At 70.8% G+C, this 40,669-nt stretch carries 38 protein-coding genes and 4 pseudogenes; 16 read left to right on the forward strand and 26 right to left on the reverse strand.

What is annotated here, in order from left to right; genetic code table 11:
- The 5 genes and pseudogenes from ACRYM0_RS09685 to ACRYM0_RS09705 form a co-directional block, all read right to left on the reverse strand.
- Positions 1 to 322, reverse strand: a 322-nt coding sequence (locus tag ACRYM0_RS09685) for a transposase (RefSeq protein ID WP_432504478.1), incomplete at its 3' end; no start/stop codon positions are given.
- A 229-nt stretch (positions 323 to 551) separates the two neighbouring features.
- On the reverse strand, positions 552 to 2,594 hold the full coding sequence (locus ACRYM0_RS09690) for an alpha-amylase family protein (RefSeq protein WP_432504481.1): 2,043 nt from the start codon (positions 2,592 to 2,594) through the stop codon (positions 552 to 554).
- Entirely contained in the window at positions 2,591 to 3,016 is a 426-nt protein-coding gene (locus ACRYM0_RS09695; protein ID WP_432504554.1) for an NAD-binding protein, read from the reverse strand. Before ACRYM0_RS09695 ends, ACRYM0_RS09690 begins: the two co-directional genes overlap by 4 nt.
- Positions 3,014 to 3,493: pseudogene (locus ACRYM0_RS09700) on the reverse strand (NAD(P)-dependent oxidoreductase); the annotation flags it as partial. The gene ACRYM0_RS09695 and the pseudogene ACRYM0_RS09700, both read right to left, overlap by 3 nt.
- 131 nt (positions 3,494 to 3,624) lie before the next feature.
- Complete coding sequence (locus ACRYM0_RS09705; protein WP_432504483.1) at positions 3,625 to 4,392, reverse strand: GntR family transcriptional regulator; 768 nt, start codon at positions 4,390 to 4,392, stop codon at positions 3,625 to 3,627.
- A 154-nt stretch (positions 4,393 to 4,546) separates the two neighbouring features.
- Here ACRYM0_RS09705 and ACRYM0_RS09710 point away from each other — a divergent pair, with 154 nt between their 5' ends.
- Genes ACRYM0_RS09710 through ACRYM0_RS09735 form a run of 6 tightly spaced genes read left to right on the forward strand, consistent with a single transcriptional unit; the run spans position 4,547 to position 11,584 of the window.
- Positions 4,547 to 5,845, forward strand: a complete 1,299-nt coding sequence (locus ACRYM0_RS09710; RefSeq protein WP_432504485.1) for an ABC transporter substrate-binding protein — start codon at positions 4,547 to 4,549, stop codon at positions 5,843 to 5,845.
- On the forward strand, positions 5,842 to 6,807 hold the full coding sequence (locus ACRYM0_RS09715; RefSeq protein ID WP_432504487.1) for a carbohydrate ABC transporter permease: 966 nt from the start codon (positions 5,842 to 5,844) through the stop codon (positions 6,805 to 6,807). The genes ACRYM0_RS09710 and ACRYM0_RS09715 overlap by 4 nt, the downstream gene beginning before the upstream one ends.
- Before the next feature lie 10 nt (positions 6,808 to 6,817).
- Positions 6,818 to 7,705 carry a carbohydrate ABC transporter permease gene (locus tag ACRYM0_RS09720; RefSeq protein WP_432504489.1) on the forward strand — a complete coding sequence of 296 codons (888 nt, stop codon included), beginning with the start codon at positions 6,818 to 6,820 and terminating at the stop codon, positions 7,703 to 7,705.
- A gap of 8 nt (positions 7,706 to 7,713) precedes the next feature.
- A complete protein-coding gene (locus tag ACRYM0_RS09725) occupies positions 7,714 to 9,867 on the forward strand; it encodes a family 10 glycosylhydrolase (RefSeq protein ID WP_432504491.1) in 2,154 nt (717 codons plus the stop codon).
- A 20-nt stretch (positions 9,868 to 9,887) separates the two neighbouring features.
- The gene (locus tag ACRYM0_RS09730; protein ID WP_432504556.1) at positions 9,888 to 10,649 is read left to right on the forward strand and encodes a hydroxypyruvate isomerase family protein; all 762 of its coding nucleotides are present in this window, start codon (positions 9,888 to 9,890) and stop codon (positions 10,647 to 10,649) included.
- Complete coding sequence (locus ACRYM0_RS09735; protein ID WP_432504493.1) at positions 10,646 to 11,584, forward strand: NAD(P)-dependent oxidoreductase; 939 nt, start codon at positions 10,646 to 10,648, stop codon at positions 11,582 to 11,584. Before ACRYM0_RS09730 ends, ACRYM0_RS09735 begins: the two co-directional genes overlap by 4 nt.
- Positions 11,585 to 12,267: 683 nt before the next feature.
- On the opposite strand, the gene ACRYM0_RS09740 is transcribed toward ACRYM0_RS09735, so the two are convergent.
- A complete protein-coding gene (locus tag ACRYM0_RS09740) occupies positions 12,268 to 12,423 on the reverse strand; it encodes a hypothetical protein (RefSeq protein ID WP_432504495.1) in 156 nt (51 codons plus the stop codon).
- Positions 12,424 to 12,619: 196 nt separating this feature from the next.
- Positions 12,620 to 13,334 (reverse strand): annotated as a pseudogene (locus ACRYM0_RS09745) (IS256 family transposase); the annotation flags it as partial.
- 277 nt (positions 13,335 to 13,611) lie between these two features.
- On the opposite strand from ACRYM0_RS09745, the gene ACRYM0_RS09750 reads away from it, so the two are divergent.
- The gene (locus ACRYM0_RS09750; RefSeq protein WP_432504497.1) at positions 13,612 to 14,856 is read left to right on the forward strand and encodes an IS110 family RNA-guided transposase; all 1,245 of its coding nucleotides are present in this window, start codon (positions 13,612 to 13,614) and stop codon (positions 14,854 to 14,856) included.
- Between the two features lie 32 nt (positions 14,857 to 14,888).
- Here ACRYM0_RS09750 and ACRYM0_RS09755 read toward each other — a convergent pair.
- The 17 genes and pseudogenes from ACRYM0_RS09755 to ACRYM0_RS09835 all read right to left on the reverse strand — a co-directional run.
- A pseudogene (locus ACRYM0_RS09755) lies at positions 14,889 to 15,459 on the reverse strand (transposase); the annotation flags it as partial.
- A 417-nt stretch (positions 15,460 to 15,876) separates the two neighbouring features.
- A complete protein-coding gene (locus tag ACRYM0_RS09760) occupies positions 15,877 to 16,458 on the reverse strand; it encodes a flavin reductase family protein (RefSeq protein ID WP_432504500.1) in 582 nt (193 codons plus the stop codon).
- Positions 16,455 to 17,486, reverse strand: coding sequence for a glucose-6-phosphate dehydrogenase (coenzyme-F420) (gene fgd / locus ACRYM0_RS09765; RefSeq protein ID WP_432504502.1), 1,032 nt, complete (start codon positions 17,484 to 17,486; stop codon positions 16,455 to 16,457). Before fgd ends, ACRYM0_RS09760 begins: the two co-directional genes overlap by 4 nt.
- A gap of 106 nt (positions 17,487 to 17,592) precedes the next feature.
- Positions 17,593 to 17,940 (reverse strand): putative quinol monooxygenase, encoded by a 348-nt coding sequence (locus ACRYM0_RS09770; RefSeq protein ID WP_432504505.1) that lies wholly within the window; start codon positions 17,938 to 17,940, stop codon positions 17,593 to 17,595.
- A 201-nt stretch (positions 17,941 to 18,141) separates the two neighbouring features.
- Positions 18,142 to 19,146, reverse strand: a complete 1,005-nt coding sequence (locus ACRYM0_RS09775; RefSeq protein WP_432504507.1) for an LLM class flavin-dependent oxidoreductase — start codon at positions 19,144 to 19,146, stop codon at positions 18,142 to 18,144.
- The gene (locus ACRYM0_RS09780; RefSeq protein ID WP_432504509.1) at positions 19,143 to 19,412 is read right to left on the reverse strand and encodes a TIGR04076 family protein; all 270 of its coding nucleotides are present in this window, start codon (positions 19,410 to 19,412) and stop codon (positions 19,143 to 19,145) included. The genes ACRYM0_RS09775 and ACRYM0_RS09780 overlap by 4 nt, the downstream gene beginning before the upstream one ends.
- Positions 19,409 to 19,744 (reverse strand): TIGR04076 family protein, encoded by a 336-nt coding sequence (locus ACRYM0_RS09785; RefSeq protein WP_432504512.1) that lies wholly within the window; start codon positions 19,742 to 19,744, stop codon positions 19,409 to 19,411. Before ACRYM0_RS09785 ends, ACRYM0_RS09780 begins: the two co-directional genes overlap by 4 nt.
- Positions 19,741 to 21,006 carry an acyl-CoA dehydrogenase family protein gene (locus tag ACRYM0_RS09790; protein ID WP_432504514.1) on the reverse strand — a complete coding sequence of 422 codons (1,266 nt, stop codon included), beginning with the start codon at positions 21,004 to 21,006 and terminating at the stop codon, positions 19,741 to 19,743. Before ACRYM0_RS09790 ends, ACRYM0_RS09785 begins: the two co-directional genes overlap by 4 nt.
- 9 nt (positions 21,007 to 21,015) lie before the next feature.
- On the reverse strand, positions 21,016 to 21,837 hold the full coding sequence (locus tag ACRYM0_RS09795) for an SDR family NAD(P)-dependent oxidoreductase (RefSeq protein WP_432504516.1): 822 nt from the start codon (positions 21,835 to 21,837) through the stop codon (positions 21,016 to 21,018).
- Positions 21,837 to 22,595 carry an amino acid ABC transporter ATP-binding protein gene (locus ACRYM0_RS09800; protein ID WP_432488806.1) on the reverse strand — a complete coding sequence of 253 codons (759 nt, stop codon included), beginning with the start codon at positions 22,593 to 22,595 and terminating at the stop codon, positions 21,837 to 21,839. Before ACRYM0_RS09800 ends, ACRYM0_RS09795 begins: the two co-directional genes overlap by 1 nt.
- Positions 22,595 to 23,521 (reverse strand): amino acid ABC transporter permease, encoded by a 927-nt coding sequence (locus tag ACRYM0_RS09805; RefSeq protein WP_432504518.1) that lies wholly within the window; start codon positions 23,519 to 23,521, stop codon positions 22,595 to 22,597. Before ACRYM0_RS09805 ends, ACRYM0_RS09800 begins: the two co-directional genes overlap by 1 nt.
- Positions 23,518 to 24,768, reverse strand: coding sequence for an acyl-CoA dehydrogenase family protein (locus tag ACRYM0_RS09810; RefSeq protein WP_432504520.1), 1,251 nt, complete (start codon positions 24,766 to 24,768; stop codon positions 23,518 to 23,520). The genes ACRYM0_RS09805 and ACRYM0_RS09810 overlap by 4 nt, the downstream gene beginning before the upstream one ends.
- A complete protein-coding gene (locus ACRYM0_RS09815) occupies positions 24,765 to 25,733 on the reverse strand; it encodes an LLM class flavin-dependent oxidoreductase (protein ID WP_432504522.1) in 969 nt (322 codons plus the stop codon). Before ACRYM0_RS09815 ends, ACRYM0_RS09810 begins: the two co-directional genes overlap by 4 nt.
- Positions 25,733 to 26,677, reverse strand: coding sequence for a transporter substrate-binding domain-containing protein (locus ACRYM0_RS09820; protein WP_432488810.1), 945 nt, complete (start codon positions 26,675 to 26,677; stop codon positions 25,733 to 25,735). Before ACRYM0_RS09820 ends, ACRYM0_RS09815 begins: the two co-directional genes overlap by 1 nt.
- Positions 26,678 to 26,690: 13 nt before the next feature.
- Positions 26,691 to 27,791: an RBBP9/YdeN family alpha/beta hydrolase gene (locus ACRYM0_RS09825; protein ID WP_432504525.1), complete on the reverse strand. Its 1,101-nt coding sequence runs from the start codon at positions 27,789 to 27,791 to the stop codon at positions 26,691 to 26,693.
- Positions 27,766 to 28,677: a PaaX family transcriptional regulator gene (locus ACRYM0_RS09830; protein ID WP_432504527.1), complete on the reverse strand. Its 912-nt coding sequence runs from the start codon at positions 28,675 to 28,677 to the stop codon at positions 27,766 to 27,768. The genes ACRYM0_RS09825 and ACRYM0_RS09830 overlap by 26 nt, the downstream gene beginning before the upstream one ends.
- A gap of 405 nt (positions 28,678 to 29,082) precedes the next feature.
- The gene (locus ACRYM0_RS09835) at positions 29,083 to 29,475 is read right to left on the reverse strand and encodes a RidA family protein (RefSeq protein WP_432504529.1); all 393 of its coding nucleotides are present in this window, start codon (positions 29,473 to 29,475) and stop codon (positions 29,083 to 29,085) included.
- 92 nt (positions 29,476 to 29,567) lie between these two features.
- On the opposite strand from ACRYM0_RS09835, the gene ACRYM0_RS09840 reads away from it, so the two are divergent.
- From ACRYM0_RS09840 to ACRYM0_RS09850, 3 genes are read left to right on the forward strand one after another with little or no spacing between them, the layout of a single operon-like run.
- A complete protein-coding gene (locus ACRYM0_RS09840) occupies positions 29,568 to 30,413 on the forward strand; it encodes an acyl-CoA thioesterase (RefSeq protein WP_432504531.1) in 846 nt (281 codons plus the stop codon).
- On the forward strand, positions 30,410 to 31,324 hold the full coding sequence (locus ACRYM0_RS09845) for a fumarylacetoacetate hydrolase family protein (RefSeq protein WP_432504533.1): 915 nt from the start codon (positions 30,410 to 30,412) through the stop codon (positions 31,322 to 31,324). The genes ACRYM0_RS09840 and ACRYM0_RS09845 overlap by 4 nt, the downstream gene beginning before the upstream one ends.
- Positions 31,325 to 31,371: 47 nt before the next feature.
- Entirely contained in the window at positions 31,372 to 31,818 is a 447-nt protein-coding gene (locus ACRYM0_RS09850; RefSeq protein ID WP_432504536.1) for a cupin domain-containing protein, read from the forward strand.
- Positions 31,819 to 31,902: 84 nt separating this feature from the next.
- On the opposite strand, the gene ACRYM0_RS09855 is transcribed toward ACRYM0_RS09850, so the two are convergent.
- Positions 31,903 to 32,748 carry a PaaX family transcriptional regulator gene (locus ACRYM0_RS09855; protein ID WP_432504539.1) on the reverse strand — a complete coding sequence of 282 codons (846 nt, stop codon included), beginning with the start codon at positions 32,746 to 32,748 and terminating at the stop codon, positions 31,903 to 31,905.
- A gap of 167 nt (positions 32,749 to 32,915) precedes the next feature.
- Between ACRYM0_RS09855 and ACRYM0_RS09860 the strand changes: the two genes are divergently transcribed.
- The 6 genes from ACRYM0_RS09860 to ACRYM0_RS09885 all read left to right on the forward strand — a co-directional run bounded on the left by ACRYM0_RS09860 (position 32,916) and on the right by ACRYM0_RS09885 (position 40,421).
- Positions 32,916 to 34,265 carry a phenylacetate--CoA ligase family protein gene (locus ACRYM0_RS09860; RefSeq protein ID WP_432504541.1) on the forward strand — a complete coding sequence of 450 codons (1,350 nt, stop codon included), beginning with the start codon at positions 32,916 to 32,918 and terminating at the stop codon, positions 34,263 to 34,265.
- 38 nt (positions 34,266 to 34,303) lie between these two features.
- The gene (locus tag ACRYM0_RS09865) at positions 34,304 to 34,504 is read left to right on the forward strand and encodes a hypothetical protein (RefSeq protein WP_432504543.1); all 201 of its coding nucleotides are present in this window, start codon (positions 34,304 to 34,306) and stop codon (positions 34,502 to 34,504) included.
- On the forward strand, positions 34,498 to 36,957 hold the full coding sequence (locus ACRYM0_RS09870) for a bifunctional salicylyl-CoA 5-hydroxylase/oxidoreductase (RefSeq protein WP_432504545.1): 2,460 nt from the start codon (positions 34,498 to 34,500) through the stop codon (positions 36,955 to 36,957). Before ACRYM0_RS09865 ends, ACRYM0_RS09870 begins: the two co-directional genes overlap by 7 nt.
- A gap of 19 nt (positions 36,958 to 36,976) precedes the next feature.
- Positions 36,977 to 38,338, forward strand: coding sequence for a kynureninase (locus tag ACRYM0_RS09875; RefSeq protein WP_432504547.1), 1,362 nt, complete (start codon positions 36,977 to 36,979; stop codon positions 38,336 to 38,338).
- Between the two features lie 110 nt (positions 38,339 to 38,448).
- Positions 38,449 to 39,264, forward strand: a complete 816-nt coding sequence (kynA, locus tag ACRYM0_RS09880; protein ID WP_432504549.1) for a tryptophan 2,3-dioxygenase — start codon at positions 38,449 to 38,451, stop codon at positions 39,262 to 39,264.
- A 335-nt stretch (positions 39,265 to 39,599) separates the two neighbouring features.
- Entirely contained in the window at positions 39,600 to 40,421 is an 822-nt protein-coding gene (locus ACRYM0_RS09885; protein ID WP_432504552.1) for an alpha/beta hydrolase family protein, read from the forward strand.
- A 136-nt stretch (positions 40,422 to 40,557) separates the two neighbouring features.
- Here the strand turns inward: ACRYM0_RS09885 and ACRYM0_RS09890 are convergent.
- Positions 40,558 to 40,669 (reverse strand): annotated as a pseudogene (locus tag ACRYM0_RS09890) (IS30 family transposase); the annotation flags it as partial.

A 40,669-nucleotide genomic window follows, 5' to 3' on the forward strand; every position in this document is an offset into this window, starting at 1 on the left:
CCATGACGACCGCGTGCAGCGCGACGTCGATGCGCCGACGCGGGTGCAGCAGCGCAGGGAAGAACGAGCCCGTCCTCGTCTTGGGGATCTTCACGGTGAGGTCGCCGGCGGTCGTGGCCACCAGCTTCTCGCGACTGCCGTTGCGCTGGGTGGTGCGCGTTGATGCCCGCTCGTGGCGGCCAGCGCCGACGTGCGTTTCGGCCTCCGCTTCGATGAGAGCCTGCAGGGCGCCCTGCAGCAGCCGGCGCATCACCTCGCCGCTGTCAGCGTCGGTGAGTGCCTGCGCGAGGCTGGAGAGGGCAGACTGGTGCTCGAGGGTCATCGTGTGGGTCCTGGGGTCTGCTGCATGATCAGGTGACACTGTGACCTGCCCCACCCCCCGGCCGACTCGAGGCCGCTGTGCCGGTGAGCGCCACGGCCGTGGTGCTCATCGGCTCATGACAGCGCGCCTGGGAGTATCGGGTGGGGCGGCCGCCCCGGTTGCGCACCAGCATCTCGCTCGCTCTGTTGCTTGGTGATGCACTGCATGGCTTGTGCAGCCCTCAGTCGGATCAGGCTTCGACGAGCACTTCGAACAGGCCCAGATCGGGCAGGTGGACCTGGGCACCTGCGCCCGACGCCGGCTCGGCGACGAGCTCGGTGTCGGTGACTAGGGCCCGCAGGCGCTGCCCGGGGAGCCATCGTGTGTAGGCGATGGTGCGATCCATGATCGGTAGTGGCGCGTGGAAGGACTGCCGGGTGGTGCCCGTGAGGTTGCGCAGGTGGACGACGCACCCGGAGCGCGAGGAGCCCACGACGACCTCGACCTGCTCGGGCAGGTTCGTGACGATCTCGACGTCTGCGCTCAGCAGCCGCAGGGTCTCATCGGCGACGAGGTCGCGCAGCGTCGACAGGCCACTCGTGCGGTAGGCCCGCCCCGGTGTCATCGGCAGCGTCGTCACCGCGCCTGCGCGGATGGTGGCGGGCATGTCGAGGTCCAGGTGGCCGTAGCACTTCTCAGGCGGGCCGTACGGGGCCCGGGAGAGTACCCGGTGGGCTGTCGGGGTGTGCTCGGCCGCCTGGAGGACGTGGAAAGCTCCTAGGACCGGGACGGGTGCACCGCCGTCGGGGACGACGACGGACGACCAGGTCGCCTCAGCGCCGGTCAGCACCGCCGTGCGGCGCGCGACACCGGTTGCGCTCAGCTGCGAGGTGTCCGCGGCGAGGGCTGTCGACCCGGTCAGCAGCAGGCGGCCACCGCGGCTCGTGAAGCGTTCCAGCGCGCTCACCGCGGCGGCCGGGAGGGCTCCGAGGTCGCCCAGGACGAGCAGGGCGTACCGCTGCAGGGACGAGCCCAGCTCGCCGAGGTGCTGGCCGGGGAGCACGTCGAAGGGGATGTGCCGCTGCAGGAGCGATTCGTACAGTCCGCGGAACTCCTCCACCGGATCGGTGCCTTCCTCGGGCACCGTCAACGGGTCGGGCCGCACGAGGGCCGTGCGCGCTGAGGGCACCAGCCGGTCGTAGACGCGGGCGTGATCGCGGTGGAAGCGCACGATCTGCGAGGCCGCGGGCAAGCTGGCGTAGCTCAGTCGCTCGGGGTATCCCATGACGTACGTGGACGGATTCGCACCGCGCGCGATGGCCTGCAATTGGTACTGGGCCAGCACGTGCGGTTCTTCGGCCACCAGCCGGTACGGCATGTCGTAGAACGCGACCGAGTTCACCAGGACCGGCACATGGGGTCGGTAGGTCTTCGCGGCCGAGACGCTCTCGGAGGTCTGGTGGTGCCACATGGCTCTGCCGATGGCGTTGTTGGCCTCGTGGAAGACGATGTCGGCGGTATTGCCCATGACCAGCGGTGCTTCCGGTCGGCGAGCGGCGATGACTGCGCGGGCTCGGGCCAGCAGGTCGTCGATGACGGCTGTCGCCCAGCGACGCCACGCCGGGTACGATGCCGATTCCCGGTCGGTGGGCAAGGTCAGGTCCGGGTGAGCGAGGGTGAAGCCGCGCTGGCAGGCCATGCACTGGCACACTCCCCGGTACTGCTTGGCGTAGTCGACCTCACCGAAGCTCATCCAGTTGATGAAGAACCCGTCGACCGGTGCGTGCGCGAGCACTTCCTCCAGGACCTCGGTGAGGTGCCGTTGGTAGTAGGCGCCGCTCGGGCACACGCTCGTCAACCCGTGGACTTCCTGGCGTCGCCCGTCCGGGCCCACGTAGAGCCAGTCCGGGTGCGCTTCGGCGATGGGCCGGGCGACCTTGGAGAAATCCATCCGGGCCATGACGCGTACACCACGGGCGTGCGCGGCGGTGACGGCATCGCCGAGCAGGTCACCGGAAGGACGCGCGATGAGCGCGGGGTTGGGCGTCTGGAACGGCAGACGCGTCGGGTAGTTGGAGATGATGCCGCCGACGTTGAGCAGCCACGCGTTCGCACCGAAGTCGATGATGTGCTCGAGCACGGTGTCGACGTCGAGGTCTGCGTCGATCTCACGCAGGTTCGTCTGGTACATCCGAAACGGCGAGCGCCACCACAGTTCCTCCTCGGCGACCGGTGGGGACGAGGTGGCCTGCTCGCCGGTGGTGTGCTCGCGGGTCTGCTCGATGGCGGTCATCGGCTCTCCCCCGGGTCGCCGTTGAGCTCAGCCGCGAGCTGGGCGAGCGCCGAGTGGTCCAGTTCGCCGCCACCGCGGGCCTTGAGGGCGGCGAGCATCGAGCTGACGACAGCGGTGGCGGGCAGGGCGAGGCCGGATTGCCGGACCGCGCCGGTGATGATCGCCATGTCCTTGTCGTGCAGGGCGACGCGGAAGCCGGCTGGGTGCTGGCGGGTCAGCAGCGCCTGGCGCTTGCGGTTCAGGGCGGTGCTGCCAGCTAGACCGGCACCGATCACGTCGAGCGCGGCGGGCAGGTCGTCATCGGCGAGATGCGCGCGCAGGAAGACCATCGCTTCGGCCAGGATCTGCAGGTTGCCGGCGACGACGAGCTGGTTAGCGGCCTTGACGACCTGCCCGGCGCCCGGTCCGCCGACGTGGACCACGGTGGTGGCGACGGCGTCGAGGACGGGGCGGACGTCGTCGAGCACGTCGGTGGCGCCTCCCACCATGACGGCCAAGGTTCCTTCGACGGCGCCCGCCTCGCCGCCGCTGACCGGGGCGTCGAGGCAGCGGATGCCGGCCGCACGGGCGGCCTCGTGCACCGTTCGGGCCTCGTCCGGGCTGATCGTCGACTGCTCCAGCAGGATCGAGCCGCTCGCCATGGCGTGCAGGGCTCCGTCCTGGCCGGTGACGACGCCGAGGACGTCGGGGCCGGCGGGCAGCATCGTCACAACCACCTCGGCGTCCTTGCACGCGGCGGCCACACTGGCGGTGACTTCGGCGCCGGTGGTGCGGGCCCGCTCGCGGGAGGCGTCCGAGCGCGCGTAGCAGCGGACCTCGTGCCCCTTCGCGACAAGGTTGTTGATCATGGGCCTGCCCATGATCCCTGCTCCGATGAAGCCTACGCGCATGTCCTTGCTCCTTCGTGCTCGCTCGGGAGGACGGGGGTGGTGCGTGGGGGCTCACTGCGGTGGACCGCGGAGCGCCCGTGCGTGCGGTACTGAGCTGGGCTGTGGTGGCGGGCTGGTACTGGGCTCGGGCCGTGCCGCGGTCAGTTCGCGGCGCCCGGGTCTGCTGGCTGCTGCGCGTCCTGCTGCGCCTCGTGTTGGGCGTCCTGCTGGACGTCCTGCTGGGCCGCCGCGCGGGCGAGCCTGGCCTGTACGCGCGATTGTGCGTGGGCCAGGTGCGTCTCGAGCGCCACGACGGCACCTGCGGCGTCCCCGGCGAGTACGGCGGCCAGGATCGCGTCGTGCTCGTCGCCGACGGCGCTGCGCCCGGGGACGACGTGCGCGCGAGACTGCCCCATCGTGAGGTGAACCTCCCCCATGATCAGGCCGTGCATCCGGATAAGTCGCTCGCTGCCGGCACCGTTGACGAGGGCGGCGTGGAAGGCCATGTCCGCCTCTGCCTGCTTGGGGAAGTCGTGCGCATCGACCGCTGAGACCACCTGCGCCTGCGCTGCCGTGGCCGTCGCCGGCAGCTCCCGGCGCTCGGCCAGGCGCCGCACCGCGGCGCCTTCCACCGCCAGACGGGCGAAGTACAGGTCGCTGACCTCTGCAGCTCCCAGCTCGGTCACCACGGCCGTGCGGTGGGCCGTCCTTCGCAGCAACCCCGCCGCCGTCAGGCGCTCCAGGCACGCCTTGGCGGTGGTGCGCGCCACGCCGTATTCGCCGGTCAAGCGGGCTTCGGTGAGCTTCTCGCCGCCGGCGAGCTCGCCGTTGACGATGCGGTGCCGCACCGCGTCGTAGAGCGCGTCCACCACCGAGGACGGCGCCAGCACGAACCGCGGTGCTCCGGAGCCCACAGGCGCAACAGTCATGGCGCGATGCTAGCGCAGCAAATTGTCTAACAATCAGTCTTGACCGACAACATGCGTGGTCCTACGGTCGAACCACGCGAGCCCCTCCGCTCGAGCACCCGGCACCACATGGACACCCGGCACCACATCGACGGCGATGTACAGGGAGACCCCGATGGACCGACGGACCTTCACCCGCTTGATCGGCGCCGGCGCCATGACCGCAGCCGCCGCCCCCCTGGCCGCCTGCGGCCGCAGCGCGAGCGGCTCGACCGAGGGCGCGGTGCGCTACGCCTGGTGGGGCGACGCCGTGCGCCAGCAGAACTACGAAGCCGCACTGGCGATCTTCTCCGAGGAGAACCCGGACGTCACCGTGCGCCCCGAGTTCGCCGACTACGACGCCTTCCAGGAGCGCATCACCGTGCAGATGGCCGGGCGCAACGTCCCGGAACTCTTCTGGATCCCCTCTCCCCAGGTGCTCACCTACCAGGCGGCGAACCTGTACCGCACGCTGGACGACCTGGACGACTTCGACCTGTCCGACTACCCCGACGACCTGCTGGAGACCTTCAAGCTCAACGGTGAGCTCAACACGATGCCGCGCTCGATCTTCACGCCGTGCGTGCGCTGGAACCAGACCTTCCTCGAGGAAGCCGGGGCCGAGCTGCCGGCCTACGACGAGGCGAACTGGACGTGGGACGCCCTAGCGCAGTTCCTCATCGACTACTCGGCCGACAACCCGCAGGGCCGCAAGGGTGCTGCGTACTGCGCCAACAGCGACATGGTCTTCGAGTCCTGGCTGCGCCAGCACGGCAGCGACCTGTGGACCGAGGACGGCACGTTGGGCGCTGACCCGGCCGCCCTCGAGGGCTGGTTCGAGTGGTGGGAGCGGCTGCGCAGCGCCGGCGCCGCCCTGGAGCTCTCGGAGCAGGAAGGCGCCGACCCGGAGTGGTCGGTCGTGGGCGAGAAGGTCCTCATGACGTTGCAGAACTCCAATCACATCGTCGACGAGGCCCAGCAGTTCCCCGACTACGACTTCCAGCAGCGCATGACCCCCGCGGACCCCGACGCGACAGCGGGCTTCCGGTTCGGTTACCTCAGCCGCATCGCGATGTACCAGGGCACCTCCGACAGCAGCCTGCAGGGCGCCGCCAAGCTGCTCGACTTCAACCTCAACGACGCACGCATGGTCGCCCAGACAGGGCTCACCGTGGGCGCTCCGGCCAACCCCCGCGTACTCGCCGAGATCCGCCCGGACGCCACCGCGGACGAGCTGAAGCTGCTGGACCTGGTCGATGAGGAGATGCAGCAGGAGCAGCGCCCCCGCTATGAGGCCCCGCCCGGATCAGGCACATGGCGCGACGTCATGGCCCGCACCATCGAAGCGCTCACGCTGGGCAACGTCGACATCCCCACGGCGGCGACGCAGTTCACCACCGAGGTGACCCGCGAGATCGAAGCGGCGCGACGGTGAGCGCCCCCACCGCACCACCGAGCCCTGCCTTGTCGGGCAGCGCACCCCCCACGCCGACCAACAGCAACACCCGCCGCACCCCGAAGTGGCGGCGCCAAGGACGCGCCGCGCACATCTTCCTCATCCCGTGGCTGCTCGGCCTGGTGCTCATCACCGCCATTCCGCTGCTCGCCTCGCTCTACCTGGCCTTCACCGACTACAACCTGCTGGATTCCCCCACCTGGACGGGCCTGGAGAACTTCCGCCGCATGGGTGAGGACCCCCGCTTCTGGGCCTCCGCCTGGGTCACGTTGAAGTACGTCCTGGTCTCGGTGCCGCTGCAGCTGGCCTTCGCCCTAGCGCTGGCCATCGTACTGGACCGGGGCATCAAGGGCCTGGCGCTGTACCGCAGCGTCTACTACCTGCCCTCGCTGCTGGGCGCCTCCGTCGCCGTCGCCATCTTGTGGCGCCAGCTCTTCGGTCACGACGGCCTGATCAACTCCGGGCTGGCACTGCTGGGCATCGAAGGCGAAAGCTGGTTGCAGAACCCCTCCACAGCCCTGTCCACGCTCGTGGTGCTCAACGTCTGGACCTTCGGCTCACCGATGATCATCTTCCTGGCCGGGCTGCGCCAAATCCCCGAAGAGCTCTACGAAGCCGCTCGCGTCGACGGCGCCGGCCGGTGGAGGCAGTTCCGGTCGATCACCGTACCGATGCTCACGCCGATCATCTTCTTCAACCTCGTCTTGCAGACGATCGGCGCCTTCCAGAGCTTCACCCAGGCCCACATCATCTCCGGGGGCCGCGGTGGACCGCTGGACTCGACACTGTTCTACACGCTGTACCTGTATCAGCAGGGATTCGTCAGCTTCAACATGGGCTACGCATCGGCGATGGCGTGGGCGCTGCTCGTCGTCATCGGCATCGTGACGGCGATCCACTTCCTGTTGTCGAAGTACTGGGTCTTCTACGGGGACAACTGAGGAGGGACACGTGGCCACGACAACGACGCCGGCACCGACCGCCGAGACGACGCGCACCCCCGCACCCCGCGCACCCCACCCCCGGAACCTGCGCAAGCACCTCGCCCTGATCGCCTTCGCCCTCTTAATGGTCTATCCCCTGGTGTGGATGGTCGTCAGCTCCTTCAAGCCCGGCAACCTGGTGCTCTCCCAGCCCGGGCTGATCCCCAGCGAAGTGACTCTCGAGAACTACCGCAACGGCTGGGGAGCCCTGGGCGAGCCGTTCTCGCTCTTCTTCGCCAACTCCCTGTTCGTCACCGTCGGCTCCATCGTCGGCAACCTCTTCTCCTGCTCGCTGGCCGCCTACGCTCTGGCCCGGCTGGACTTCCGCGGCCGGCGCATCTACTTCGGGATCACCCTGGCCTCGGTGATGCTGCCCATGCACGTCCTCGTCGTGCCGCAGTACATCTTCTTCTCCCAACTGGACCTGCTCAACACGTACTTCCCGCTGCTCATCCCCAAGTTCCTGGCGACGGATGCGTTCTTCATCTTCTTGATGGTCCAGTTCATCCGCACCATCCCCCGCGAGCTCGACCAGGCCGCCGCCATCGACGGCGCCGGCCCCTTCCGCACCTTCTGGTCCGTGATCCTGCCGTTGATGAAGCCGGCCCTGGTCACCACGACGATCTTCACCTTCATCTGGACCTGGAACGACTTCTTCACACCGCTCATCTACCTGACCTCCGTCGAGGTCTACACCGTCCCCGTGGCGCTGAACACCATGGTCAACGCCGAGACGCAGAGCGGGGTCGGCGCACTGTTCGCGATGTCCCTGCTCTCCCTGGCGCCCATCCTCGTGTTCTTCGCCGTCGCGCAGAAGTACCTCATCCGGGGCATCGCGACCACCGGCCTGAAGTGAGGACGCACATGACCACTCTCGATCCAGCCCCCGAGCGCAGCACGGCGGCCCCCGCCGACCGCGACTGGCCCTCCTGGGCCAACCGCTGGACGCAGTTGACCTTCACCGAGGACGACCCGCTGCACTTCGATCCCGACTTCTGGCTCGACGTCATGCGCCGCAGCCACTCGAACGCGACCTGCCTGTCCGCGGGCGGCTACATGGCCTTCTACCCCACCCGCATCCCCTTCCATTACCGCAGCAAGCACCTCGGCAACGGCGACCTGTTCGGCACGTTGGCGCAAGGGGCGAAGAAGATGGGCATGGCCGTCATGGCTCGCATCGACCCGCACGCCATCCACGCCGACGCGCTCGCAGCCCACCCCGAGTGGGCAGCCCTGGACGAGAACGGCGCACCGGTGGAGCACTGGGCCTTTCCCGGCACCTACATCACCTGCCCCTTCAGCACCTACAACAGCGACTTCCTCACCGACGTTGCCCGCGAGATCACCCGCGAGTACGACATCGACGCCGTCTTCGCCAACCGCTGGCAAGGCCACGGCATCTCCTACTCGCCAGCCGCAGCCCGAGCCTTCCGCGAGGACACCGGCCTGGACCTGCCCCGCGGCGCGTTCGACCCCGACGACCCCGCGTGGCGCGCATGGCCCACCTGGCGGCGTCAACGGCTCAGCGCCCTGGTGGGGCTGTGGGACGACGCCGTGCGCGCCGTCAAGCCGCACGTGCGGTTCATCCCCAACCTCGGCTCCATCGCCGCCCACGACCTGGACCGCCAGCTCGTGGAGAAGCACTACCCGCTGCTCTTCATCGACAAGCAGGGCCGCTCCGGCACCGAGGCACCGTGGGCAGCGGGCCGCAACGGCAAGCGCAGCCGCAGCGTCTTCCGCGACCGCCCGGTCGGGCTGATCACCAGCATCGGTCCCGAGCACCCCGCCCACCGCTGGAAGGACTCGGTTACCAGCGGTCCTGAGTTCGTCACCTGGATCGTCGACGGCTTCGCCCAGGGGGCCTTCCCCTGGTTCACCAAGTTCAAGGCCGAGGTCCTCGACACCCGTTGGGTCGAGCCCCTCATCGACGCCTTCACGCTGCACGCCCGCCTCGAACCGGTCCTGTCGCGGCTGGAGATCACCGCCGAGGTCGCGCTGCTGGACGCCACTCGGTCCTCGACGCTGCCCACGCACGGCAAGGAGCAAGAAGACGGGCAGGGCGCCTACCAGGCGCTCGTCGAAGCCGGCATCCCCTTCGAGCTCGTCTGCGACGGTCTGATCACCGCCGAGCAGCTGGACCGCTTCCGCGTCCTGCTCGCCCCGAACGTGCAACGGCTCAGCGAGCAGGAGTGCCGCACCATCGCCGAGTGGGTGGCGCGCGGAGGCGCCCTGGTCGCCGCGTGCGAGACGTCACTGCTCACCGAGGACGGCGCTCGCCGAGAGGATCTGGGCCTGGCCGACCTGCTGGGCGTGCACCTCACCGGGCCGGTGCGCCAGTCGGTGCGCAACAACTACGTCGCGCTGGTCGGCGAGCACCCCCTGCACGCCGGCTTCACCGGCGCTCAACGCATCATCGGCGGCACCCAGGTCGTCCCCGTCCAAGCTGCGGACGACACCACCGTGCCGTTGCGCTTCGTACCCGACTACCCGGACCTGCCCATGGAGGAGGTCTACGCCCGCGAAGCGCCGCGCGACCCCGCGGTGGTCCTGCGCGAGCACGACGGCGGTGGCCGCAGCGCGTACGTGGCCTTCAACCTCGGCTCGATCTTCTGGGAGGCCCTGCAACCCGACCACGGCCGGCTGCTCGCGGACACCGTCCGGTGGGCGCTGGGCGGGCACACCAGCGTGCAGGTGGACACCCCCGGCATCGTCGACGTCTCCGTGTACCGGACGCCGCGCGGCAGCGCGCTCAGCGAGGTCGCGGTGTGCCTGGTGAACCTGACCAACCCCATGACCATGCGCGGCGCCATCCGACGGACCCTGCCCAGTGGACCGGTGTCGGTTTCCGTGCCCGTGCCAGCCGGCGCAGACGTCACTTCCGCTCGTCTGGTCCTGGACGGCAGCGACGTCGCCGTCAACGTGAGCGACGGCACCGCGGAGGTCATCGTTCCCTGCATCGACCTGCTCGAGGTTCTGCACCTGACCTTCGCGCCCTCCAGCACCCGGGAGAAGTCGTGAAGTTCAGCGCCAACCTGTCCATGCTCTACCAGGACCTGCCCTTCCTCGAGCGCATCGCTGCCGCCTCAGCTGACGGGTTCTCCGGGATCGAGTTCCTGGGCGCCTACGACCAAGACGTCCACCAAGTGCGCGCGGCGACCGTTTCCGCCGGACTGCAGCAGGTGCTGTTCAACATCCCCTCCGGGAACTGGGCCGCCGGGGAACGAGGAATCGCCTGCCTGCCGGACCGGGTCGAGGAGTTCCGCGCAGGGGTCGCGGACGCGGTCGAGCACGCCCGGATCCTCCACTGCCCGCTGGTAAACATCCTGGCGGGCAAGGTGCCGGACGACCTCGACCTAGACACGGCGCTGGACACCCTGGCGGACAACGTCGGCTTCGCCGCACGAGCCCTGGCCCCCCTCGGCGTCACCGTCCTGCTCGAAGCGGTCAACACCCGCGACGTGCCAGGATTCGCCCTGCCGACGACCGCGCACGCTGCAGCACTGCTCTCGCGCGTGGCAGCACCCAACACGGGCCTGCAGTTCGACGTGTACCACGCCCAGGTGATGCACGGGGACCTGCTCACCACCTTCCACCGGCACCGTGAAGCCACCCGCCACGTGCAGATCGCCGACAATCCCGGACGGCACGAGCCCGGCACCGGTGAGGTGAACTACACCTTCCTGCTGCCGGCTCTCGAAGCCGCCGGGTACGACGGGTTCATCGGTGCCGAGTACGTGCCGACCGACGCGGGCACCGCGTGGCTGCGGCAGTACACCGCCGTCCCGGAGCCTGCGCATTGAGCGCCCCCCTCGTCCTGATCACGGGAGCCGTCACCCCTGACGAACGGGCACAGCTCATCGGCGCGACACCAGGCCTTCAGCTCGCGTTCACCGAGCGCGCCGGGACGGACCCGGACCTGCTGGCGGTGGCCGAGGGACTCGTCGGCTCCCCGGACGCGGGCGAGCTCGCCAGAGCTCCCCGCGTGCGGTGGGTGCACAGCTGGGCCGCCGGCGTCGACGGCATCGCGGCCGGCGGAGTGCTTTCCGAGCCGATCGCCTCCGGTCGCGTGCTGCTCACGGCAGCCAAGGGCAGCGGCGCAGTGCCCCTGGCCGAGCACGTGCTGCTGCTGCTGCTCATGCTCACGCGCGACGTGCCCCGCTGGCTGCGCGCGCAAGAGGCACGCCACTGGGACCGCTACCAGCACGGCGAGCTGTTCGGATCACGTCTGGGCGTCATCGGCTCGGGCCGTGCCGGGAGTGAACTGACCGCCCGGGCCGCGGCATTCGGGATGGAGGTGGTCCAGCTCCGGCGTGGGTACGACCGTGCCGAGCTCGAGACACTGCTCACCACGAGCGACGCGATCGCCATCACAGCGCCCGCTACCCGTCAGACGATCGGCATGCTCGGCGATGCAGAGTTCGCGCTGTGCGCGCGGAACCCGTACTACGTGTGCGTCTCACGCGGCGGCATCGCCGACGACGGCGCCCTGCTGCGGGCCCTGCGCTCCGGTCAACTAGCCGGCGCCGGCCTGGACGCCCACAGCACCGAGCCGCTGCCTGAGGACTCCCCCTTCTGGGGCGAACCACACGTGATCGTCACACCGCACAACGCAGCGACGACCCGCGCGACCCGTCAACGGGGGCTCGACATGCTCGCTCACAACCTCGCGGTGTTCGCATCCGACGGGATCACCGGACGCTTCGACGGCGTCGTCGACCCCAGCGCCGGCTACTGACCCGAGCAGCGAACGACGACCGCGCGTCCAATCACCGGGTACGGCGTCAACGACCCATCCGTCGCCGCCAGGAACGGGCACCGACACCACAAGACACGCGTCATCGACACCACGGGGACCCAGCATGGGAATCCACCAGGCCGTCACGCGGCGGCACCGTGCGCGAAAACGGGCTTGTCTCTCTGAGTGACACCAGCCGCCTCGGCGCCTTTCTGCTCGCTCGCTGGTTCCTCGACCGATGCGCGCCACCGCCACTGCCAGCGCCAATCCGCGGCGTGGACGGCCAGCAGCACTTGGCCCGCGTCGGCGCGCGCCCCAGCACTCTTCCTTTCACGGGCACGCGATGCGATCGGCTCCAAGCAGGACCGGCCGAGCCGGCACCGCCACGGGTGCCGCCGCCAGCGCACGCGATACTGGCGAGGTCGGCGACTGCGTGCGATGTACCGACCTGCGCAACTTCGATGGGCTCAATGCCAGCCCCATTCGCCACGTCACTTGAGCTTTCCTCGGCCAAATGTTCGGCGGGGACCGACAGCGCCGGCAGCGGTGGATTGGGCAGCGACGGAGGTGAGGGCTGCTATGGCGCGCCGCCGAGTCAAGGCTTCAGGGGTGCGCTGCGCCGCGGTTGGCACCTGGGTGTCTCTGCCCGTGCAGCAGACCCGCCCGCCCGTGCCGTCGCCCGGCTACGCGAGCCACTCGTGTTCGGGCGCAGCGGTGAAGCCGACGGCGCGGTACTGATACGCACCCGCAGCCACCTGGAAGGGCGGCCCCTGCTGATCGAGGACTTCGACCCGCGTGATCGACGCGTGCCCCGTTCCCCCGCCGTCCTCGGCGATCACCGACGCCTGGACACGCTGATGGTGCTGAGCGAGCGCGTTGAGGCTTCTGGGGCCCTGCAGCTGCAGGACCCCAGAAGCCTCAACGCGCACCTTCGGTACGCGCCGCGGCGGCTGAAGCACTCAGTCCTGCCGCGGCTCCTCGAGGTCAAGTCCCCGGAGGTGGTGTACGACGTTCGCCGCGTGATGCTCGCTGTGGTCAGGCCGTCAAGGCCTGCATGGTCAGGTCGGTGTTCACCTCCGCGGAGGGCTCGGTGTTCTGCTGCCCACCGGGCATCGGGGTGAGGCGGCAGCGGCCCAGCAGGTCCAGGCCGAGGTAGCGCCGCCCTTCGGTCCACTCATCGTCCTGCTCGGCCAGGACCGCGCCGACCAGGCGGATCAGGGAGCCGCGGTCGGGGAAGATCCCGACGACGTCAGTGCGGCGGCGGATCTCGCGATTCAGCCGCTCCTGCGGATTGTTGGACCAGACCTGGCGCCAGACCTCCTTCGGAAAGCTCGAAGGCCAGGACATCTGCGCGGGCGGCGTCCAAGTGCTCGGCGACGCGGGGAAGCTTGGCCTCGACGGCGTCCAGCAGCCGGTCGAACTGGGCGTGCACGGAGGCCGCGTCGGGCTGGTCGTAGACCGAGTGCAGCAGCGTCTTCACCCAAGGCCAGGACGTCTTCGGCGTGACCGCCATGAGGTTCGCGGCGTAGTGCGTGCGGCAGCGTCCCCCGCGAGCGGGAGGTGCCCCCAGCCAGCTGGCTCCCGGCAAGGTGGCGCCGATCGCGGCGACCAGGCCGGCGTGCGCATCGGAGGTGACCAGGCGGACCCCGCTCAGGCCGCGGGCGGTCAGGTCCCGGAAGAAGCCCAGCCAGCCGGCGCCGTCCTCGGCGCTGGAGGTCTGCAAGCCCAGGACCTCACGGTGCCCATCGGCTGGGGGCACCTCCCGCTAATGGGTGTGCACCGGGGTGGCCTTCGGTCACTCTGGTGTCCGAGCCGCTGGCTGGTGAGCACTTCCTCCCGTGGGTCTGCAGGTCGAGATCTACCGCGAGAGCGTGCCCCAGCCGGTGGGTGAGGAAGCCCGTAGGGCTGGTGGGATGTCGTGCCGTCTGATCATGGCTGAGCACTGATCCATTAGGTCGCTCCGGTCCTCCTCCGGCTCGCGCTGGTGCTCGTGCAGGATCCGCGGTCGAGGAGAGCGGGGAAGGACGATGCTGTTCATCGGGGACGACTGGGCCGAAGATCACCACGACATCGAGATCGTCGCCCAGGACGGTAGGCGCCTGGCGAGGCGACGACTGCACGAGGGCATCGCAGGCGTCGAAGCCCTTCATGCCTTGATCGCTGATCACCTCGAGGACAACGACGAGCTGTCAGGGGTTGTCGTCGGTATCGAGACCGATCGCGGGCCGTGGGTGCAGGCGTTGCTGGCGGCCGGCTACCAGGTTTACGCGATCAACCCGCTGCAGGCGGCTCGCTACCGCCAACGGCACGGCACCTCCGGCGCCAAGAGCGACGCTGGGGACGCGCACGCCCTGGCAGAGCTCGTGCGCCTGGATCGGGCGCACCACCGGCCGATCGCGGGTGACTCGGTGCTGGCCGAGGCGGTCAAGGTGCTGGCACGCTCTCACCAGTCGCTGATCTGGTCGCGCCGGCGGCAGATCAACATGCTGCGCTCGACGCTGCGGGAGTTCTACCCCGCTGCGCTGCAAGCGTTCGCGGACGAGGAAGACGGATTGCTCAGCCCGGCTGCGGCCGCTGTCCTGGCGATCGCTCCCACGCCCGCGCAAGGACGGCGGCTGAGCGTCGCGCGCTTGGAGAAGGTGCTGCGAGCCGCCGGTCGGCAGCGGTCCGTGACGGTGATGGCGCAGCGTCTGCACGCCGCGCTGCAGTCGCCGCAGTTGAGCGCGCGAGAAGGTATGGATGCCGCTTACGGCGCCAGCGTCAGCGCCCTGGTCGCGGTCATCGCCGAACTGAGCCGGCAAGTTGACGCACTGGCGGAGCAGGTGAGTGCTCATTTTGGCCGGCACCCGGACGCTGAGGTTTACCTGAGCCAGCCCGGGCTCGGGCAGGTCCTCGCCGCCCGGGTGCTGGCCGAGTTCGGCGACGACTCCGCCCGCTACGCCGACGTGAAGTCTCGGCGCAACTACGCCGGCACCTCACCGATCACCCGTGCTTCCGGCAAGAGTAGAGCGGTTCTGGCGCGTCATGTCCGCAACCGTCGCCTGGCCGATGCGCTCTACGCCCAGGCACTCAGTGCGCTGACCACCTCGCCGGGAGCCCGCGCCTACTACGACACCCACCGCGCGAGCGGCGCCACCCATCACCAGGCCTTGCGGGCGCTGGGCAACCGCCTGGTCGGCATCTTGCACGGCTGCCTGCGCCATCACCTGACCTACGACGAGTCCATCGCCTGGTCCAGCGCCAGGCCGGCTCTGGCCGTCGTTGCTGCTTGACCGTTAGACCCGTGGGATGTCTCGCGGGGGATGACCCCGACCGCCAGCATCGCGTGGACGTTGGCGACGCGCCCGTCCTCACGCACCTTCATCACCAACGCGTCGGCGGCGACGAACGTGTAGGGACCGGCATCCAGGCGCCGGGTGCGAAAGGCCTCGGACCTGGCCATCGAGGTCCTTGGCCATCTCGCTGACCTGCGACTTCGACAGTCTGGTGATGCCGAGGCTTTCGACGAGCTTCTCCATCCGCCGGGTCGAGACGCCCAGCAAGTAGGAAGTGGCAACGACGCTCGTCAGGGCCCGCTCGGCGCGCTTGCGCCGCTCCAGCAGCCAGTCGGGGAAGTACGAGCCGGAGCGCAGCTTGGGGATGACCGCGTCGATGGTGCCGAGGCGGGTATCGAAGTCGCGGTGGCGGTAGCCGTTGCGGCTGTTCACCCGCTCCGGGCTGGTCGTGCCGTAGGTGGCCCCGCAGACCGCGTCGGCGTCGGCGGACATCAGGGTGTTGACGAACGTGCTCATCAGCTCACGCAGCAGGTCGGGGCTGGCCTGGGCGAGCTGCTCGTCGATGAAGCGGGCAGGGTCCATCATGGGGTTGGCGGTCATCGCGTGGTCCTTCTTCGGTCTTGAGCGGGAACTCAGGTCGAAGCATCACGCGGTGACCGCCTCACACGTTGGTGGACACGCCCTCACTCACCGGAGGACGCCGTACACCACTCTGGTGGACACAACCCCTGACCGCAGGGACCCGATGGCCCCGAGGCGGGCACCAAGCCAGCGAGTAGAGCCGTGGCCCCAGAGGTCCGGCGCTCCAGCGTCTGGGCCTCGGTTCACGCTGTACTGAAGCCGCTCCTGCGCTGCAGCGACGCCACGGGTGATGCCCCCACCCATCCGCGGAACTGGCGCGGCACACGCATCCTCAGACTGCTACGCCTTCCCACACGCCTTCCCACCCGCTCGGCGAGACGTCGTGAGTTCAGGCGGTGCACAGCCAGGCCGTCGCGGTGCCTGCCGTCGCTGCCATCAGCCCTGCGCCTCCTCGCCCGCGGCGGTGCGGGGGGTGAGGGTGCGGAAGGCCGAGGAGTGCCACACCAGAGGTTCGGTGCCGGGGGCGCTGGCGGCGGTGTGCACCTGCAGCAGGACCACGTCGTGATCACCGGCGCGGACCTGGGAGTGAATGGAGCACTCCAGCCAGATCGGGGCTCCGTGCACGAAGTGGGCGCCGGAGGCGGTGGTGGTGGTGGCGATGCCGGCGAAGCGGTCGGCGGCGGCCAGGGCCTTGGACGCCAGCTGGCGGGCGGCGGCGTCGTGGGCCTCGCCGAGCACGGAGACGCCGAGCAGGGCGCCCGGGCGCTGTAGGGCGGTGCGCAGGCGCGGCCAGCTGGTGGAGGTGTGCTGGACGGCGAAGAGGACCAGGGGCGGGTCGGCGGAGATGCCGACCTGGAAGGAGGAGGCCACCAACACCACCGGTTCGGGGCCTACTTCACCGTCGACGAGGGCGGAGAGGGCAGCCACGCCGGAGGGGAACTGGGCGAAGGTGGCGAACAGCGACTTGGGATCGCCCACGGGGGCGAGCTCTAGGGTCTGCGGGTGGACGACGGTCATGGCTTCTCTCCTTGGATGAGGGGCACGACGTCGGCGGTGAACTGGGTCAGGAAGCGCGACTGGTCCTGCCCGGGGGCGTGGAAGACCAGGTGGGTGAACCCCGCGTCGACGTACTGCTGCACGGCCGCGGCGACCTCGGTGGGGTCGGAGGAGACGATCCAGCGCTTGGCGACCTGCTCGATGGGCAGCTCGTCGGCCAGCCGCGCCATCTCCACCGGGTCGTGCACGCCCGCCTTCTGCTCCGGCGTCAGCGACAGCGGCGCCCAGAAGCGGGTGTTCTCCAGCGCCTTCGCCGGGTCCTCGTCGAAGGACAGCTTGATCTCGATGGTCCGGTCGATCTGCGACTCGCTGCGCCCGGAGGCCTCCAGCCCTTCGCGCAGCGCCGGCAGCAGCGTCTGCGAATACAGCTCCATGCCCTTGCCGGAGGTGCAGATGTAGCCGTCCCCGGCGCGGCCGGCGTACTGGGTGACCCCCGGGCCGCCGCCGGCCACGTAGATCGGCACCGGCTGCTCGGGCCGGTCGTAGACCGTCGCGTCGTGCAGTCGGTAGAACTCGCCCTCGAAGGTGACGCGCTCCTCGCTCCACAACCTCCTGATGAGGCGCACGGCCTCGCGCAGCCGGGCGAAGCGCTCCTTGACCTCGGGGAAGTCCATGCCCACGGCGGTCTCGTTGAGCGCCTCGCCGGTGCCGATGCCGAGGATCGCGCGGCCGGGCGCCAGGCAGCCCAGGGTGGCGAACGCCTGGGCGACCACCGCCGGGTTGTAGCGCAGGGTGGGGGTCAGCACGCTCGTGCCCAGCTGCACGCGCGAGGTCTTCGCCGCCACCCACGGCAGCCACACCAGCGCCGAGGGGGCGTGGCCGTCGACGTGGCGCCAGGGCTGGAAGTGGTCGGAGATCCACACCGAGTCCAGACCGTTCTCCTCGGCCTGCACCGCGAAGTCGGCCAGCTCGCCGGGGGCGAACTGCTCCGCCGACGCCTTGTAGCCCAGCTTCAGCGGCTGCCCGTGGGTGTCCACGCTCTCACTCACCCGTTCACCCTTTCGTTGACGGAGGGCATCTCGTCGGGAGCACGTCTCATCAGAGGGAGGTCTCCCCGGAAGAAGGTCTCACCGGTCGCCGGCTACCGGGAGGAGGTCAGCCGGCGGGAACCTGCACCTTGTGGGTGCCCTGATCGCTGCTCGGCTGGCCACCCTCCTCGAGCAGCAGCTTGGTGAAGGCCGGCGGAGCGCTCGCGGCCGCGGAGATGAAGCTGGTCCACTGGCGCACGTGCGGCTGCGCGCTGTGCGCGGTGTAGGTCTCCTCGGAGTCCCATATCTCCAGCAGCCGCAGCTGCTGCGGCGCTCCGGTCAACCAGGACAGCTGGTACTCCCGGCAGCCGCTCTCGGCTCGGCACGCCGAGGCGAAGTCGACCGCTGCGGCGGTGACCTCCTCGAGGCGCTCGGGGGTGACGGTGATGCCGCCATGGACGATGACGAGGCTCATCTCGAGTGCTCCTTGGATCGAGGCCCTGAGGCCGCTGAGTGGACGGCAGCCGTTCAGGTGGTGGTGCAGAGGGTGGTCGAGATCGCAGCGTGAACAGCGGCCGCATGGTCAGCCGTGCTGGTCCGGCGTGCTGGTCCGGCGTGCTGGTCCGGCGTGCTGGTCCGGCGTGCTGGTCCGGCGTGCTGGTTCGGCAGGTGCTGCTCATCCCAGCTGTCGGCGCAGCTCGGGCAGGACGGTGGAGCCGATCAGCTTCACCGCGGTCATGGCATCAGGTCCCATCGGGGGCCCGAAGGAGATGTGGCGGATACCGGCCTCCAGCAGTGCCGCGCACTGGGCGACGACGTCGTCGACGCCGCCGACGATGCCCAGGCTGAGCATCGCCTCGCTGACGCTGGCGATCGCCTCGGCCTCACGGCCTTGCAGCATCAGCTTCTGAGTGTGTTCGAACTCCTGCGGATCCAGTCCGTTGGCGGCCAGCGCATCGGTGGACAGCGAGCCGGAGTAGAGCGCGATGTGCTTGGCCATCAGGTAGCGGGCCTCGTCGCGATCGTCGGAGACCGAGGCCCACACGCACGCGGCGACGTCGAGGTCGTCGATGCTGCGGCCCGCCTTGGCCGCTCCCGCGCTCAGCTGCTGCACGACGCCGTGCACGTGCCGCGGCGGCAGGCACAGCGGCAGCGCGCCGTCGGCGAGGCGACCGGTGAGCTCGAGCATCCTGGGTCCCATCGCGCCCAGATAGATCGGTGTCGGCCGGGAAAAGCGCAGCACCGCCTGCTCGGTCCAGCCCTCGGCGACACCCTCCAGCCCGGCGGGGCTGCGCCCGGCGAGCAGTTCGCGGATGGCCAGCACGGCCTGGCGGGTGCGCACGACGGGACGGGCCGGTTGCAGGCCGGCCCAGCGGAAGAACACATCGGAGCCGGCGCCCAGACCCAGCAGGAAGCGGCCGTCGGAGACCTCCTGCAGGCCGGAGGCGAGCATGGCGATCTGCACCGGATGCAGGGAGACGGGATCGATGACGCCGGATCCGAAGCGGATCCTCTTCGTGCGCAGTGCGATGGCCGTCAGCGTGACGATGCCGGGTTCGCCGAACAGGTCGTTGCCGGTCCACACCTGATCGAAGCCGGCCTCTTCGACGACGAGGGCCTTGTCCACGACCTCGCTCACCCCGTGCCCGCCGATGCGGGCGCTGAACGTCGCAGGTCTCACCGATCCTCCTCGTTGACTCTCTCCAGGCGCATGTGCAGGTTCTCCGGTGGGTCGGGGCAGGCCACCAGCGGCCGGGAGGTGACGTCCATCCCGCTGCCGAGCAGGGCCACCACGTTGGCGATGGCGAAGTAGCAGAACCGCTTGCCTTCGGGTACCACCAGGCCGCGCTCGCCGATCTCGAAGGAGTCGCCGACCTCCAAGCCGCAGGCAGAGTAGTTGAAGCCCTCCACGGTGCAGCGGACCGTCACCGGCGTCTTCAGTGTCATCCCGCTCCTCCGATCCGCTCCAGGCGCATCACCACGTTCTCGGTGGCATCGGGGCAGCAGATGAGGGGTTTGCGCACCAGCCAGTCGTCGGCGGGCAGCTCACCCTGCATCATGCCCAGCACCGGCACCACGGCGGCCAGCGCGAACGGGCAGAACGCCCGCCCCCCGGTGGACAGGCCGCTGCCGTCCACATCGAAGCTGTCCCCCACCGCGATGGCGCAGCGCGGGGCATCAGCGCGCTCGACGACCACCCGCACGCGCGAGCAGGCGGGCAGGCGCTCGCTCGTGGGTTGGTGGCCGACCGGGTGTTGGCCCAGTGGGTGCTCGCTCACCGGGCGGTCCACGGGTGGCCGCTGCTCTGCGCGAGCGCCGCCTGTGCCATCGGTCCCAGGTGCTTGCGGCGGGTGCCGGCGTGCGCGAGCGCGCTGAGGGCATCGCGCAGGATCCGCTGCAGCGGGTCGGCGTCCATGACGTAGCGGGCGCTGGCCAGTTCCGTCGTCGCCGTGATCACGCGGCGCAGCGCGCTCGCGGCGACGGCGTTGGCGGCTGTCATGCGGGCCTCGTCGACCTCGGTCAGCACCGTGTCGGAGAAGATGATCTCATCGGTGCGGCGGGCGATCTCACGCACCCCGGCCTCGGCGAAGTCCACCTCACCCATGGCCTCCCCCAGCATCTCCACGGTGGCGGTGTCGCGGGAGCCGCGCGCGCGCACCAGCCGCCCCGTCGTGGTCAGCAGGTGGCGGGCGATGCCCAGCACGACACCGGTGAGGGCGAAGTGGCAGATCTTCACGCTGCGGTTCAGCGGGTCCGCCTCGTGGCGGTAGGGCGCCTCCCGGTCGAAGGCGTGGGAGGTGGGCACGAAGGCGGGCGTGCGGATGTCGAAGCTGGTGCTGCCCGAGCCGCGCACCCCCAGCGTCTGCCAGTTGTGGGCGGGCTCGATGGCTTCGCGCGGCAGCCACATCCCCAGGTGCACCTGCTTGCCGTCGGCGCCGAGCAGCGGCTGCTCACCGTCGAAGACCAGAGCGCCGCCCACGATGTGCTCGGCGGTGTAGCTGCCGCTGCCCCAGTCCCAGTGCCCGGAGACCAGGTAGCCGCCATCGACGCGCTGGGCGCGCCCGCGCGGGTGGAAGGAGCCGCTGGTGGGCATGTCGCGCGTGGGGTAGAGCTGATCGTAGGCGCCCTGCTCCAGGCGGCCGGCGTAGTAGCCGCCGGCGTTGAGGACACCGACGTTCCAACCGGCGGAGGCGTCCACGGCGGCGATGGTGGCCACGACGGCGACCTGCTGCTCCAGGGTCATCTCCAGGCCACCGCGGGATGCGGGAAAGCCCATCTCGAAGACGCCGGCGGCGCGCATGGCCCGCTCGGCGCGCGGGGTCAGGCGCGCGGCGGCCTCGATGCCGTCGGCCTCTTCGGCGATCAGCGGCAGCAGTGCGGCGGTGTTGGCCAGCACCGCGTCCGCGCTGGTGGGCGGCAGCAGCGCCGGGCCATCGGCGGTGGAGCTGCGGGCCGGGTCGGCGCTGGTGCAGCTGCGGGCCGCGTCAGCGCCGGCGGTGCTGGGCGTGGTGCTGGAGGCGGGCTTGACGGTGGTGCTCACGGGTTCTCCTCAGGCGATGGGTTCGCCGCCGGTGACCCACAGGGTCTGCCCGGTGACGTAGGGGGCCGCGAGCAGTCCGAGGACGGCGTCCGCGACGTGCTGGGGGCTGGGGAAGGTGGGCAGCGCCATCCGCTCGAGCAGGCGCGCGGCCAGGGCGGCGCGTTCGGGTGAGAGCTCCTCCTCGCCGGCGGGGTCGACGATGCGCCCGGGCGCCACCACGTTGGCGGTGATGCCGTGCCGGCCTTCTTCGAGGGCGGTGTAGCGGGTCAGGACGCTGGCCGCGGCCTTGGCGGCGCCGTAGGCGCCGTTGCCGGCGGCGGGGCGCGCCATCAGCGCCCCGGCGATGTAGACGATGCGTCCCGTGCCCGCCCGGCGCATGCCCGGCACGAAGCGGCGTAGCAGCGCGGCGTGCCCGGCGGCGCCGATGAGCTGGGCGAGCAGGTCGCCGGCTGCGGTGTCGGCCACGGCGGTGTGCACGTCCTGGCGCGGGTGGGCGGCGTTGACCAGCAGGGTGACCGCGCCCAGGTGCCCCTCGACGGCGCCGGCGGCCGCATCCAGCGCCCGCTCGTCGTCCAGGTCGGCGGCGACGGCCAGCAGGTCTCCCTGCACCGAGGCGAGCAGGTGCTGGGCGGCGGCCTCGTCGCTGCGCCAGTGCACGCCCACGCGTGCTCCTTCGGCCGCCAGCGCGTGGACCACGGCGCGGCCCACCGGGCCGGTGGCGCCGGCGACGAAGGCGACCTGCCCTTGCAGGCGCCCCACCGGCGCAGCTGCGCCAGCTGCGAGCGCGCCAGCTGCGAGGACGTCAGCTGCGAGGACGTCGGTGCGGGACATCAGTGCAGCACCGCGGACAAGAACGCGCGGGTGCGCTCGTGGGTGGGGGTGTCCAGGACCTGCTGCGGGGTACCGATCTCGACGATGCGGCCGGCGTCCATGAAGACGACGCGGTCGGCCACCTCGCGAGCGAAGCCCATCTCGTGGGTGACCACGACCATGGTGATGCCGCCGGTGATGGCCAGGTCCTTCATGACGGCGAGCACCTCACCGACCAGTTCGGGATCCAACGCACTGGTGGGCTCATCGAAGAGCATGACCTTGGGCTGCATGGCCAGTGCCCGGGCGATGGCCACGCGCTGCTGCTGACCACCGGACAACTTGGAGGGGTAGGAGTCCTCCTTGCCGGCCAGCCCCACTCGGCCCAGGAGCTCACGGGCGTAGGTGCGCGCCCACTGCCGGCTCTTGCCCTGCACGCGGACGGGGGCGAAGGCGACGTTGTCCAGAGCGCTCATGTGCGGGAAGAGGTTGAAGTGCTGGAAGACCATGCCGATCTCGACGCGCTGCTGGCACGCCTCGCTCTCGCGCAGCTCGTGCAGGCGCCCGCGGTGCTCGCGGTAGCCGATCAGCTGACCACCGACGCGGATGCGGCCGGCTCCGATCTCCTCCAAGTGGTTGATGCAGCGCAGCAGGGTGCTCTTGCCGGAGCCGGAGGGCCCGATGATGCACAGCGTCTCGCCCTCGGCGACCTCGAGGTCGACCGCGTGCAGGACTTGGGTGTGCCCGTAGTACTTGTCGACCGCGTCGATGGTGATCATCAGCGTTCCGCCGTCCGCCGCTCGAGGAAGACCTGCACGATGGAGAAGATCGCGATCACCAGCAGGTACCAGGTGGTCGCGACGATGAGCATCTCGATGGTGCGGAAGTTCAGCCCGGAGATGCCCAGGACGACGGTAAGCAGGTCACCGCCGGCGATGACGGAGACGATGGCCGAGGCCTTGAGCATGCCGATGAACTCGTTGCCCAGTGGCGGGATGATGACGCGCAGCGCCTGCGGGAGCACGATGTGGCGCAGGGTGCCGGCGGCGTTCAGGCCCAGCGCCTTGGCCGCCTCGTGCTGTCCGCGCCCGATGGAGAGGAGACCGGCGCGCACGATTTCGGCCATGTAGCCGGATCCGGCCAGCGCCAGGCCCAGCACGGAGGCCCAGAAGGGGGTGATGACGTCCTTGGCCGCCACCGACCACCAGGTGATGTCGGTGAAGGGGACCCCGATGCGGAACTGCTGCACGAACAGACCGAGGTTGCCCAAGATGATGAGCAGCACGATGAGCGGAACACCGCGGAAGACGAAGACCCAGGCCGCGGCAAAGCCGGCGATGATCCGGCTGGCGGAGGTGCGCATCACCCCGATCAGCAGGGCCAGCACCAAGGAGAGCACCATGCCGATGACGGTCATCTCCAGCGTCAGCAGCAGCCCTTTGAGCACGTTGGCGTCGATGAGGTACTGCCCGACGACGGACCACTCGAAGTTGGGGTTGGTGGCCAGCTCGGCGACCGCCAGCACGAGGAGGAGCACGACGATCGTGGCGCCGATGCCGCGTCCCCAGTGCCGCACGGGCACGACGTCCATCTTCGGTGGTGCCTGCTTGCTCGGCCCTGACCGCTCGTCGGGTACTGCCAGCTCGCCCGACGCTGCCTGCTTGCGTGCGCCGGTGCGCACGCGTTGCTCGATCTGCTCGCTCACGCTGCTCTTCCCTTCTCGGCCAGGTGGGTGCGTGCGACGTCGATCCACCGGCTGCGCCAGCTGGAGGCGTGCGCGCTGACCCCGACGAGGTCGCGGGTCAACTTCTCGAAGCCGGTGGCCTCGTGGATGGCCGCCGAGCCGAGCACATCCGCGCAGCGGTCCAGGACGGTGCGCGCGAGCTCGGTGGCCAGCGGTGCATCACCGCGGGCCATCACCGACTCCGCCGGCAACTGCCCCGGGCTGAAGATCGCCTCGTCGATCTCGCGCACCCCGTGCAGGACGAGGGCGCGCGCCGCGCGCACCGAGGTGGCCGCCTCACCCAGCAGGGCCAGAGTGCGCTCGCCGGGCTCACGGCCGCTGCGGGCGCGCGCGAGCAGGTGCTCGCTGGTGAGGTCCACGGCGTGCTGGGCGATGCCGATGCAGATGCCGGCCATGCTGTAGAAGGGCAGGTCGACGTGCTTGATGAGGGGATCGGCATCGGCGCGCGGGGCGTAGAAGCGGTCGAAGGTGTGCCCGGCGGGAACGAAGACGTCCTGCACGGAGTAGCTCTCGCTGCTGGAGGCACGCAGTCCCACCACCTGCCAGTCATCGTGCAAGCGCACCTGCTGCACCGGCAGCCACAGGCCCAGGGTGAGGACGCTGCCGTCCTCGCGCAGCAACGGGTTGCCGTCGGCGTGGTGCACCTGCGCGCCGCCGACGATCAGCTCCGCTGAGCGGATGCCGCTGCCGAAGGACCAGGTGCCGCTGACCCGGTAGCCGCCCTCGACGGCGAGCGCCCGGCCCTTGGGGTGGAAGGAGCCGCAGGTGGGCCGGTCCAGAGTGGGGTAGAGCTCGGCGAAGGCCTGCTCGCCCAGCCGCTCGGCGTAGAAGCCGGTGGCGGCCAAGACGGCAAGGTTCCAGGCGGTGCCGGCATCGGCGGTGGCGACGAGCTCGACCATCTCGGTCTGCTGCAGCAGCGGCATCTCCGGGCCGCCGTGGCGGCGAGAGAAGCCGACCTGGTAGGCACCGGCGGCGCGCAGCGCGGCGTGCACGCGGGGCGTCAGGCGCCGGGTGGCTTCCGCCTCGGCGGCGTCCTCACGCACCAGGGGCAGCAGCCGATGCACCGCGTGCAGGATCTGGGCGCTGCTCAAGGCCGCGCAGCTGCTTCCCTCGGCCGGGTTGACCGGGCCGCTGGAGCTAGCCGAACCGCTGGGGCTGGCCGGACCGCTCGCGTCGGTGGTGCTGGCGGGGCTCGTCGTGGTCGTCATGCAGCTCCTCGCAGGTCGTCTAGGGCGGGCAGGACACGCGTTCCCAGCAGCCGCAGCGCCTCGTGGGAGGTGCGTCCCAGCGGCTGGCCGAAGGACAGGTGGGTGGCGCCGGCGGCGGCCAGCTGACGGCAGCGCTCGGCGACCTCGTCCGCGCTGCCGGCCAGGCCCAGGCGCAGCATGTCCTCATCGACGGCGGCGACGGCGGCCTGCTGCTGCCCGCGCTCGACCAGGGCGGCGACGGCGGCGAAGCGCTCGACGTCGAAGCCGCCGGCCTCCAGGGTGGCCGGGGCCAGCGAGCCGGCGTAGGCGGCGACCTTGGGCGCCAGCCGCGCCCGGGCCGCCGCCGGGTCATCGTCGATGGAGCACCACAGGCAGCAGACGAGGTCGAAGTCCTCGCCCACCGCGCCGACCTGCCGGCGGAACCAGCCGAAGCGGTCCGGTGGCAGGCACAGGGCCAGGACGCCGTCGGCTTCCCGGCCGGCGAGCGCGAGCATCTTCGGGCCCATCGCGCCGAGGTAGATGCGGGTGGCCGGTGCGGGACCGTCCTTAAGGGCGGCCTGCTCGTGCCAGCCGTCGGGAACCCCGCCGCTGAGCAGGGCGCGGACCGCGCGCAGTCCCCGGCGGGTGCGCGCCACAGGGGTGTCGGGCTGCAGGCCGGCCCAGCGCAGGAAGACCTGCGAGCCGGCGCCCAGACCCAGCAGGTAGCGGCCGGCGGACAGCTCCTGCAGGTTCGCGGTGATCATCGCGATCTCAGCCGGGTGCAGCGTCACGGGGTTCAGGACGCTGGAGCCGACCTGCAGGTGCGAGGTCGCCTCCAGGGCGAGGACGACGGGCACCAGTCCGGAGCGGCGCAGCAGGTCGTTGCCGGTCCAGATCTGATCGAAGCCGTAGTCCTCGCAGGCGATGGCGGCGTCGCGGAACTCCTGCAGGCCCACCCCGCTGGAAAGGCGCAGGCTGAATCTCACTATGCGCCCGCGCCGGGCGCGGTGCCGGTGATGGGGTTCACCACGACCTCCTCGGCGCTGATGGCTGCGGCTTGGACCTCGTGGGCGGCCAGCACGTCGGCGTAGGTGCCGTCGTTGATGAGCGCCTTGACGGCGCCGGCCAGGGCGTTGGACAGGCCTGGGTTGGCCTTGCCGACGGCGATGGCGGTGAGGTTGGCGGGCGACTCGTCCTCGGGCAGGACCTGGGCGACGAAGGCGCCGGAGCTGGCCTGGACGGCCTGCTCCTGGGTGGTGGTGGTGTCCAGCCAGGCGTCCACCGTTCCGGCGCGCACGGCACTGATGGCGGCGGTGGCGCCCTGGTACTCGGCCAACTCGATGGCGTTGCCCGCGCAGGAGGCGTCGCTGACGGCGGTGACCGTCTCGCTCTGCGTCGAGCCGACGGGAACGCCGACGGTGAGGCCGCACATGTCCTTCAGCGACTGCACGCCCTCGGGGTTGTCCTTGGGCAGCAGGAGCGATTCGGTGGACTTGTAGAAGGGCACCAGGTCCACCACGCTCTGCTCGCGCTCGGCGGTGTCGGTGACCTGCCCCATGAGGGCGTCCACCGCGCCGGACTGCACGCCGGGCAGCTGGGCGGGCCACTGCATGTTCTGCCACTGCACCTGCACGCCGAGCACCTGACCGAGCGCGGCCGCCAGGTCGGGGGCGACGCCGACGGGGGTAGAGGTGTCGGCGGGGTCCACGCCGATCATCGGAGGGGTCTCCCACAGCGCACCCAGGGTGAGGCTTCCACTGCTCTTGACCTCCTCGGGGAGCATCTCGTGCAGGGCGGCGTCCTGGGCCAGGGAGGGCGCGGGTGCCGCGCTGGCAGAGGTCTCGCTGGCCGCTTCGGTGGAGCTGCTGCAGGCGCTGGTCAGCACCGCGAGGCAGAGCACGGCGGCAGCGGGCAGGGCGCGGTGGGTCATCGGGGATCCCATCTCAGGAGGCGGACGCTGGGGTGAGAGCGGAAGGGGCGGTGGATGCCGGAGCGGCTGCAGGCGTGGGAGCGGCTGCAGGCGTGGGAGCGGCTGCAGGCGTGGGAGCGGCTGCAGCCGTGGGAGCGGGGGTCGAGCCGGGCGCAGCGCAGTCGGCAGCAGCGGGAGTGTGCGTGCCAGTCGTCACCAGCCGGCAGCCCTCGGCCTGGCAGGCGTCGGCCAGGTCATCGCTGAGCAGGTCCTCGGCGATGGTGACGACGGTGTACTCGTGCCCGTAGTGGCGCACGAAGTCGGTGACGTCCTCGGCGCGGGTGCGGCTCTCGCCCACGCGCGGGCGGATCGTGGCCAGCCGGCGCAGCGGCTGCTGCCCGGTGGCTTCCAGCAGGGCGGCCACGTGGCGGCGCACGTGGGCAGGGACCTCACCGGCCACCGCGATGCCCAGGCGGCGCCCGCGGGGCAGGTGGTGGGTGGTGAGGGCCTGCTCCGCTCCGGTGGCCGGGTCGGGCCAGGCGCCGGTGAGCAGCCAGTGCAGCGTGGCAGGCCAGGGCCCGAAGCCGGCGGCGGCGTTGAGGTGGCCTCCGTCGGCGATCAGGACGCTGGGCAGCTGCAGCGGCTGCCCGTACAGCGCGCCGGCGTCGGGCTGGGCCCACGGGTCGTTCTCGGCGTGCACCAGCAGCGGAGGGTGGGTGCTGAGGGCGCTCACCGTGGCCGCGCTCACCGAGGAGGGCAAGGGAGCGTTGATCGCCTTGTCGAGCCATGCGGAGCGGTTCGTGGGGTGCTCTGCGGGTGCCGGTGGGGCGACCAGCAGGACGCGTCCGGCCGGTGGGGCGCCGGCCAGGCCGTCGGAGGCCAGGTGCAGCCACAGCAGGGCGCTGAGGCCGTGGGCGATGACGGTGCAACCGGGTGCGCGGTGCAGGGCGCTCAGGACGGCGGCGCGCCAGTGCTGCAGCGAGGGCGCTTGGGGGTGGGGAAGGGTGGGGTGCTCGACCCTCCAGCCGCGGTCGGTGGCCTGCTGGGCCAGCCAGCCCTGCCAGTGGCCGGCTGCACGTCGGTGCTGCCACCCGTCGAGCAGCAGCAGCTCATGCGGTGCGCGCGAGTTCGGCAACCGAACACTCCTCGAAGTGGGCGGGCAGGGGCGCGCGGATGCCGCTGGTGGTGGCGGTGAGGGCGCGCACGTGCTCGGCGGCCACCGGCGCCACCTGATCGCGCAGCCGGAAGAAGAGGGGGGTCGCCACCAGCCCCGGCCAGTCGGCGGGTAGCAGCTGCGCGGGCAGCCCCGGGTCGTTGTAGGGGATCAGTCGCCACTGGTCCAGCGCTCGCACCCACAGGCTGAAGGCCTCGTGGGGTCGCGGGTGCTGCAGCCGGGTGATCTGCTCGGCGTGGCGGTCCAGGAAGCCCTGGTGCAGGGCTGCCAGTTCGGTGAAGTCCCACCACTGCGCCACCGAGGTGCGCAGGTCGCGGAGCGGGCGGATCTCCTCGGCGGCGAAGAGGGTGCAGTGCTCGCGCACGCCGAGCTCCTGCAGCACCTCCTCGATCTCTTCGGTGAGGTAGTGCGGAGCCACCCACAGGGCCGCGGAGACGGTGCCGCAGCCGAAGTAGCGCAGCCGGCGGCGCAGTTGGTGGCGCAGGTCGCGCAGCTGCTCGGGAATGGAGAAGGAGATCAAGCACCAGGCTTCGCCACTGCTCATGGCGCGTGGGTGGTGGATGCGCTGGTGAGCTCGCACGAGCATGGGGTGGGCCTGCTCGGTGAAGGCGTAGCCGGGTACCCCCTCGCGGGCCTCGGCGTGCAGCAGGCCCTTGGCCTTCACGCGCACCAGGGCGGTGCGGGTGCGGGGGGCGGGCACGCCGGCGTCGGCCATCAGCTGGATCAGGGGGGTGATGGCGATCCAGCCGCCGAGAGGGCGCACGTAGGTGGCCAGGACGGTGCGCAGCAGTGAGGTGACGCTGCCGGGTCTGGCGTCGATGTCGTCGATGGGGTCTGCCGTCGCCATGGCGACCACCTCCTCCGCTGGGCATGCATCGGGTGCTGGTGGAGGCAGACGCTACGTTGAATTGACGATCGTCACGTTTCTGGCATGTCAAGTCCTCGTTGCACTTGTGTTTCACCGCCGCGACGGCCGCAATGGCGATGAGATCACCAGCGGCTCGCAGGACATCGACGGACCGTGCGCATAGGGGTGTGGGGATGTGGGGATGGACTGCGCACGGGAATGGTTGGTGTGCACCGGATCGGGGCTGCGTGCGCGCCCACAGGAGGTGCGCAGGAGAAGAGGCCGCCCTCGACGGAGGACGGCCTCTTCTGGCGCTGCACGCAGCGTGCCCCGTACAGCTGAGCGCAGCGGATCAGGACCTCAGCTGGACATCATCTCAGGGCACCAGTCGCCGGGGACGGCTGCTCAGGACAGCACGGCGGTGGCCTGGATCTCCACCAGTGCCTGCGGCTGCCACAGCGCGGTCACTCCCACACCGGTCATCGCGGGGTAGTCCGGGCCGATGAGCTCAAGCCACACATCGCGGATCTGGCGCCCGTGCGCCTGGTAGTCGGGGATGTCCAGCAGGTAGAGAGTGATGCTCGCCAGATCCGCGGGTGTGCCGCCGGCGGCACGCAGCGCCTCCAGCAGGTTGCTCATGGCCTGGCGGAACTGCGGCACGATCCCACCGTCGACGATGCGTCCGTCGGCGCCCAGTGCCGTCTGACCGGACAGGTGCACCAGGCCCGCTGAGCGCACGGCATGGCTGAAACCGGAGGGTTTGGCGAGGGTGTCGGGGTTGATCCGCTCGAGGGGCATGGAGACCTTCCGGAACGATGAGTCTGCTGCTAACTTGACCATCGTAACGAGAACGTCATACCTCGACCAGGCCCGGACACCAGGAGTTCTGCGTGCTGCGATGGCTGAAGCTTTCCCCGGCGGGAGACGACGTCTTCACCACGAGCCACCAGGCGATCCCCTCCGGGCGCGCCTACGGCGGTGAGATCGTCGCCCAGGCGCTGCTCGCCGCGACGCGCACCGTGGACCCGCAGCGCCTGGTGCACTCGCTGCACGGGTATTTCCTGCGCCCGGCCGATGTGCAGCGCCCCACGAACTGGTCGGTCGAGCGGGTGCGCGATGGACGCGGTTTCAGTTTCCGGCAGGTCAGCGGCGAGCAGGGTGGCAAGGAGGTTTTCCGCGCTCAGCTGTCCTTCCACCTGCCCCGCCCCGGTGCGCGGCACGCCCTGAGCGCACCGGCCGGCCTGGGCGATCCTGAGGGCCTGCCGACGACGGAGAAGGTCCTCGGCGCAGCGCAGGTGCGTGATGCGCTGTACTGGGCGCATGAGCGGGGCTTCGATGTGCGCCACGATCCCTCACCGCTGTACACCGAACCCGACCCGGGCGCAGGAACGCGCCAGGCCGTCTGGTTCCGCTCCTTCCAGCCCCTGCCTAAGGACCCGGCGGCCCACCGCGCTGCGCTGGCCTACGTGTGCGACTACACGATGCTCGAGCCCGTCCTGCGCCGGCACGGGGCGCACTGGAGCAGTGAGGGACTTGTCACCGCCAGCATCGATCACGCCCTGTGGTTTCACGCCGACGGCCGCCTGGATGAGTGGAACGTGCTGGTGCAGGACTCCCCCGCCGCCGAGAACGGCGTCGGGCTGGGCACCGCGAGCATCTTCAGCCGGGAGGGCCGGCTGCTGGCCACCGTCGCCCAGCAGGGCGTGGTCCTCACCGGGCAGGCTGAGCAGGCATGAAGCTCGCCACCGTCCGTACCGGTGAGGTCGGCTGGAACAGACAGCTCACTGACGCTGGCAACGACACCGGTGTCATCACCGGTGATGACACCGGTGAGGACACCGAGAGCGGCACCGGCACCCGCGCCGCCGTCGTGCAGGGCGAGGAGTTGCTGCTGCTGCCGGCGCGCGACGTCGGCCGGCTGCTGGCCCAGGCGCACTGGCGCGAGGTGGTGGAGCAGGCACTGGCGGACGCTGAGCGCTTGCCGCTGGCCGGTGCCCGGCTGACTCCGGTGATCCCCCGGCCGGGCAAGATCGTCTGCGTGGGGCACAACTACCGCGCCCACCTGGCCGAGCTCGGCCAGAGCGAGCCGGCGGCGCCGACCCTGTTCACCAAGTGGGCCGATGGTCTGCTGGCTCACCGTGAGCCGCTGGCGCTGCCCGCGGTCTCCACCCAGGTGGACTGGGAGGCGGAGATGGCCGTGGTCGTCGGCGCGCCGCTGCGCGGCGCCCGACGCGAGGAGGCCGCCGCCGCGATCGCCGGCTACACCATCGCCAACGACGTCTCGGTGCGCGACTTGCAGAAACGCACCTCGCAGTGGCTGCCCGGCAAGGCCTTCGACGCCCTCACACCACTGGGCCCCTGGCTGGTCACCGCGGACGCCTTCGAGCCCGCCGGGCAGCGCATCCGCTGCCTGATCGATGGGGAGGTGGTGCAAGAAGGCGATCCCGGTGATCTCGTTTTCGATGCCGCCACGCTGCTGGCGGAGGTCTCCACCTTCACCCGGCTGCGCCCGGGTGACCTCCTGCTCACCGGGACCCCCGGCGGAGTGGGCATGGCCCGCACCCCGCAGCGCTGGCTGCAGCCGGGGCAGGAGCTGATCACCGAGATCACCGGCATCGGCCAGCTGGTCAATCCCGTCATCGGCTGAGTCACCCACTCGGTCACCCGCTGAGTCACCCCTTTCAGGAGGAGAGCATGAGCGACACCGACGTGAACGCCCTGCCGAGCGTGCATCCCGTCGTCACCCGCGCCGGCCAGGAGCACCGCGACACCGGCCAGTCCGGTGGCGCGCTGCGCATCTCCGGAGTCAGCGCTCAGCACACTCCGGCCAGCCGCATCTGGTTCGGCAAGGTGAGCAACGAGCCCGGCTACCGCTCGTTGCCCCACCACCACGGCGAGGCGGAGACGGGCGGCTACGTCCTCACCGGCACCGCGCGCATCTACTTCGGTGAGGACTACCGCGAGTTCGTGGACATGAGCGCGGGTGACTTCGTGTTCGTGCCGCCGTTCATGCCGCACGTGGAGGCGAACATGTCCACCACCGAGGAGCTGGTGTGGCTGACGGCCCGCACTCCGGAGAACATCGTGGTGAACCTGCCCGAGGTGCCCGATGAGGACCTGCAGGGCTACCGCCGCACCTGAGATCCTCCTCCCGCCCCGCCCCATCTCCTCACCCGGTGACCCGGTGATCTGATCAGCGGGTCAGCGGGTCAGCGGGTCAGCGGGTCAGGGCCAGAACGTCGCCGCGTAGCGCTGCGCGCCGGCCTCGAGCAGGTCGACCATCTGCACGAACAGGGCGCCGGCGCGCAGGCCGGCCCAGTCGGGGCCGAGCAGCTCCGGGGGCAGGCCGGGGTCCTTGAACGGCAGCTGGCGCCACTGGTTCAGCGCCAGCGCGTAGGTGCGGAAGGCTTCGCGATCCGAGCCCGGCTGCTGCTGCCAACGCTGGGCCAGCGGCTGCTGATCGCGCACGAAGGCGTGGTACTCGGCGTCGAGCTCGGCGAGGTCCCAGCCGCGGGCGATGAGGCCGGCCAGAGCTTCAGGGCTGTCGCCGCCGGGCGCTACCTGGGCGGTGAACAGGTCGACGAACTCCAGCAGCTGCAGGCGGCTGAGCAGCGAGCGGGCCGGCTGCAGCATGCGCGCGGGCGCGATCCACACTCCGGGGCCGATGTTGCCGAAGCCCAGACCGGTCAGCCGTGAGCGCAGCAGGTGCCGCTTGGCGCGCTCGGACTCGGGGACGGAGAAGGTGACCAGCACCCACCCCTGGTCCAAGGAGACTTCCTGACGGGCTCGCCAGACGACCTCGTCGCCTTCGGCCAGCGAAGCCAGGGCGGTCTCGGTGAGCCGGTAGCCGCTGATGCGCCCGCGCTTGTCCGCCTCCAGCCAGCCGCGGCTCTTCAGGCGGGAGACCAGGGTGCGCACGCTGGCTCCGTCGAGGCCGAGCTCGCCCATCAGCGAGACCATCGCCGATACCGGCGCCCATCCTTGCTGGCGGCGCACGAAGGCGCCGAGGAATTCCACCAGGAGGGTGCGCGGGTGCGCGGCGACCACGCTGGTCTCGGCCAGGACGGACACGATCGGGACCTCCGATGGGCGATGGTGGGGGGAATCTACCGCGGTGGGGATGAGCGTCGGCGGCTGCGCTGGAGCGCGGCGGACGTAACGAGAGGTTTACATCACGCTCTTGTGACGGCCGTCAAGCAGTAGTTACGTTGAGGGGACCCACTCACCGGAGGTCAGCCGTGGACTCGCCCTTCTGGAACCCCAAGACTGAGACGCTGCCGCGCGAGCAGCTGCGGGCCCTGCAACTGACCAAGCTGCAGCGCGCCACCGCCTGGGCCGCTGCCCGCAGCCCCTTCTACCAGCGTTCCTTCGCCGCCGCCGGCTTCGCCCCCGAGCAGCTGCGCACCTTCAGCGACATCGAGCGCATCCCCTTCCTCACCCGCGAGGACTGGATGGCCAGCCAGAGCGCCCACCCGCCCTTCGGTGAGCTGCCCGTGACCGGCGCCGCCGGCGCGGTCCGCCTACACACCACCTCCGGCACCTCCGGGCGCACCCCGCTGCGCGCACTGGACAGCCGCAAGGACTGGGCCTGGTCGGCGGAGATGTGGTGCTACGCCCTGTGGGGCGCCGGCGTGCGCTCCCACGACGTCGGCTACGTCGCCTTCGGCTACGGCTCCTTCATCGGCTTCTGGGGCCTGCACAACGGCCTGGAGAAGATCGGCGCCCTCACCATCCCCGGTGGCGCGCAGAGCACCACCACCCGCGTCAAGCAGATCATCGACTTCGACGTCACCGTGGTCGCCTCCACCCCCACCTACGCCCTGCGCATGGCCCAGGAGGCGGAGGCCCTCGGCATCGACCTGGCCGCCTCCAAGGTCCACACCGTCATCCTCTCCGGTGAGCCCGCCGGCTCCATCCCCGAGACCAAGGCCCTCATCGAGGCCGCCTGGGGCGCCAAGGCCTACGACACCGCCGGCATGACCGAGGTCTCCACCATCTTCATGTTCGAGCCCGCCGACCAACCCGGCGGCTGCCACATCATCGAGGACCACTTCATCGAGCAGGTCATCGACCCCGCCACCGGCACCGAGGTGGGCTACGGCGAGCAGGGCGAACGGATCTGCACCTCCTTCGGGCGCGGCACCATCCCCCTGCTGCGCTACCGCACCGCCGACCTGGTGGTGAAGGTCCCGCACACCACCTCTGCCTCCGCTCGCACCTGGGACCTGTACGCCGGCGGCATTCTGGGCCGCGTCGACGACATGAAGCTGGTGCGCGGCACCAACGTCTACCCCCGCGCGGTGGAGGGCATCGTGCGCACCTACCCGCACGTGGAGGAGTTCCAGCTCAAGATCGTGCGCGAAGGCATCCGCGACGAAATCTACCTGCGCATCGAACCGGCCGCCGGCCTTAGCGACGACCAGTGGCAGGCCATGGCCCACCGCATCGGCCTCGACCTGGCCGATGCCCACGAGGGCCTGCGCTTCATCGTCGAGCGGGCACCGCAGAACGAGCTGCCCCGCTTCGAGCTGAAGGCCAAGCGCCTGGTGGACCTGCGCCCGCCCGCCCCCACCCCCGTGCTCGCCTGAGGCCGACGGCGCACAACCGACGAGGAGACGTGAAGAGCATGAGCACCGACCTGCTGGGATCACCGCTGAGCGCCGACGAGCGTGCGGTCATGGACGTCTACACCGCCCTCAAGGCCCTCGCCGGGCGCGACCTCCCCCCGTGCGCGGCCGCGAACGTGCGCGCCGCCCTGGTGGCCGTCGCCGTCGCGGTCAGCGACCTGGCCCTGGACTACGAACACCTGACGGACCTGACGTGCTGACCCCCACGCCAACCCCCGCGCCGGCTCCCGCGAGCGCTGCCCACGAAGCCGCACCAGGCACCGCCCCCACCACGACCCTCACCACGACCCCCAGCACGACCCCCCGCAGGGCCGGCGGCTCACCGGCCCTGCGGGTGGCCTGCCGCGGCGGCGGCCCGGCCGGGCTGTTCACCGCGATCCTGCTCAAGCTCGCCGACCCCGCCCATCAGGTCACCGTCTTCGAGCGCAACGCCGTCGACGACACCTTCGGCTTCGGCGTCGTCTTCAGCGAGGAGACGCTGTCCAACATCGCCGCCGCCGACCCCGTCTCGATGCAGCGCATCGAGACGGAGTTCCGGCACTGGAGCGCCATCGACGTCGACTTCCTCGGCCGCAGCGAACGCTCCGACGGGCACGCCTTCGCCGCCCTGGCCCGCAAACGCCTGCTGCAGATCCTCACCGAGCGCGCGCTGCAGCTGGGCGTCGACGTGCGCCACCGCACCCCCTCCCCGGCCCTGGAGCAGCTGCAGGCCGACTACGACCTCGTCGTCGCCGCCGACGGAGTAAACTCCGCCACCCGCAACGTGAACCCGCAGGCCTTCGGCGCCAGCGTCGATGTGCGCACCTCCAAGTACGTCTGGTTCGGCACGACCAAGCCGTTCGAGTGCTTCAGCTTCTTCTTCGTCGACACCCCGCACGGGATGTTCTGGGCGCACGTCTACCCCTTCGACGACACCCGCTCCACCTTCATCGTCGAAACCGACGAGGACACCTGGGAGCGCGCCGGCCTGGCCGACTTCGCCGCCCGCCCCCGCACCCCCGGCGAGAACGACGAGGCCAGCCTGGCCTTCTGCGAGAAGGTCTTCTCCGAAGTCCTCGACGGGCACCCGCTGCTGGGCAACAACTCCGGATGGCTGAACTTCTCCGTCGTGCGCAACGAGCGCTGGGCGCTCGCCAACACCGTCCTGCTCGGCGATGCCGCGCACACCGCGCACTTCTCCATCGGATCGGGCACCAAGCTCGCCCTCGAGGACGCCATTGCCCTCGTCGACGCCCTGCGCGCGGTGGACTTCGAGCCCACCGACGTCCCGCAGGCGCTGAGCGCCTACGACGCCGCGCGCCGCCCCGTCGTCGCCTCGCTGCAGCGCTCGGCGCAGACCAGCCTGGAGTGGTTCGAAGGCGCCGCCCGCTACCGCGAGCTGGCTCCCGAGCAGTTCACCGCCGCACTGCTCACCCGCAGCCAGCGCATCACCTACGACAACCTGAAGCTGCGCGATGCCGACTACAGCGAACGTCTGGACGCGTGGCTGACCAAGCGCACCCGCGACAACCTCGCCGGCACCGGCGTGCAGGTCGCCGAGGGCACCCCGCCGATGTTCCACCCCTACCGCGTCAAGGACCTCGTCCTGGCCAACCGCATCGTCGTCTCCCCGATGGCGCAGTACTGCGCCATCGACGGTCTCCCCACCGACTGGCACCTGGTGCACCTGGGCTCGCGCGCCGTCGGGGGCGCAGCTCTGGTGATGACGGAGATGACCTGCGTCTCCCCCCAGGGGCGCATCACCCCCGGCTGCCCGGGATTGTGGAACGAGGACCAGCAGCAGGCCTGGTCACGCATCGTCGACTTCGTGCACGAGCAGTCCCCCGCCGCCATCGGCGTGCAACTGGGCCACTCCGGGCGCAAGGGCTCCACCAAGCGCATGTGGGAGGGCATGGACGAGCCGCTGCCCGAAGGCGGCTGGCAGGTACTCGGCCCCTCACCGCTGCCCTACCTGCCCGACAGCCCCGTGCCGCGGGAGATGACCGATGCCGACATCGCCGAGGTGATCGACCAGCACGCCGCCGCCACCCGGCGCGCCCTGGCTGCCGGCTTCGACTGGCTGGAGCTGCACTTCGCGCACGGCTACCTGGTCTCCAGCTTCCTCTCCCCGCTGTCCAACCACCGCAGCGACGGCTACGGCGGCGACCTGGCCGGACGCTCCCGCTTGGCGCTGGAGGTGCTGGACGCCGTCCGCGCGATCTGGCCGCAGGAGCGACCACTGTCGGTGCGCATCAGCGCCACCGACTGGGTGGACGCTGACGGCTCAGGCCGGCGGGGCTTCAACGGCGACGACGCGGTGCAGCTGTCGCGGTGGCTGCACGCGCACGGCGCCGACGTCGTCGACGTCTCCACCGGGCAGACCAGCCCTCACGCTCGCCCCGCCTACGGCCGGCTCTACCAGACCCCCTTCAGCGACCGGGTCCGCCAGGAGGCCGGGGTACCGACGATTACCGTCGGGGCCGTCTCCTCCACCGAAGACACCAACACCATCATCGCCACCGGCCGCGCCGACCTCGTCGCCATCGCCCGCCCGCACCTGGTCGACCCCTACTGGACGCTGAACGCGGCGCTGGACACCGGCTACCGGGGGCACCCCTTGCCCAAGCAGTACCGCTCCGGGCGCAGCGCCCGCCGCCGCGCCCAGCAGCCGTGAACCACCCGAGGAGAACGCCGTGAGCATCACCGCCGCCCCCACGATCGCCGCCCTGCGCGAGCAGGCCGCCCGCCTGGACGCGCAGGACCCGCTGGCGCCCGAGCGCGAGCGGTTCCTCCTGGAGGCCGCCCCGGCGGTGACCTCCTACCTAGACGGCAATTCCCTGGGCCGCCCGCTGCGGGCCACCGCCGAGGAGGTGGACGCCTTCGTGCGCGGGCAGTGGGGCGGGCGGCTTATCCAGGGCTGGACCGACGGCCCCGGCGCCGACGCGACCGGGACCGGCAGCGACCCCACCGGCACCAACGCCACCGCCACCGCCGCGGGCACCGGCGGCTGGATGGACTGGCCGCAGCAGCTCGGTGACCTCCTCGGCCGCGCCGCCCTCGGCGCCGCACCCGGGCAAACCGTCGTCGCCGACTCCACGACGGTCCTCTTCTACAAGCTGGTGCGCGCGGCCGTCGACGCCGCGACCGCCACCGGCCGCGACGAGGTCGTCTGCGACACGGACAACTTCCCCACCGACCGCTTCGTGCTCGAGGGCGTGGCCGCCGAGCGCGGCCTGACGCTGCGCTGGATCGAGACCGACCCCGCCGCCGGCGTGCAGGTCGAGCAGGTCCGCGACGCCGTCGGCCCCCGCACCGCGCTGGCCACCTTCAGCCACGTCGCCTACCGCTCCGGGCACCTGGCCGACGCGCAGGCGATCACACGCGTCGTCCACGACGCCGGCGCTCTGGTGCTGTGGGATCTCAGCCACTCCACTGGTTCGGTCGAGCTGGCCCTGGACGACTGGGGCGTCGACCTCGCGGTCGGCTGCACCTACAAGTACCTTAACGGCGGCCCCGGCGCCCCCGCCTTCGCTTACCTCGCCCGGCGCCACCACGGCGTGCTGCGCCAGCCGGTGCAGGGCTGGATGGGCCACGCCGACCCCTTCGCCCTGGGCGCCGGCTACCGGCCCGGCCCGGGGGTGCGCCAGCTGATCTCCGGCACCCCGCCGATCCTCGGCATGGTGCCGGTGCGGGTGGGCGCCGAGCAGCTGGAACGCGTCGGCACCGCCGCCGTGCGCGCCAAGTCCCTGCAGCTGACCTCCTTCGCCCTGGATTTGGCCGACGAGCTGCTGGTGCCGCTGGGCGTGCAGGTGGCCACCCCCCGCCAGGCGCACCGCCGCGGCGGGCACCTGACGCTGCGCGAGGGCACCAGCGGTACTGACTTCCGCGCCCTCACCGACGCGCTGTGGCGGCAGGGGGTGCTGCCCGACTTCCGCGCCCCCGACGGGATCCGCCTGGGCCTGGCACCGCTGTCCACGAGTTTCGGCGAGGTCCTCGACGGCTTCCTCGCCATCCACCACGCCTTGCAGGGCACCCTTGACGGAGGCACGCGATGAGCACTCATGCATCGACCCCCGCACAGGGCGCCCCAGCACACGCTTCTCCAGTCCAGGCCGCATCCGCCGACAACACCCGCGCAGGCAATACCCGCGCCGTGGAGGCGGGCGTGGTCACCGACTTCAGCCGCGAGATGTCCTACGGCGCCTACCTGCGCCTGAATCAACTGCTGAGCGCCCAGCACCCCCTCAGCCTGCCCGAGCACCACGACGAGCTGCTGTTCATCGTCCAGCACCAGACCACCGAGTTGTGGCTGAAGCTGGTCCTGCACGAGCTGCGCGCGGCCGTGACCGCGCTGGCCGCAGACGACCTCAAGCGCGCCCTGAAGCAGATCGCCCGCGTCAAGCACGTCCAGCGCACCCTCACCGAGCAGTGGTCGGTGCTGGCCACGCTCACCCCCACCGAGTACGCGCAGTTCCGCGGCTCCCTGGCCAGCTCCTCCGGCTTCCAGTCCCACCAGTACCGCGCCGTCGAGTTCACCTTGGGCAACAAGAACGCCCAGATGCTCGACGTCTTCGCCCACGATCCGGCCGCGCACGCCGAGCTGGAGGCGCTGCTGCACGCGCCCAGCCTCTACGACGAGTTCCTGCGCCTGCTGGCCCGCCGCGGCCACGCGGTGCCCGCCGCGCTGCTGGAGCGCGACGTGCGCACCGCCCACGTCTTCACCCCCGCTCTCGTGCCGGTGCTGCAGCGCGTCTACGAGCAGGCCGAGGAGCACTGGGAGGAGTACGAGGCCTGTGAGGAGCTGGTGGACCTGGAGGACAACTTCCAGCTGTGGCGCTTCCGGCACCTGAAGACCGTCGAGCGCACCATCGGCTTCAAGCGCGGCACTGGCGGCTCCTCCGGCGTCGGCTTCCTGGCCAAGGCGCTGGAGCTGACGTTCTTCCCCGAGCTGTACGCCGTCCGCACGGAGATCGGCACGTGAGCACCGCCCCTCCTGTGCCTACCCTTCACTGCACCGCTGTCCTGGCGCCAGGAGTCCTGGACGGCTCACGCACCGCCCAGGAGCTCTTCGAGCGGGCACTGGCCGCGCGCGGAGTCATCGGCACCCTGGTGCGCACAAGCACCGATGATGAGTTCGCCGCAGCCGCGCGCGATGCCGCTGTGAGCGGAGAATTCCTTCTGCTACCCGCCACGGGCGAGCCAGTGGCGGCCACACTCACCGCATGGGGCCTTGATGGGCCGGTGATCCGCGTGGACGTGCAGGCACGCGAGCCGGACCCGTCGCCACAGCTACGACGCCACCTACACTCGCGCGGCATGGACGCTTTCGCCTTTGCCGTCGACACGTGGTTCTTCGCCCGCACCGCTCCCGCCACACGACACAGCTACGGCATTGATCCCGACCAGTACGCCGAGCTGCGTCTGCCCGGTGGATCAGGCCCCTTCCCCGTCGCCGTCCTGGTCCACGGCGGCTACTGGCGCTCGCGCTGGCAGGCCGACCTCATGGAGGCGGTGGCCGCCGACCTCACGGCCCGTGGTTACGCCACCTGGAATGTGGAGTACCGCCGCCCCGATCGGCACGACTGGGACGCCACCACCGCGGACGTGGCGGCCGCGCTGCGGGCGCTGGCCGGCCTGGACGCCCCGCTGGACCTGCAGCGCGTGGTCCTGCTCGGCCACTCCGCCGGCGGCCAGCTCGTCGTGCGCCTGGCCGCCGACGTGACCGCCGCCAGCACGGCCGCCGGGGCCTGCAAGCCCGTGCGCCCGGCGCTGACGGTCTCGCTGGCCGGCTGCCTGGACCTGGAGAGCATCCACGACCGCCACCTCAGCGAGGGCGCCGTCGCGCTGGCGCTCGGCGGCTCGCCCGCCGAGCTGCCGCAGGTGTACGCCGCCTCCTCCCCGCTGCGCCGGCTGCCGATCGGCTCCCCCGTCGCCGTGGTCTGCTGCCGCGGCGACGACCCCGACCTGCTCGACGCCTCGCGCCGCTACGCGGCCGCGGCCCGCGCGGCCGGTGACGACGTGGCCGTGTTGGAGGAGGACGGCGACCACTTTAGCGTCGTCGACCCGCGCACCCGGGTGTGGCAGCGCACCCTCGACCTCGTGACCTCGCGGGTGCCTCCGACTCCAGAGCACAAGTAGCGGCACCAGGCGACTACGGCATGCTCAGCTCGAGGCAGTGGCGGCTTCCTCGATGTCAGCAGACCAGGCTGACGGACGGGTCGACGCGACGGACAGTACACGGGCACCACCGTAGAGACAGGGCGGTCTCAAGCGGTCAGCGCAACAGCTCCGTGAGCTTCTCTGATGGTGTCATGAACTGCAGGGTCTTGCGAGGACGACCGTTGAGGGAGTCCTGGATCGCGAGCAGTTCCTTCCTGGTGACGTCG

Source organism: Kineococcus arenarius subsp. arenarius, from assembly GCF_050871845.1.
Taxonomy (GTDB): Bacteria; Actinomycetota; Actinomycetes; order Actinomycetales; family Kineococcaceae; genus Kineococcus.

What these genes read in the sequence shown, in the direction of transcription:
- ACRYM0_RS09705 (WP_432504483.1), bottom strand. Translation starts at nt 4,392, where the DNA reads ATGACTGTTGCGCCTGTGGGCTCCGGAGCACCGCGGTTCGTGCTGGCG.
- ACRYM0_RS09810 (WP_432504520.1), bottom strand. Translation starts at nt 24,768, where the DNA reads ATGACGACCACGACGAGCCCCGCCAGCACCACCGACGCGAGCGGTCCG.
- ACRYM0_RS09710 (WP_432504485.1), top strand. Translation starts at nt 4,547, where the DNA reads ATGGACCGACGGACCTTCACCCGCTTGATCGGCGCCGGCGCCATGACC.
- ACRYM0_RS09845 (WP_432504533.1), top strand. Translation starts at nt 30,410, where the DNA reads ATGAAGCTCGCCACCGTCCGTACCGGTGAGGTCGGCTGGAACAGACAG.
- ACRYM0_RS09820 (WP_432488810.1), bottom strand. Translation starts at nt 26,677, where the DNA reads ATGACCCACCGCGCCCTGCCCGCTGCCGCCGTGCTCTGCCTCGCGGTG.
- ACRYM0_RS09750 (WP_432504497.1), top strand. Translation starts at nt 13,612, where the DNA reads ATGCTGTTCATCGGGGACGACTGGGCCGAAGATCACCACGACATCGAG.
- ACRYM0_RS09865 (WP_432504543.1), top strand. Translation starts at nt 34,304, where the DNA reads ATGAGCACCGACCTGCTGGGATCACCGCTGAGCGCCGACGAGCGTGCG.
- ACRYM0_RS09835 (WP_432504529.1), bottom strand. Translation starts at nt 29,475, where the DNA reads ATGCCCCTCGAGCGGATCAACCCCGACACCCTCGCCAAACCCTCCGGT.
- ACRYM0_RS09830 (WP_432504527.1), bottom strand. Translation starts at nt 28,677, where the DNA reads ATGGCGACGGCAGACCCCATCGACGACATCGACGCCAGACCCGGCAGC.
- ACRYM0_RS09690 (WP_432504481.1), bottom strand. Translation starts at nt 2,594, where the DNA reads ATGACCGCCATCGAGCAGACCCGCGAGCACACCACCGGCGAGCAGGCC.
- ACRYM0_RS09770 (WP_432504505.1), bottom strand. Translation starts at nt 17,940, where the DNA reads ATGAGCCTCGTCATCGTCCATGGCGGCATCACCGTCACCCCCGAGCGC.
- ACRYM0_RS09725 (WP_432504491.1), top strand. Translation starts at nt 7,714, where the DNA reads ATGACCACTCTCGATCCAGCCCCCGAGCGCAGCACGGCGGCCCCCGCC.
- ACRYM0_RS09850 (WP_432504536.1), top strand. Translation starts at nt 31,372, where the DNA reads ATGAGCGACACCGACGTGAACGCCCTGCCGAGCGTGCATCCCGTCGTC.
- ACRYM0_RS09795 (WP_432504516.1), bottom strand. Translation starts at nt 21,837, where the DNA reads ATGTCCCGCACCGACGTCCTCGCAGCTGACGTCCTCGCAGCTGGCGCG.
- ACRYM0_RS09730 (WP_432504556.1), top strand. Translation starts at nt 9,888, where the DNA reads ATGCTCTACCAGGACCTGCCCTTCCTCGAGCGCATCGCTGCCGCCTCA.
- ACRYM0_RS09760 (WP_432504500.1), bottom strand. Translation starts at nt 16,458, where the DNA reads ATGACCGTCGTCCACCCGCAGACCCTAGAGCTCGCCCCCGTGGGCGAT.
- ACRYM0_RS09800 (WP_432488806.1), bottom strand. Translation starts at nt 22,595, where the DNA reads ATGATCACCATCGACGCGGTCGACAAGTACTACGGGCACACCCAAGTC.
- ACRYM0_RS09780 (WP_432504509.1), bottom strand. Translation starts at nt 19,412, where the DNA reads ATGACACTGAAGACGCCGGTGACGGTCCGCTGCACCGTGGAGGGCTTC.
- ACRYM0_RS09885 (WP_432504552.1), top strand. Translation starts at nt 39,600, where the DNA reads ATGGACGCTTTCGCCTTTGCCGTCGACACGTGGTTCTTCGCCCGCACC.